This is a genomic window from Enhygromyxa salina (assembly GCF_002994615.1).
In the GTDB taxonomy this organism is placed as follows: Bacteria; Myxococcota_A; Polyangia; order Nannocystales; family Nannocystaceae; genus Plesiocystis; species Plesiocystis salina_A.
Window position 1 is genome coordinate 1 of record NZ_PVNK01000232.1, and the last position, 57,230, is coordinate 57,230.

At 69.9% G+C, this 57,230-nt stretch carries 47 protein-coding genes, 3 tRNA genes and 1 pseudogene (1 of these 51 running past the window's edge); 32 read left to right on the top strand and 19 right to left on the bottom strand.

Annotated elements, in window-relative coordinates; all coding sequences use genetic code 11:
• The coding region (locus ENSA5_RS39840) for an MYXO-CTERM sorting domain-containing protein (protein ID WP_146156154.1) at positions 1-164 on the top strand (164 nt) is incomplete at its 5' end.
• A 9-nt stretch (positions 165-173) separates the two neighbouring features.
• Complete coding sequence (locus ENSA5_RS38310) at positions 174-1,322, top strand: hypothetical protein (protein WP_181198174.1); 1,149 nt, start codon at positions 174-176, stop codon at positions 1,320-1,322.
• Positions 1,323-1,400: 78 nt separating this feature from the next.
• Here ENSA5_RS38310 and ENSA5_RS26625 read toward each other — a convergent pair.
• A tRNA-Ser gene (locus ENSA5_RS26625) sits at positions 1,401-1,487 on the bottom strand.
• 100 nt (positions 1,488-1,587) lie between these two features.
• Between ENSA5_RS26625 and ENSA5_RS26630 the strand changes: the two genes are divergently transcribed.
• The 12 genes from ENSA5_RS26630 (at position 1,588) to ENSA5_RS26685 (ending at position 12,480) form a co-directional block, all read left to right on the top strand.
• Positions 1,588-2,328 carry a CPBP family intramembrane glutamic endopeptidase gene (locus ENSA5_RS26630; RefSeq protein ID WP_106394504.1) on the top strand — a complete coding sequence of 247 codons (741 nt, stop codon included), beginning with the start codon at positions 1,588-1,590 and terminating at the stop codon, positions 2,326-2,328.
• 70 nt (positions 2,329-2,398) lie between these two features.
• Positions 2,399-2,472 (top strand) — tRNA-Arg (locus ENSA5_RS26635).
• Between the two features lie 114 nt (positions 2,473-2,586).
• Entirely contained in the window at positions 2,587-3,120 is a 534-nt protein-coding gene (gene tadA, locus ENSA5_RS26640; protein WP_308726576.1) for a tRNA adenosine(34) deaminase TadA, read from the top strand.
• A complete protein-coding gene (locus tag ENSA5_RS26645) occupies positions 3,117-4,073 on the top strand; it encodes a hypothetical protein (RefSeq protein WP_106394505.1) in 957 nt (318 codons plus the stop codon). The genes tadA and ENSA5_RS26645 overlap by 4 nt, the downstream gene beginning before the upstream one ends.
• Positions 4,074-4,298: 225 nt before the next feature.
• Positions 4,299-4,892 carry a hypothetical protein gene (locus ENSA5_RS26650; protein ID WP_146156155.1) on the top strand — a complete coding sequence of 198 codons (594 nt, stop codon included), beginning with the start codon at positions 4,299-4,301 and terminating at the stop codon, positions 4,890-4,892.
• 55 nt (positions 4,893-4,947) lie between these two features.
• Positions 4,948-5,139 carry a hypothetical protein gene (locus ENSA5_RS26655; protein WP_106394507.1) on the top strand — a complete coding sequence of 64 codons (192 nt, stop codon included), beginning with the start codon at positions 4,948-4,950 and terminating at the stop codon, positions 5,137-5,139.
• 34 nt (positions 5,140-5,173) lie between these two features.
• The gene (locus ENSA5_RS26660) at positions 5,174-5,995 is read left to right on the top strand and encodes an RDD family protein (RefSeq protein WP_106394508.1); all 822 of its coding nucleotides are present in this window, start codon (positions 5,174-5,176) and stop codon (positions 5,993-5,995) included.
• Positions 5,992-7,005 (top strand): stage II sporulation protein M, encoded by a 1,014-nt coding sequence (locus tag ENSA5_RS26665; protein ID WP_106394509.1) that lies wholly within the window; start codon positions 5,992-5,994, stop codon positions 7,003-7,005. The genes ENSA5_RS26660 and ENSA5_RS26665 overlap by 4 nt, the downstream gene beginning before the upstream one ends.
• Complete coding sequence (locus tag ENSA5_RS26670; protein ID WP_106394510.1) at positions 7,002-7,856, top strand: hypothetical protein; 855 nt, start codon at positions 7,002-7,004, stop codon at positions 7,854-7,856. The genes ENSA5_RS26665 and ENSA5_RS26670 overlap by 4 nt, the downstream gene beginning before the upstream one ends.
• Positions 7,856-9,883: a DUF4350 domain-containing protein gene (locus ENSA5_RS26675; protein WP_106394511.1), complete on the top strand. Its 2,028-nt coding sequence runs from the start codon at positions 7,856-7,858 to the stop codon at positions 9,881-9,883. The genes ENSA5_RS26670 and ENSA5_RS26675 overlap by 1 nt, the downstream gene beginning before the upstream one ends.
• A 92-nt stretch (positions 9,884-9,975) precedes the next feature.
• On the top strand, positions 9,976-10,941 hold the full coding sequence (locus ENSA5_RS26680; RefSeq protein ID WP_106394512.1) for an AAA family ATPase: 966 nt from the start codon (positions 9,976-9,978) through the stop codon (positions 10,939-10,941).
• A 198-nt stretch (positions 10,942-11,139) separates the two neighbouring features.
• Complete coding sequence (locus ENSA5_RS26685; protein ID WP_106394513.1) at positions 11,140-12,480, top strand: DUF58 domain-containing protein; 1,341 nt, start codon at positions 11,140-11,142, stop codon at positions 12,478-12,480.
• 82 nt (positions 12,481-12,562) lie between these two features.
• Here ENSA5_RS26685 and ENSA5_RS26690 read toward each other — a convergent pair whose 3' ends face one another.
• Positions 12,563-13,582 carry a hypothetical protein gene (locus ENSA5_RS26690; protein ID WP_106394514.1) on the bottom strand — a complete coding sequence of 340 codons (1,020 nt, stop codon included), beginning with the start codon at positions 13,580-13,582 and terminating at the stop codon, positions 12,563-12,565.
• A 434-nt stretch (positions 13,583-14,016) separates the two neighbouring features.
• On the opposite strand from ENSA5_RS26690, the gene ENSA5_RS26695 reads away from it, so the two are divergent.
• Positions 14,017-15,255, top strand: a complete 1,239-nt coding sequence (locus ENSA5_RS26695) for a 2-hydroxychromene-2-carboxylate isomerase (protein ID WP_181198175.1) — start codon at positions 14,017-14,019, stop codon at positions 15,253-15,255.
• Positions 15,256-15,286: 31 nt separating this feature from the next.
• Here ENSA5_RS26695 and ENSA5_RS26700 read toward each other — a convergent pair whose 3' ends face one another.
• The 3 genes from ENSA5_RS26700 to ENSA5_RS26705 form a co-directional block, all read right to left on the bottom strand.
• On the bottom strand, positions 15,287-16,270 hold the full coding sequence (locus ENSA5_RS26700) for a potassium channel family protein (RefSeq protein WP_146156156.1): 984 nt from the start codon (positions 16,268-16,270) through the stop codon (positions 15,287-15,289).
• A 102-nt stretch (positions 16,271-16,372) separates the two neighbouring features.
• The gene (locus ENSA5_RS36420; RefSeq protein ID WP_146156157.1) at positions 16,373-16,546 is read right to left on the bottom strand and encodes a dienelactone hydrolase family protein; all 174 of its coding nucleotides are present in this window, start codon (positions 16,544-16,546) and stop codon (positions 16,373-16,375) included.
• Positions 16,547-16,582: 36 nt separating this feature from the next.
• A complete protein-coding gene (locus tag ENSA5_RS26705; protein ID WP_106394517.1) occupies positions 16,583-16,807 on the bottom strand; it encodes a hypothetical protein in 225 nt (74 codons plus the stop codon).
• 267 nt (positions 16,808-17,074) lie between these two features.
• Between ENSA5_RS26705 and ENSA5_RS26710 the strand changes: the two genes are divergently transcribed.
• The 10 genes from ENSA5_RS26710 (at position 17,075) to rimO (ending at position 30,324) form a co-directional block, all read left to right on the top strand.
• Positions 17,075-17,764, top strand: a complete 690-nt coding sequence (locus ENSA5_RS26710) for a sigma-70 family RNA polymerase sigma factor (RefSeq protein WP_106394518.1) — start codon at positions 17,075-17,077, stop codon at positions 17,762-17,764.
• The gene (locus tag ENSA5_RS26715; RefSeq protein ID WP_106394519.1) at positions 17,754-18,527 is read left to right on the top strand and encodes a hypothetical protein; all 774 of its coding nucleotides are present in this window, start codon (positions 17,754-17,756) and stop codon (positions 18,525-18,527) included. Before ENSA5_RS26710 ends, ENSA5_RS26715 begins: the two co-directional genes overlap by 11 nt.
• A 109-nt stretch (positions 18,528-18,636) precedes the next feature.
• On the top strand, positions 18,637-19,392 hold the full coding sequence (locus ENSA5_RS26720; protein ID WP_146156158.1) for a hypothetical protein: 756 nt from the start codon (positions 18,637-18,639) through the stop codon (positions 19,390-19,392).
• Between the two features lie 64 nt (positions 19,393-19,456).
• Positions 19,457-20,491 carry a hypothetical protein gene (locus ENSA5_RS26725; protein WP_146156159.1) on the top strand — a complete coding sequence of 345 codons (1,035 nt, stop codon included), beginning with the start codon at positions 19,457-19,459 and terminating at the stop codon, positions 20,489-20,491.
• A 56-nt stretch (positions 20,492-20,547) separates the two neighbouring features.
• The gene (locus tag ENSA5_RS26730; protein WP_106394522.1) at positions 20,548-23,277 is read left to right on the top strand and encodes a CHAT domain-containing protein; all 2,730 of its coding nucleotides are present in this window, start codon (positions 20,548-20,550) and stop codon (positions 23,275-23,277) included.
• Between the two features lie 147 nt (positions 23,278-23,424).
• Positions 23,425-25,299: a S8/S53 family peptidase gene (locus ENSA5_RS26735; protein ID WP_181198176.1), complete on the top strand. Its 1,875-nt coding sequence runs from the start codon at positions 23,425-23,427 to the stop codon at positions 25,297-25,299.
• 83 nt (positions 25,300-25,382) lie between these two features.
• On the top strand, positions 25,383-26,825 hold the full coding sequence (locus ENSA5_RS36425) for an ABC transporter permease subunit (RefSeq protein WP_146156160.1): 1,443 nt from the start codon (positions 25,383-25,385) through the stop codon (positions 26,823-26,825).
• Positions 26,822-27,808: an ABC transporter ATP-binding protein gene (locus ENSA5_RS38315; protein ID WP_181198177.1), complete on the top strand. Its 987-nt coding sequence runs from the start codon at positions 26,822-26,824 to the stop codon at positions 27,806-27,808. Before ENSA5_RS36425 ends, ENSA5_RS38315 begins: the two co-directional genes overlap by 4 nt.
• 29 nt (positions 27,809-27,837) lie before the next feature.
• Positions 27,838-28,869, top strand: a complete 1,032-nt coding sequence (locus ENSA5_RS26745; RefSeq protein WP_181198178.1) for a polyamine ABC transporter substrate-binding protein — start codon at positions 27,838-27,840, stop codon at positions 28,867-28,869.
• A gap of 15 nt (positions 28,870-28,884) precedes the next feature.
• Entirely contained in the window at positions 28,885-30,324 is a 1,440-nt protein-coding gene (rimO, locus tag ENSA5_RS26750) for a 30S ribosomal protein S12 methylthiotransferase RimO (protein ID WP_106394525.1), read from the top strand.
• A gap of 103 nt (positions 30,325-30,427) precedes the next feature.
• Here rimO and nadA read toward each other — a convergent pair whose 3' ends face one another.
• The 6 genes from nadA to ENSA5_RS26780 all read right to left on the bottom strand — a co-directional run bounded on the left by nadA (position 30,428) and on the right by ENSA5_RS26780 (position 36,544).
• Positions 30,428-31,885, bottom strand: a complete 1,458-nt coding sequence (gene nadA, locus ENSA5_RS26755; RefSeq protein WP_181198179.1) for a quinolinate synthase NadA — start codon at positions 31,883-31,885, stop codon at positions 30,428-30,430.
• A 74-nt stretch (positions 31,886-31,959) separates the two neighbouring features.
• Positions 31,960-32,934 carry a class I SAM-dependent methyltransferase gene (locus ENSA5_RS38320; protein WP_181198180.1) on the bottom strand — a complete coding sequence of 325 codons (975 nt, stop codon included), beginning with the start codon at positions 32,932-32,934 and terminating at the stop codon, positions 31,960-31,962.
• Between the two features lie 20 nt (positions 32,935-32,954).
• Positions 32,955-33,794, bottom strand: coding sequence for a class I SAM-dependent methyltransferase (locus ENSA5_RS26765; RefSeq protein ID WP_106394527.1), 840 nt, complete (start codon positions 33,792-33,794; stop codon positions 32,955-32,957).
• A 38-nt stretch (positions 33,795-33,832) separates the two neighbouring features.
• Positions 33,833-34,306: a J domain-containing protein gene (locus ENSA5_RS26770; RefSeq protein WP_106394528.1), complete on the bottom strand. Its 474-nt coding sequence runs from the start codon at positions 34,304-34,306 to the stop codon at positions 33,833-33,835.
• A gap of 58 nt (positions 34,307-34,364) precedes the next feature.
• Positions 34,365-34,997: a PilZ domain-containing protein gene (locus ENSA5_RS26775; RefSeq protein ID WP_106394529.1), complete on the bottom strand. Its 633-nt coding sequence runs from the start codon at positions 34,995-34,997 to the stop codon at positions 34,365-34,367.
• A 23-nt stretch (positions 34,998-35,020) separates the two neighbouring features.
• Positions 35,021-36,544, bottom strand: a complete 1,524-nt coding sequence (locus ENSA5_RS26780) for an Rne/Rng family ribonuclease (protein ID WP_106394530.1) — start codon at positions 36,542-36,544, stop codon at positions 35,021-35,023.
• Positions 36,545-36,784: 240 nt separating this feature from the next.
• Between ENSA5_RS26780 and ENSA5_RS26785 the strand changes: the two genes are divergently transcribed.
• On the top strand, positions 36,785-37,975 hold the full coding sequence (locus ENSA5_RS26785; RefSeq protein ID WP_106394531.1) for a UTP--glucose-1-phosphate uridylyltransferase: 1,191 nt from the start codon (positions 36,785-36,787) through the stop codon (positions 37,973-37,975).
• A gap of 13 nt (positions 37,976-37,988) precedes the next feature.
• Here the strand turns inward: ENSA5_RS26785 and ENSA5_RS26790 are convergent, their stop codons facing one another.
• Both ENSA5_RS26790 and pntA read right to left on the bottom strand, forming a co-directional pair.
• Entirely contained in the window at positions 37,989-39,443 is a 1,455-nt protein-coding gene (locus tag ENSA5_RS26790; protein ID WP_106394532.1) for an NAD(P)(+) transhydrogenase (Re/Si-specific) subunit beta, read from the bottom strand.
• Positions 39,444-39,453: 10 nt separating this feature from the next.
• The gene (gene pntA, locus ENSA5_RS26795; RefSeq protein WP_106394533.1) at positions 39,454-41,067 is read right to left on the bottom strand and encodes a Re/Si-specific NAD(P)(+) transhydrogenase subunit alpha; all 1,614 of its coding nucleotides are present in this window, start codon (positions 41,065-41,067) and stop codon (positions 39,454-39,456) included.
• A 391-nt stretch (positions 41,068-41,458) separates the two neighbouring features.
• On the opposite strand from pntA, the gene moaC reads away from it, so the two are divergent.
• A complete protein-coding gene (gene moaC, locus ENSA5_RS26800; protein WP_106394534.1) occupies positions 41,459-41,959 on the top strand; it encodes a cyclic pyranopterin monophosphate synthase MoaC in 501 nt (166 codons plus the stop codon).
• Between the two features lie 384 nt (positions 41,960-42,343).
• Complete coding sequence (locus ENSA5_RS26805; RefSeq protein ID WP_219906868.1) at positions 42,344-43,492, top strand: ATP-binding protein; 1,149 nt, start codon at positions 42,344-42,346, stop codon at positions 43,490-43,492.
• A gap of 5 nt (positions 43,493-43,497) precedes the next feature.
• On the opposite strand, the gene glmS is transcribed toward ENSA5_RS26805, so the two are convergent.
• The 5 genes and pseudogenes from glmS to ENSA5_RS39845 all read right to left on the bottom strand — a co-directional run.
• Positions 43,498-45,375, bottom strand: a complete 1,878-nt coding sequence (gene glmS / locus ENSA5_RS26810; RefSeq protein WP_106394535.1) for a glutamine--fructose-6-phosphate transaminase (isomerizing) — start codon at positions 45,373-45,375, stop codon at positions 43,498-43,500.
• A gap of 167 nt (positions 45,376-45,542) precedes the next feature.
• On the bottom strand, positions 45,543-47,075 hold the full coding sequence (locus tag ENSA5_RS26815) for a M16 family metallopeptidase (protein ID WP_106394536.1): 1,533 nt from the start codon (positions 47,073-47,075) through the stop codon (positions 45,543-45,545).
• A 20-nt stretch (positions 47,076-47,095) separates the two neighbouring features.
• Positions 47,096-48,535, bottom strand: coding sequence for a M16 family metallopeptidase (locus ENSA5_RS26820; protein WP_106394537.1), 1,440 nt, complete (start codon positions 48,533-48,535; stop codon positions 47,096-47,098).
• A 249-nt stretch (positions 48,536-48,784) separates the two neighbouring features.
• The gene (locus tag ENSA5_RS26825) at positions 48,785-51,925 is read right to left on the bottom strand and encodes a serine/threonine-protein kinase (protein WP_106394538.1); all 3,141 of its coding nucleotides are present in this window, start codon (positions 51,923-51,925) and stop codon (positions 48,785-48,787) included.
• A gap of 15 nt (positions 51,926-51,940) precedes the next feature.
• Positions 51,941-52,024, bottom strand: a pseudogene (locus tag ENSA5_RS39845) (zinc-ribbon domain-containing protein); the annotation flags it as partial.
• Positions 52,025-52,408: 384 nt separating this feature from the next.
• Here ENSA5_RS39845 and ENSA5_RS26830 point away from each other — a divergent pair.
• Both ENSA5_RS26830 and ENSA5_RS26835 read left to right on the top strand, forming a co-directional pair.
• Positions 52,409-52,480, top strand: a tRNA-Gln gene (locus ENSA5_RS26830).
• A 13-nt stretch (positions 52,481-52,493) separates the two neighbouring features.
• Positions 52,494-53,441 (top strand): ribose-phosphate pyrophosphokinase, encoded by a 948-nt coding sequence (locus tag ENSA5_RS26835; RefSeq protein WP_106394539.1) that lies wholly within the window; start codon positions 52,494-52,496, stop codon positions 53,439-53,441.
• Between the two features lie 162 nt (positions 53,442-53,603).
• Here ENSA5_RS26835 and ENSA5_RS26840 read toward each other — a convergent pair whose 3' ends face one another.
• Positions 53,604-55,790, bottom strand: coding sequence for a C1 family peptidase (locus ENSA5_RS26840; RefSeq protein ID WP_106394540.1), 2,187 nt, complete (start codon positions 55,788-55,790; stop codon positions 53,604-53,606).
• Between the two features lie 143 nt (positions 55,791-55,933).
• Between ENSA5_RS26840 and ENSA5_RS26845 the strand changes: the two genes are divergently transcribed.
• Together ENSA5_RS26845 and ENSA5_RS38325 are read left to right on the top strand one after the other, a co-directional pair.
• Positions 55,934-56,455: an MYXO-CTERM sorting domain-containing protein gene (locus ENSA5_RS26845; RefSeq protein WP_106394541.1), complete on the top strand. Its 522-nt coding sequence runs from the start codon at positions 55,934-55,936 to the stop codon at positions 56,453-56,455.
• A 97-nt stretch (positions 56,456-56,552) separates the two neighbouring features.
• Positions 56,553-57,230: the beginning of an HTTM domain-containing protein gene (locus ENSA5_RS38325; protein WP_181198181.1), read on the top strand. The gene runs 2,364 nt beyond the window's last position; 678 of the gene's 3,042 nt are visible here — the first part of the coding sequence; its start codon is at positions 56,553-56,555; its stop codon lies beyond the right edge, outside the window.

Genomic DNA, 57,230 nt, shown 5'->3' on the forward strand with positions numbered 1-57,230 from the left:
CCGATGAGGGGGGCGGCGAGGGGTGTGCGTGCACGGTCGGGGCCGATGGACCGCCCGGTCCGGGGACGCTCTTTGGCCTCGGCGTGATGTTGCTTGGGGTCGGCCGGCGCCGCACGCGGCGGCGTGGATCCGGGCCGCGCGCGCGCGGTCGCCGAGTCCGATAGACTCCGGCCATGCGACTCAACTGGCTGGTTCCGATCTCCCTTTGCGCCCCTCTCTTGCTCGTCGGCTGCGGCGACGACGTCGAGGAGGGAGAGACTCGAGCTGAGGAGACCGCGGGCACGGCCGAGACCGGCGGCACCAGCACGGCCGACGACGAGTCAGGCACGGCCGATCAAGGTGACGGCGACGGCGATCCCGGCGACGGCGACGGCGATCCCGGCGACGGGGACGGCGACACCGGAGACGGCGATGGCGACACCGGGGACGGCGATGGCGACACCGGGGACGGCGACGGCGACACGGGCGACGGGGACGGCGACACGGGCGACGGAGACGGAGACGGGGACGGAGACGGCGACGGCGACGGCGACGGCGACGGCGACGGGGACGGCGACGGCGACAACGAGATCTGCCTGTGCGCCGAGAACACCGATCTGATCTACGTGCTCTCGGATGACGCCGAGCTGTGGAGCTTCAACCCCGAGGATCTCTCCTTCAACCAGATCACCGACGCGCTCGGCTGCCCCCAGAACAGCACCTTCTCGATGTCCGTCGACCGCAACGGCGTCGCGTTCGTGATGTTCCAGAACGACGACATCTACACGATCGACGTCAACAACCCGAACATGTGCGCGGACCCCGGCTACGCCCCCGGGCAGCTGGACTTCGACAAGTTCGGCATGGGCTTCGTGTCCAACAGCCAGTTCGACCCCTGCGACAAGCTCTACACCCACAGCTGGAGCGGTCAGGGCGGGTTCGGCGAGGGCAACAACGTCGGTCGGCTCGGGCGCATGGACGCGCAGGAGCTGATGATGGAGGAGATCGGGCCGATCAACTACGACGGCGGCGAGCTGACCGGCACCGGCGACGGCCGCCTCTTCGCCTTCGCTGGCAGCCCGGCCAAGCTCATCGAGTACGACAAGTCCGACGCCAGCGTCGTCGACACCGAGCAGCTCAACATGAGCCTGACCAACGCGTTCGCGTTCGGGTTCTACGGCGGTGACTTCTATATGTTCACCGAGTCCGACCAGAACCAGCTGGTCTCGAAGGTCACGCACTACGACTACGACGACACCAAGATGCTGACCAACGTCGTCCAGCAGGCGCCGATCCGCATCGTCGGCGCCGGCGTCTCCACCTGCGTCCCCCTCGCGATGTAGGGGGGCCGGGGGAGACGGTCCCGGGCTCGAGACCAAGAGGAAGGCCTTGAATGGTAACCATTCAAGGCCTTCCTGCTTCGGAGCCAGAGGGATTCGAACCCTCGGTAAGGTTTCCCCTACACAGGATTAGCAATCCTGCACCTTCAGCCACTCGGTCATGGCTCCTTGGGGTCGCCGAAGCTAGCGGTATTGGCTCGCGCTTGCAAGGTGCGGGGCGTGTTGCCGGACCCGGCGAGGGCCGGCACACTCTGGGGGCGAAGCAATCGTGAGCAAGCCCGCGCAACGTCCGCCCGATGACGCCAAGCCCCTCGAGCTCGTCATGCACGCGAGCACCGAGGTGCTGCTCCTGGCCCTGTCCTTCATGGTCGGGATGGCGGCGCTGATCGCTCTGATGGCCGTTGGCGTGATCCCCGATCCCGAGGGCGCCGCGTGGTCCGGGATCGTCGCGGGTCCGGTCTTGATCGGCACCGCTGGGGCCGCGTACCTGGGCTTCGAGAGGCTGCTGGGGCGCAGCGAGGGCCCGGCGCGACCGCTGGTGAGCCCGGCCGAGCGCAAGCGCGCGGGCGTGTGTGTGCTGATTGCGCTGGCCGGGGTGGTGGTCGCGCTCGCCGGCAGCGCGGTGCTCGGCTTCATCCAAGAGCAGCTGCTCGAGACCGCGGTCGAGGAGCAAGAGGCGATCGTCGAGCTCGTCGCGCGGGGCCAGACCTGGGAGCTGGCGCTGCTCGCCGTGTCGGCGGTGGTCTTGGCGCCTCTGACGGAGGAATGGCTGTTTCGTCACATGTTCTTTCGCCGGCTGCTGCACCGCTCGGGCCTGACGCTCGCGTGGATCCTCCCGGCGCTGGCGTTCTCACTTGCCCACTGGAACCCCGTAGGCGTGGCGATCTACGTGTGGCTGGGGCTCGTATTCGCCGCCTGCTACCTGCTCAGCGGGCGCCTGTGGGTTGCGATGGCGGTTCACGCCGGCCACAACGCCGTCGCCTTCTCCCTGCTCTTGTGGCCCCCATGATCGAGGGGTCCTTGCGTCGCCGCGAGTCGGCTGCTATGGACCCGGGCCGCGCGAGACAAACCAACCCCATGCACCCATAGCTCAGCTGGATAGAGCGTCGGTCTACGGAACCGAAAGTCGGAGGTTCGAATCCTTCTGGGTGCGCGAGAGCCCCTCCTGGTCAAGGCAGACCAGGAGGGGCTCGGCTTTTTTGGGCCCGGGCCAGCTCCCGGGAGCCGGTTGTTTGCGCCGCGGGCCTCGGCGGGCGATCCTGCACAGGTGGCGATCGAGCCCACGGCGGCGGATCTCGCGTACATGCGCCTGGCGATCGAGCTGGCCGCGGAGGCCGGGCAGCGCGGTGACGTGCCGGTCGGGGCTCTGGTGGTTCGCGACGGGCGGATCCTCGGGACCGGGTTCAACAAGCGCGAGCAGGATCACGACCCCTCCGGTCACGCCGAGGTCGTCGCGATGCGCGAGGCCTGTCGCCAGGCCAGGCGTTGGCGGCTCGACGGCGCGAGCCTCTACGTGACCCTCGAGCCCTGCCCGATGTGCGCGGGCACGCTCGTCAACACCCGGATCGCGCGGCTGGTTTACGGCGCCCACGATCCCAAGGCCGGGGCGGTCCGCAGCCTCTACCAGCTGTGTGAAGATCCGCGCCTCAACCACCAGCTCGAGGTCGTCGGCGGGGTCCTGGCCGAAGACTGCGCGACCCTGCTCAAGAATTTTTTTCGCGCGGCCCGAGCCCGGGCGCGGCGGGAGCGAGCGGCGGGCATCGAGGTGCCGCGCTGGGCCCGGAGCGGAGACGAGCCATGACCGACGCGCTCGCCGATGAAGTTCAGCAGATCCAGGCGATGCTCACCCGCGAGCGCCTCGCGGTGGATCTGTGTGATGGCAAGCGCACGGCGTTCTTGACCCACGTCGGCGCCGCGTCGCGGCTGGTCCCGGGCCCGTGGATCGCTCATCGGCAGCAGATCATGGCCCTCGCCTTGGCCAACCTCTCGCCGAGCCAGCGAGCGTCCCTCGCCCGCGCGGTGGTCGTCGAGTGGGGCCGGGAGTTTGGTGTCGGGCGCCTCGTGCTCGAGGCCGTCGCTTCGGGCCTGCCGCTCGGGGGCTCGTCGCTGAGCATGCGCCCCCGGACTCCGGGCGGCGAGGGCCGGCCGCACGTGCTCTACACCTGGGCCCTCGGACCGCGGGCCAGCCCCCACCGCTGTGACTGGCTGCTGCTGCGCGCCCAGCCGGGCTGGGCCTGCGACAACCCGGGTCGGCAGATCGGAGTCCGCGGGCTCGAGACCCTCGCGCAGCTCGGCGGCAGCGTGTTGTTGCTGGTCCCTAGCGCCGTCGCGGCCCGGCAGGTCGCCGACGTCGTCGGTCGGACCCTGGCCCTCGATGCTCACCCCCGCTTCGCGCCCTACCTCGACGACCTCGACGCCGAGGCCGCGCTCTTGCTGTGGCCCCAAGACGCGATCGGGGCCGCGTCGCTCGACCGTCGCGAGTTCTCCACGGCCGTGTTGATCGCGGCGCCCGAGGCCGTGCGCGGAGAGGCCATGCGCTGGGCGGGGCAGCGACCCGGCGTCGAGCTCGTCGACGCGGCGTGTCCGGGCCGGATGAATCGCAAGGCGCTGGCTCGCTACTGGATCGACTGCGGCGGGCCCAAGGTGTTGTTGCGTGGAGATCCGGAGTGGGCGGCCGAGGGCCGGGCGTGGCTCGAGTCGATCGGCGCGACCGTGAGCGCCCACTCCGAGGCCACCCAGCTGGGCTTGTTTTGATCGGTTGATCGGCTGCGTCAGCGGTCTTTCGATCAATCGACCAATCGATCAATCGATCAATCGATGGTCGCGCGCGTCTGCGCGAAACACTCGCGTCGGGGGCAACGTTGGCGCTGGCAGCGGGCGCACTTCCCGGCACTTGCCGCGCTCGCAACCCGATTGATCAGGAAAAACGACATGCGCATCAACTCTACGGCTCCTCTGACTCTACTCTCGGCTGCGGCTTTGCTCCTCCTGGCTCCGGCGTGCTCCGACGACGGCATGGCCGACGGCGACGGTACGGGCGATACGACTGGCGACGGCGACGGCGACGGCGATGGCACTGGCGACACGACCGGCGACGGCGACGGCGACGGCGACGGCGACGGCGACGGTGACCCTGGCGGCGTCGACGAGGCGGCGATCATCGCCGAGGCGATGGGCTACCAGAGCTGGGTGCTGATCAACGCGGCGCCCTTCCAGAGCGCCGGCCACGACGGTGGCATGGCCACGGTCAACGTCTGGGTGCCCGCGGACATCGCCGACCAGTACAAGGCGATCGATCCCTCGGACCCGATGTCCCCGGAGTTCCCCGCGGGGGCGATCATCGTCAAGGAGCACCTCGACGACATGAACCAGCCCGGCGGCGGGACGATCATGTACAAGGGTCCCGAGGGCTACAGCGAGAGCTCCAACGACTGGTGGTTCGGCATGGGTGACGTCCTCGGTGGCGAGCTGACCGGGACCGGGCCGGACCTGATGGGCTGCATCGGCTGTCACTCTCCGCTCACCGACAGCGACTGGCTCTTCGGCATCGCCGCCGACAACCAAAACCCCTGAGCGAGAGCTCTCGGCGACTGCTCTTGCGTGCCCGCTGGTCAAACAGCGGGTCTTTTTGCGCCTCGAGCCCCGAAAAATTCTCAAATACTACGAGATCGCGTCCGACGAGCCCGCCGACGAGCCCGCCGAGCTCGGGATCGAGAGCTTCCACGCCGAGGAGTACCTCGCGACCAACGACGTGATGGCCTCTCACCAGATCATCCCGGCCTGGGACTCCGGCTCGGTCAGCGATCGACTCTGCTATTGACGCGGGTCCTGGGCCCGGCCACCCTGGACGTCTTGTGAGCTCGGCGGTTCAAGTAGCTCGTGGTCCTGCGCTCGACACCACCGCGCAGGTCGAGACGCCCGAGCACATTCGCTTCGACTATCCGCTCGCGGGGCCAACCCGCAGAGCGCTGGCCTACCTGATCGACCTGCTGATCCGGGGCGGGGTCCTGCTCGTCGTCGGCGTCGTGGTCATGCTGGTCGACACCGCGACCGGGCTCGACGGCATGTCGATAGGCGCGCTGTTCGTGTTCTACTTCGTGCTCGACTGGTTCTACTACGTGCTGTTCGAGACGATCTGGAGCGGGCGCTCGCCGGGCAAGCGCGCGCTCAAGCTGCGCGTCGTCGGCCAAGACGGCCACTCGCTCACGGTCCTCGACTCGGTCCTGCGCAACCTCCTGCGGGCCGCGGACTTCTTGCCCTTCGGCTACTCGGTCGGGCTCGTGGTCATGGCCCGGGATCCAATGTTTCGCCGCCTCGGCGACATGGTCGCGGGGACCGTGGTCGTCGTCGAAGATCCCGGCCGGATCAGCGAGCGTCTCCACCTCCATCCCCCGCCGACCCCGGCCGAGCTCGAGGCCATGCCCGCGCGGCCGCCGGTCTCGCGCCAGGAGCTCGACGCGATCGAGCTGCTCTTGCGCCGCCGCGGGACCCTCGCGCCGCTGCGGGAGCTCGAGCTGGCCGAGCTGCTCGCGCCGCTGCTCGCCGAGCGCATGGCCGTCAGCTACCAGGACCCCGTCCGCTTTCTCGGCCTGATCTACGCCCGGGCCCTCGGTCACGAGACGATCGCCCCGGTCGAGCAGCCCCACCCGACTCGACCTGGGGGAGGTCGGCGATGAGCGCCGGCCAGAGCCAAGACGAGTTCATCGCGCGTCGGCGCGCGAGCTGGAAAGAGCTCGAGCAGCTGCTGGTCCTGGGCAAGGAGCTGCACCGCAGCGCGCCGGCCGAGATCTCGCGCGCGGCCAGCCTCTACCGCAGCGTGTGCGCGGATCTGATGCGGGCGCGGGCCCAGTTCGGGCCCGACGTCGTGCGCTACCTCGACGGCCTCGCGGGCCGAGCCCACAACCTCTTGTACGGCACGCGGGCCTATCGCCTCGCCGGGCTGTGGGAGCTGCTGGTCCGCGACTTCCCCCGGACCCTGCGCCGCCGCTGGCAGTTCTTCGCCCTGGCCAACGCACTGTTCTACCTGCCCTTCATCTTGGGCATGCTCGGGGCCCTGGCCTCGGTCGAGTTCGCCGAGACGGTCCTCCCGTCCCAGACCCTCGCGCGCATGGAGTCGATGTACGAGCAGGGCTTCTACGCGGGCCGCGACGTCCACGAGGACTCGCAGATGGCCGGGTTCTACGTGCTCAACAACGTCGGGATCGCGTTTCGCTGCTTCGCAACCGGGATCCTGTTCGGCCTCGGCAGCCTGTTTTACTCGATCTACAACGGCATGGTCATCGGCGTGGTCATCGGCTGGGTCATCCGCGCCGGCCACGGCGGCAACATCTTGACCTTCGTCTGTGGCCACGGGCCCTTCGAGCAGACGGCGGTCGTGATCTCGGCCGCGGCCGGGCTCCAGATGGGCTGGGCGCTGGTCAAGACCGACGGGCTCACGCGCATGGGCTCGCTCAGGGCCCAGGGCAAGGAGCTCGGCCACCTGATCGTCGGCGCGGCCGCGATGCTGGTGATCGCGGCGGTCATCGAGGGCTACTGGTCACCCTCGGCGGCGCCGCCCGAGCTCAAGTGGGCGGCCTCGGGCGTGTTCATCTTGTTCGTGACCGCGTGGCTGAGTCTCGGGGGCCGGCGCAGGCGCGGAGCTCGGCCCGTGGGCGCTCGGCCCGAGGGGGCGGGGGCCTCGCGATGAAGCTCGATGAAGCCCGCGTGGTCCTGCGCCCGCGCAACCTCAGCGAGATCTTCGATCTCGCCCTGCGCTTCGCGACCGACCCGGCGGCCAAGCTCTACGCCAAGCTCGGGGCCCTGACCTTGCTCCCGGCCTGGGGCCTGACCCTCGCGGCCCGCTGGGGGCTCGGCTGGGACTGGGGGCTGGTCTGGCTCCTGGCGCTGGCCCTCGTGACCCCGATCCAGGGCGTGTTCACGGTCGCGGTCGGCCGCATGATGTTCGCCGAGGAGGTCAGCGTGGCCGAGGTCCTCGGCCAGTACCTTCGCCGGCTCCCGGCCTACATCGGCGCGCTCTTCGTCACGCGCGTGATGATCGGGGTGATGAGCCTGGGCTTCTTCCTGGTCATCCCGCCGCTGTGGATGTGGGGCCGCTGCACCTACATCCACGAGGCCTGCCTGCTCGAGCAGGCCGGGCCGGTCGAGGCGGTCAGTCGCGCGTCGCGGATGATCAACCGCAACGTCATGAGCGCGGTCGCGCTGTTGCTGATGCTGACCCTCGCGGCGGCCGCCTTCGTGTTCGTGGCCGAGTCGCTGCTCAACGACGGCCTGCTCGAATTCGTGCTCCAGGTCGGGCGGCCCTTTGGCTCGCTCTTCGACGAGGGCGGCTCGGCGGCCGCCCTGCTCGGGCTGTTCTTGGCCGTGCCCTACTGGGCCACGGTGCGCTTCTTGGCCTACGTCGACCTGCGGACCCGGCGTGACGGCTGGGACGTGCAGCTGCGCTTCATGGCGATCCAGGCCGCGATCCAGGCGAGCGGGGCGGCGGCCGCCGAGTCGCGGGCCGGGCTGCGCGTCGAGCCCGAGGGGGCGCGGGCCTGATGCTGGGCGTCTCGCTCTACCTCGCGGCCTCGCTGCTCGCGGCCGAGCCGGCCAGCTCGGCCGAGGCCTCGCGCGAGGTCGAGGAGGTCTTCGAGCAGCGGCGCTACTACTTTTGCGCCGACGACAACAGCTTCGTGGCGAGGCCGTGGGATCAGCGCTGGTGTGAGCTGGCCGCGCGGACTGACTACCGCCACTGTCGGGGCTTCGAGCGTGTCTGCGCCCAGGACACCGAGGGCTCGGGCGCCGACGCGTCGGGGTACGCGGCCGGCGAGGGCACGGAGGTCGGGAAGACGAAGCCGGACAGGGCCAACCCCAACGCCCGCCGCGAGCGCGAGCGCGAGCAGAGCCTGTGGGAGCTGCCCGACCTCGGCGGCTTCGCCAAGCTCCTGATGTGGATCCTGCTCATCGGCATCGGGCTCGGGGCCGTGATCGCGGTGGCCAAGAATTTCGTCCGCGACGCCGAGCGCGACGAGCCCGAGCCCGAGCCCGAGCCCGACGCCAGCGAGTCGCTGATCGCCGCCCGGGCCGAGGCCCGGCGCGTGGTCGAGACCGACGTCCAGCGCCTGCTCGCTCGGGCCGAGCTCGCGGACAAGGCCGGGCGCCACGAAGACGCGATCAACGACGTCTACGCGGCCTTGCTGCGCCGGCTCGAGGGTGGGGGGCTGATCTCCGTCGATCGCTGGAAGACCAACGGCGACTACGTCCGGGCCCTGACTTCGCCGCTGCGCGGCGAGGTCCGCGAGATCGTGCGCCTGGTCGAGCAGGTCCAGTTCGGCGCGGCCTCGGCTGAGGCCGGTCGCTACCAGACGATCCGCGCCCAGGTCGTCGCAATCGTGACCCGGGCGGCCCTCGCCGTCGCGCTGGCCCTCGGCCTCGGCGCCCAGACGGCCTGCGATCCCGACGAGCGGCCCGACAGCTCGGCGCTGGCCGGGCTCGGCACGGGTCCGAGCGGTCAGCGGGCGGTCGGCGAGCTGCTGCTCGGCTTCGACATCGAGGCCCGCTATCGCGCGGGGGCGATCGAGCAGCTGTCGAGCACCCACGGGGCGATCGTCCTGCTCGCCGGCGCCATGCTCGACAAGGAGGACTGGGAGCTGCTCCTGCGCTGGGTCGAGGACGACGGGGGCATGCTGGTCGTCACCAACTCGCTCGCGTTGCCGCGCAGCCTCGGCATCGAATCCACCCGGGACTCCGAACAGACCCCCCTCGCGCTCGAGCACGACGGCTACGACGCCTACTTCGACGAGCTCGAGTACGCCGCGCCGCTCGGGTACACGCTCGAGGTCCGCATGAGCGCCCGCGGCGAGACCGACGAGCTGCTCGTGCGGCCCGGCCCCGACCTGTGGGCCGACACCGCGCTGACCCAGCTGCCTTCGACAGAGCGGGCGCCCTACGTCGTCCGCCGTCAGCTCGGCGACGAGGGCGGTCAGGTCGTCGTGTTCGCCGACCCCTACATGTTGACCAACGCGGCGCTGCTCGTGGCCGACAACGGCGCGTTCCTGGTCAACCTGTTTCGCAGCGCCGAGGTCGACGAGGTCGAGTTCGTCAACGGCTACACGGGCGCGGGCGCCGACGATCCCTTCGAGAGCGTGCGCAACGCCAAGCTCGGCGCGCTCTTCCTCCAGCTCTTGCTGTTCCTGGCCGTGCTCTACGCCGCGGTCGGCGTCCCCTTCGCTCGGCTGCGCGACCCTCAGCGCCAACGCCGACGGTCCTTCGCCGAGCATGTCCGGACCCTCGGTCAGCGCTACGCCCAGGCCCGCGCGGCTCGCTACGTCGCCGGGCTGTACAGCGCGTGGGCCCTGGATCGCCTCCGCGAGCGGCTCTTGCCCGGCAGCGCCCGCGGGCTCCTCCCCCTCGCCCAGGCGATCGCCGCGCGGACCGGTCGCGACGAAGGCCGGGTCATGCAGACCCTCGTCCAGGCCCACGAGCTGCGCGAGACCGCGGGCCACTCGACCCGCGGCGGGCCCGGGGATCTGGCCCTCATGCGCGAGCTCGCCCAGCTCCTCGACGAGACCGGCGGCGCCCGCTGAGCTGGCCTCGCGCTGGCCTCGCTGTCCTCACCCTGTCCTCGCCCCTCGCCCTGTCCTCGCCCCTCGCCCTCTCCTCGCCCCCTCGCCCGATCATGACCGTCCAACAGTTCGCCCACACCTTTGCTGCCATCCGGACCGAGGTCAATCGGGTGCTCCTCGGCCAAGACGAGCTCGTCGAGCAGGTCCTGCTTGCGATCTGTGCCCGCGGCCACGTGCTGATCGAGGGCGTCCCCGGCCTCGGCAAGACCCTGCTCGTGCGGACCCTCGGCCGGGTCCTCGGCTGCGAGTTCAAGCGCATCCAGTTCACGCCCGACCTGATGCCGAGCGACGTGACCGGTGGCAACGTGTTCAACCAGCAGGACAACGCGTTCATGTTCCTGCCCGGCCCGGTGTTCACCCAGCTGCTGCTCGCCGACGAGATCAACCGGGCCCCGGCCAAGACCCAGTCGGCGCTGCTCGAGGCCATGCAGGATCGCTCGGTCACCGTCGACGGCGCCACGCGGCCGCTGCCCCGGCCCTTCTTCACGATCGCGACCCAAAACCCGATCGAGTCCCAGGGCACCTACCCCCTGCCCGAGGCCCAGCTCGACCGCTTCTTGATGAAGATCAACGTCGACCACCCGACCCGCGAGGTCGAGAAGGCGCTCCTGCGCAACTACGTCCAGGGCTTCGACGCGGGCAACCTCGACACGATCGGGATCCGCGAGATCTGCACCGCCGAGGAGCTCGTCGCGCTCCAGGCCGCGACCCAGACCGTGAGCGTCGACGAGGGCATCCTCGACTACATCACCGAGGTCGTCGGCCGGACCCGCGCCCAGCGCTCGGTCTACCTCGGGGCCTCTCCGCGGGCCTCGATCGCGCTGTTGACCACGGCCCGGGCCCGGGCCGCGTCCGAGAGCCGCTCCTACGTGATCCCCGACGACGTCAAGCACCTCGCCCCCGCGATCCTCCGCCACCGCCTCGTCCTCCACCCCGACGCCGAGATCGAAGGCACGACCCCCGACGACTGCGTCCAAGCCATCCTCCGCGAGGCCCCCGTGCCCCGCACCGCCGCCTGAGCGTCGCGATGTCGGATTCCCCCACACCCCGCGCGAGCCATGCTCTCCGCGCATCGAGCCCCCCTCAGGGGGGGCCACGCACCCTCATTGCGAAGCTCATGAACGCCCACCGAGCGAGGGAGCACAGCGAGCGGGCGAGGGGCCGCGCAGCGGGCGTGCGTGGCAAGGTGCGCGGCGGCCGGGGGGGGATCTAGCTCGATGCTCATCCCTGCGCGATCGCTGGTGTGGCTGGCCCTGGTTCCGGTGATCCTGGCCTGCATCGTGCCCTTCGACGAGTCGATGCTGTGGCCGATGCTGATGGTCGACCTCGCGCTGGTCGTGCTCGCGGCCGGCGACGCGCTGGCCTCGGTCCGCAAGCTGCTGACGGTCTCGCGTCGGACCCCCGAGGTGTTCTCGATCGGCCGGCCGAACTCGGTCACCGTCGAGCTGCGCTCTCGCGCGCGCCGCCGCCTCGCCGTCGAGCTGACCTGTGAGCTGTTCGAGCGGGCCGAGGCCGACGACCTGCCCCTGAAGTTCGAGCTGCGCGGGGGCGCCCGGACCGTCGAGCGCTTCCGCGTGGTCCCGCGTCGGCGCGGCGCCTTCAACCTCGGCGACATCGTGGTCCGCTATCCGAGCCCGCTCGGGCTGTGGAAGCGACAGGTCCGGTTCCCCGCCCACCACCCGGTCCGGGTCTACCCCGACGTGCAGTCGGTCCGGACCTGGGAGCTGCTCGCGCGCCAGGATCGTCAGCACTCGTTGATGCGGACGACCCGGCGCCTCGGCGGTGAGTCGGAGTTCGAGCAGCTGCGCGACTACACCCGCGACGACGAGTTTCGCTCGATCGACTGGAAGGCCACGGCCCGCCGCGGCAAGCTCACCGCCCGCCAGTACCAGCTCGAGAGCAACCAGAACCTGATGTTCGTGCTCGATGGCGGCCGCCTGATGACCGGCGAGACCGCGGGGCTCTCGCTCTTCGACCACGCCCTCAACGCGACCTTGATGCTCGCCCACGTCGCCTCGCGCGGGGGCGACCGGGTCGGCCTGCTCAGCTACGCTCAGAGTGTCCAGGCCTTCGTGTCGCCGGGCGCCGGGCGCCGGGCCGTGCAGAAGCTGATCCAGGCCAGCTACGCGCTGCACCCCGAGCTCGTCGAGCCCGACCCCGAGGGCGCGTTCGAGGTCTTGAACCTGCGCGTGCGCCAGCGGAACCTGGTCGTGCTCTTCACCCAGGTCATCGACGAGCGCGCCGCGGACGAGCTGGTTCGGGTCACGCGGGGGCTGGCCTCGCGCCACCTGCCGCTGATCGTGCTGTTCCGCGACGTCGACGTCGACGCGCTGCTCGAGGGCAAGAGCTCCGCGGGCGAGCTGCCGGCGAGCCCGGCTCGCGTGGCCGAGCTCGACCTCTACATTCGCGGCGCCGCGGCCGAGCTGATCTCGTGGCGCGACCAGCTGATCCGCAAGCTCGGCAACCACGGCGCGCTGGTCCTCGACGTCGATCCGAGCGAGCTGACGCCCGCGCTGATCAACCGCTACCTCGAGATCAAGGCCCGTCACCTGCTGTGAATTGACGAAGCCGCCAGCTCTCATCGAGCGGCGGCTTCGGTGGCGGCGCCTGGGCCCGCTGCGGGGCCCGCTGCGGCGGCGCTCAGACCTCGGGCGAGGCGCCCTTGCCAGCTTGGGCGGTCTGACCCGCCTGGGCAGCCTGAGCGGCCTTGGTGCTGATCTTGTTCTGAATGTGGATGCGCTCGAGCTCCTCGCGGGCGGCGGGGCGCAGGGTCATCCACACGAAGTCGTGGAGGTCGAGCAGGTCGACCGGCGGGTGGCCGAGCTCGGTCAGCTCGTCTTCGACGTGGCGGGCGACGTCGAGGTAGCGCTGGTAGGCGGCCTCGCTCGCGCGCTTGGGCGGGTTGAAGCGCGGCATGACGATCTTGCCCTGGACCGCGAACACGCTCGGGCGCACGCACAGGTGCTTGTGGGGCGCGAGCAGGGCGAGGGCCCCGGTCAGGATCTGCCACGAGGTCGCGGGCCCGCGGGCGCCGACGAGGCCGGCCTGGATGCTGCGCAGGGTCGTGCCCGCCGGATCCTTGGCCATGTTGGCGATCGTCTGCGAGAACTCCTTGGTCGGGTTCGTCGTCTGGAGCTTGTTGACGTGGGCGCTGGGCACGAGGTCCGTGCCGGCGAGGACCTTGACCAGCGAGGCGAGCACGCCGACGTAGTCGCCGTGCTCGTGGAGCTCGGCGATGCGATCGGCGGCGAGCAGCTCACGGGCCTCCTTGACCGCCGGGTCGCGGTGGCGCTTGAGCCTGCGGCCGTCGCCGCGATGCTTCTCGCGCCAGGCGTCGCCTGCGAAGCCCTTGGGGTAGTCCTTGAGCAGCAAGACCAGCTGGTCGCCGACGGTCGGGATGATCTCGACCTTCTTGCCCGAGAGGCTCGCGCGGGCCTTGGCCCGGAGCTCGTCGGCGGAGCCGTCGGCCGGCGTCGGGGCCGGGACCATCAGCTCGTAAAAGCCCTTTTTGAACACCCGAACTTCGCCGTCGGCGAAGCGAAACGCTCGCTTGCCGTCGCGCTCCCAGAGGAACACGGCGACGCCCCACTTATCGCGTTTGCTGTGGCGATAGAGCGCGTCCTGATCGGGGGTGTCATCGCTGTCGATGGCTGCGTCCATGAGGTTCCTGTGGGGTTCGTTCGGTCGTGGCGCCGAGACACGGTGACCGCGGTTTGGTCTCAGGGGCGGTGTGAGTTTGGTGATGCGCGTCGCGTCGAAAGCTTCACTAGGATGAACATCTTCGACAGCGAGCGCGAACCCAGCAACCGTCAGCGCGGGCCCAAACATAGCCTAGTTGGCGAAAAACACAAGCTCTCGGGGATCTGCGGCCCAAACTGGCTATCTGAGGGTTCACTGGCGGGGGCGCCTCCCGGGCGCGCGTGTGTGCAACACGCGGTCGAACACGGGGATTGCGCCCTGCACACATCTGGGTGTCGGGATGACCGCAACATCCCGGCGTGTGATGCGATGGGAGTCAGCGCACTTTGGCTCGACCCACAAAACGAAAACGATTCACGTCCGGTGGTGCGCCCGCCGGGCCTATGCTCGCGCTCATGGCCAGCCCCGCGCTGCGGTTTTACTTCGATTTCTCGTGCCCCTACGCCTACGTCGCGTCGACGCAGATCGAAGCCGTCGCCGAGCGGGCCGGCGCGCGCCTGGATCCGCGCCCGATCCTGCTCGGCGGGGTGTTCCGGGCCCGCGCGACGCCCCAAAACCTGTCCGAGACGCTGTCGCCCGCCAAGGCCCGCCACAACCTGGCCGACATGCACCGTCAGGCCGCGCGCGCGGGTGTCCCGCTGCACATGCCCAAGGGCCACCCGATCCGCACGGTCGAGGCTCTGCGCGCGCTGCTGGTCGTCGGCCCGCCCTTCACGCCGCTCGCGCACGCGATGTTTCGGGCCTACTGGGTCGAGGGCATCGACCTGTCGACCGAGGCCGGGCTGCGCCGCGTGCTCAGCGAGTCTGGACACGACGCCGACGCCGTGCTCGCCAAGATCGATGACCCCGCGGTCAAACAGGAGCTGCGCGCGCGGACCGACGAGGCGATCGAGGCCGGCGTGTTTGGAGTCCCGACCTGCGTGGTCGAGGGCGAGTCCGGGCCCGAGCTGTTTTGGGGCGTGGATCGCCTCGGGATGGTCGAGCGCCTGCTGTGTCGGCGCAGCGGTCGGCGCCCGCCCGAGGCGAGGCCCGCTCGCGCGGACTCCAACGAGGGCCCGGTCGACGTCTACTTCGACTACTCGAGCCCCTTCTCCTACATCGGCTGTCACCGCGCCGAGCAGCTCCTCGGCGAGCGCGCCCGCTGGCGCCCGATGTTGCTCGGCGCGCTGTTCAAGCGGGTCGGGACCCCCGACGTGCCGCTGTTCACCCAAAACGAGGCCAAGCGACAGCACACGGCCAAAGATCTCGAGCGTCAGGCCGCCGAGGCCGGCGCGCCCTACCGCTTCCCGACCCGCTTCCCGATGCGCACGGTCCTGGCCCTGCGAGTCACGCTCGCCGCGCGGGCCCACGAGAGCCGCGAGGGCCGGCGCCTGGTTCACGCCCTGTTTCAGGCCTACTGGGCCGAAGACCGCGACATCTCCGACCCCGACGTGGTCGCGCAGATCTGCGACGCCGAGGGCTTCGATGGCCCGGCCCTGATCGCCGAGGCTGGCACGCAGCCGATCAAGGACGCGCTGTTCGCCGCGACCAACGCCGCCGTCGAAGCCGGCGTGTTCGGGGCCCCGACCTTCGTCGTCCACACCCCCGATGGCCCCGAACTCTACTGGGGCGCCGACCGCCTCGACCTGGTTTGATGGCGACGCTCGGGACCGGGCTCAGCCGGGCTCAGCAGCCCGACATGGCGCGGAGGCCGTGCCAGTCGGCGCGCTGGGTCGCCGAGTAGACGAGGCGATCGCCGATCTTCGAGTCGAGGCCGTCGAGGATCGTCTTGGTCTCGAGCCCGCGGTTGACGGCCATGACGTTGACCGAGCGCCCGAGCAGCGCCCGGGCCATCTCGTTGTAGGCGACGCCGTCGTCGTAGACCTCGATCGAGAACAGGGTCGTCCCTCGTCGGTTGCTGCTGAGGACCTCGATCAGCTGGGCGATCCCGGGGTCGTGGACCTCCTGGATCAGGAGGTTGCCGGCGATCGTCATGCCGAGCACGATCGCGTCGCAGTTGCACGAGTCGAACAGCGGGCGGTGCTTCTCGTCGAGGCACTCGGCGACGATGTAGATCTCGGCCTTGACCCGGTCGATCACGCTGACGGCGGCCGCGACGATCGCGTCGCTGTTGCGGTTGCCGTAGTCCGGGGACAGCACGACCGCCATCCGGCACTCGCTCGCGCGGGCCCGGGCGTAGGTCTCGATGTCGTGGGACGAGCCGCGGACGAAGATCACGTCGGGCAGCGTGAACGGGAGCTCATCGATCGCGTCGCTGACGATCACGATCTCGCACGCGCCCTGCTCGGGGTCGCTGCGGATCTCCTGGATCAGCTGGGTGACCCGCTGCTCGCTGGGGAAGTGGACGATGAGGATGTGGTCCTTGGCCATGGCCCGGCCGAGTCCTTTTTGTGCGTTGTTGACCGCGATCGCTACCGCGTCGAGCACCATACCGAAGAACAGGCTGAAGCTCATGAGCCCGAGCAGGACGATGAAGACCACGGTCCCGAGCCGGGCGCCCGTGGTCGAGGCGGCGAGGTCGCCGTAGCCGATCGTCGTGATCGAGACCGCGCTGTACCAAAACGAGTCGCCCCACGAGATCGTCGGGTCCAGCGCGCGCTCGAAGCTGTGGTAGCAGACCGCGTTGCCGACGATCGCGACCGCGAGCATCACGGCGACGAGAGCGAAGCCGAACGAGCGACGATCTCGGGCGCGGCGAGCCAGTCGGACGAGGCGCAGGAGCAGCAACCGGGTACCTCGTGGGCCGTGGGATCAGGCGGCCGGGCCGAGCTGCGTGGTCAGGAACTCGAGGCTGCGCTGGCGGGCGTGGGCGGACGCGGCCGAATTGAAGGAGCCGCGGTGGTCGCAGTCGAAGCCGTGGCCCGCGTCGTCCTCGTGGGCCTCGAGCTCGTGTCGATCGCTCGCGCGCAGGTGAATTTCGAGCATGACGAGGGGCGACGATCGCCCAGCCGCCCGGGCAGATCAACCGCTCGGGGCGTCCGCGATTGGCGCGTCCGCGCTCTTGCATCGCAGCCACGGTGTCAGCGTCGCGAGCGGGACCGCGACCGAGCTCAGCGCGACGAGGTTGAAGGCGACGTTGACCCCCACGCCGTGGGCGGCCGACAGCGAAGTGTCGACGACGCACCAATTGAGCGTCGTGATCGCTACTGCCCACGCCGCCCACCGCTGTCGGCGGCGCAGCGGCATCGCAGCGGCATCACAACCAAGAAGACCATCGTTCAGGCGTAGGCGGCCAGGGGGCAGTCTCCCGGGCTTTGGTCCGGGTGTCTGCAATTTTAGGGCTCCGCCGTCATCGCTCGCGGCCCCGTCGCCAAGGGGGAAATCGAGCGATCGACTTCAAGCGAGACGAGCACCAAATTGATTGGCACCTTGGAGGTCGTGAACGCGGCCCCTGGCCCTGGCTGGGTCGCGCGTGCGCGGACGCGATACACTGGCCGGGGTCCAGCCCGAACCATGTCAAGCAGCTCGACGGTCGCAGCCGAGGATGACACCAAGCTGGTCGCCGCCGCGCTCGGCAACGAGTCCGGAGCCCGGCGGCGGCTCGCCGATCGCCTGCTCGACGCGGTCCAGCGCGAGGTCGCCTTCGTGCTCCGCCGCCACGCCGCCGCCGCCGGCCGCGACCCGGGACAGGAGCTTCGTGACATGGTTCAAGAGGTTCTGGTCGCCCTGTTCGAGCGCGACGCCAAGGAGCTGCGGCGCTGGGATCCGCAGCGCGGGCGCTCGCTCGACAGCTTCGTGCGCCTCGTCGCCCGTCGCCGCGTCGCCCGGATCCTCGGCCAGCGCCGCGGCAACCCGTGGGCCGACGTGCCCATGGATCCGCGGTCGATCGAGGATGACCCGGCGGCCGACGACCGCGCCCAGGGCCTCGCGCGGCAGCTCGAGCAGCGCAACGAGCTCGGCGCGCTGCTCGACGCGCTCTACGCCAAGATGAGCGCGCGAGACGTCGAGCTCTTCGATCTGCTGTTCGTGCAAGAGCGGGATCCGAAGCAGGTCGCCGAGGCCCTGGGCATGACGCGCCAGGCCGTCAACGCGTGGAGCTACCGGACCCGCAAGCTCGCGCGGAGCTTAATCACCCACACAGTGAACCCTCCGTCATCGCCCGCTCGACGGTTGGCAAAGGAGAAGGTGGACCATGGACGATGAGCTCCTGCGCCTGCTCGGGCGCCACCAACGTGAGGACCTCGACGCGGACGCGTCCGAGCGAGAGGTCCCGGCGCCGTACGAGGGCGCGGAGCGAGCCGCGCTCCTCGATGACCTGTTCGCGCGCGTCGATGCTGAGGGCGAGAACGAGGGCTCCGCGCACGAGCACGAGCCGCCGAGCGCCGCGTCGGACCGGGTCATCGAGCTCGATGTGCACCGAACCCGCGCAGGTCCGGGCGAGGAGACCCAGGCCCGCTCGAGCTCGCGTCGCTCGCTGATCTTACTGACCTCGCTGGCCACGGCCGCAGCGGCGGCCTTGTTGTTGTGGTGGGGGCTGGGCGAGACCGGCGAGGATCCGCTGCTGGCGCAGCTCCCGAGCTACGAGATCTCTCGCCTCCAAGGTGGGGTGGCCCGCTCGCGCGCCGAGCCGAGCGGCGAGCGGCCGACGGTCCGAGCGGACAGCACGATCGACTGGGTGTTCACGCCCGCCGAGCCGATCCGCGAGCCACTCGCGGTCGCGCTCGTGGCGGTGTCCGAGACCGGCGCGCGGGTGTTCGCGGCCAGGGTCGAGGCCGAGATCTCGGCCGAGGGGGCGATCCGCCTCCGCGGGCTCCTCGCGACTCACATCGAGCTCGAGCCGGGCGAGTGGACCCTCCGCGTGTTGGTCGCGCCGCCCGACCGCCTCCCGCGAGATCTCGATCAGCTCGACGACTGGCCGACCTGGCAGACGATCGCGTTCGAGCTGACGATCGTCGCGGGCGACTGAGGAAGAGCCGTTTATTTTTTGTCAGCGCCGACGAGCTCGGGGGCAAGGGGCGAGGTGCGGGTCCGAGACGGACCCCAACCTCAACAACCTCAACACGACCAGAACCTCCATGAATCGAATCCAAGCCACTCTCATCTGCCTGGGCGTCACTTCGACGCTGACCGCCTGCATGCCCGAGGAGGGCGAGCTCGGCACGGACTTCCGCGCGAGCGCGGCCTGTGTCGAGGCGCAGCAGTCCCGCATCGCCGCCGAGTGGGTCGCAGAGCTCCATCAGGAGATCGGCCCGCAGGCGGTCCAGGCCCTCTCCACCAAGGGGACGCGGCTGCAATTCGCCCAGTACGTCCACTTCATCGCCGACAACTGTGAGACCTGCGTCCGGACCCAGGCCTTGAAGAAGGCCATCGGGCCCGTGTCCGAGGTCGAGGACTACCCTGTGATCGAGAAGCACTACGGCAAGCGGATCCTCGATGGCGCGCAGTGGTGGCAAGGTGGCGGCTACACGGCCTGTGGCGAGAGTGAGGAGGGCGGCGGAGATGGACCGGCCGATGGCGGCGATGGACCGGCCGATGGCGGCGATGGACCGGCCGAGGGCGGCGAAGGATCGGCCGATGGCGGCGAAGAGGGACCGGCCGAGGGCGGCGAAGAGGGACCCGCCGAGGGTGGTGAAGCGGGCACCGAGGGTGAGCTTCCGTGCGAGTCGCCCTTCGAGTGCCTGAGCTGGTGGGGCGAGCACATCGGCGGCTGCGGCGATGACAACGGCGGTCTGCCGGGTGGCGGTGGCGGCGAGGCCGGTGGCGAGGCCGGTGGCGACGGCGGTTCCGGTCAGACCTGCTTCCCGCCCTTGGACGCCTGCCCGACCCTCTGACCTCACTTTGGAGGAGGTCCGAGCGGGCCTCCTCCTCACGTCTCCAGCTTCGAGCCTCGAGATCATGTCCAAGCTCTCCCCTGTGTGTACCGCCCTCGTCTTCGCGGGTCTCTCGATCACGTGTCGCCCGGCGGCGGCGGGGACCGAGGACAGCTCTGAACCCGCGCTCGCCGAGCGGGGGCAGCTCGACGCCACCGTCGCCGAGATCCAGCGCGGCGGTCGAGCGGCGGTCGAGGCGGTCGAGGCCCGCGAGATCTGGCTCGACGAGGCGGCCTCCTCGACCTCGCACAAGCTCTTGGCTTGCGGCCGCGACTGCGCCCGAAGCCAGGGCACAGGCTCGCTGTGGCAGCACTGGAAGCTGAGCATGTCGTGGGACGCGCTGCGCGAGCTCCATCGCGGAGAGTTTCTGGCCCTCGCGGCCGATCTCGACGTGCCGCGCACGGACTCGCTGCTGCTGAGCGACGGCGAGCTGTTGTCGATCGACGAGCTCTTGACCCAGACCCTCGACGACGCGGCTGACCCGAGCGTCGGACACTGGAACGCGATGGAGGCCGAGCACGATCACGAGCTCGGCTGGGTTCGCAGCGCGGCGTGTCGCTACCTCTCGACGACCGAGCTCGAGGGCTCCGCCTGGCGCGAGGTCCTGCGAGCCGACGCGCTGCCCTCGAGCCTCGCGACCGAGGCCGGGACCCACGAGCTCGAGGGCATTGCGATCTGCGAAGCCCTCCACGGCCACGAGGATTCGGCCCTGCGCTGGGCGCTGAACCAGCGCCTCGCCAACGACCTCGCCGCGATGGCGCCCGACGGCCAGCTCTACCGCCACGACGAGAGCTTCACGAGCTGCCCCGCGGGCGACACGGCCTGCGAGCTGTTCAGCGAGCTCAACCGCCAGGCCCACTTCTTCGAGTGGGTCTCGGAGCTGCCCGAGCTGCGCGTCGACGCCGAGCTCGAGCGGGCGCTGGCTCGGTGGGCCGCGCTCGTGGACGAGGCCGAGGGCCTGCTCGCGAGTGGGGCCCCGCTCACGCTCCACGGGCGGATGTTGGCCGCGAGCGCGAGCTCTCACACTGTCCACGCCGCCGACCGGCTGGCGCGACGCTGAGGGTCCGCGCCGGACTTGGCACGAGGGAGAATTCGAGCTGAACTCAGCGCCGACGAGTGAGGCGGCGCTTCGAACTGATCCTGATCCTGAGCCTGAGCCTGGCTGGGTGCGACTCGCCGTCGACGCCCGCGCCGCGCCGAGCTCCGCCCGTCGCCGTCCCCGAGATCGAGCGGCCGAGGATCGAGTTCGCGGGCTGTCGCATGGTCGAGCCCGACGGCGGCCCCTGTCTGCTGGCGGCGGATCGGGACGCAAAGCTGCACGTGTGGATCGACGTCCACGCCGAGGCGCCGCTGCGGATCCTCGTCGACGGGCAGCCGCGCGCGCTCGAGTCCGTGGCTGTCGACGGCGGTCAGCGCCTCGCGCTCGCGCTCGGGCCCCAGGCTGAGCACCTGCGCATCGAGGGGCTCGAGCCGCGCTGGCGCGAGCCCTTCGAGCTGACCCTGGCCCGGGAGCAGGTCCCCGAGCTCGTCGACGCGGCGACGCGCGCGGCGAGGTCGGGCGACCCGGACCAGATCCGCGAAGCGATCGCCCGGATCGAGGAGGCGCTCGACGATCTCGACGGCGCCGCGCGCCTCGCCGCGCTCCAGATCTTGCGTCGGCTCTTGTTTGGGAGCCCCGCGGCGCTGGCCCGGACCGAGGAGGCGGCGGCGCTCGCCGACTCGCTGGGCCGGACCCGCGACCTCGCCGACTGCGCCGCGGCGGCGGCCTACATCAACCTCGACATGCGCAACGACCTGGTCGCCGCGCGGCGCTGGGTCGCGCGACTCGAGCAGCTCGACGGGCCGGAGGCCCGGGCCTGGGCGGCCTACTACGGCGGGCTCCTGGCCAGTCGGACCGGGGATCTCGGCGGGGCGGTTCAGGCCTTCGCGCGGGCCCGGACCCAGGCCGCGCGGATCGGCTTGTTCCGTGATTTCTTGGGCGCCAGCGAGATGCACGCGGCGGTCCTGGCCGAGCTCGGCCGCGGCGAGCAGGCCCTGGCCAGCGCGCGCGAGACCCTGGCGCTCGGGCGCGCGCCCGGGATCGGCTGCCCAGACCGAGCGCGACTCCTGGGCAACCTGGCCTGGACCCACCTGCTCCTGGCCGAGGACGGCTACGCCCACGACCTTCCGCGGCCGCTGCTGCTCGAGCAGCTCGAGCTCGTAAACGCCAAGGGCGAGTGCCCCGAGCCGACCGACGCCATGGTCGCGCGGGTCAATCTGGCCTACGTCGCCCTCGCCGACGCCGAGCCCGAGGAGGCCCACGAGTGGCTGACGAGCCTGCCCGAGGAGATCCCGAGCTGGCTGCGCGCGTGGGTTGACGAGGCTCGGGCTCGGGTCGGGCTCGAGACCGGGCGCGACGAGCTGTTGCCGGACTTCGCTCATCGGCCGCGGCCGCCGACCGAGCTCGGCCTGCGCTGGACCGCGGCCGTGCGCGAGGCTCAGACCCTCGAGCGCTTCGGCGTGTCCGACGCGGCCGTGAACGGCTACCTCGACGCCGAGCGGATCCTGGATGAGGCCAGCTCGACGCTGGGGATCGACGTGGGCCGCGAGCTGTTTCTGGCCGGGCGCTCGGCGAGCCTCCAGGGCCTCGTCGAGCTGCTGATCGCGCGGGGCCGCGTCGATCAGGCCCTGTGTCAGATCCGCCTCGCGCGAGGTCGCGAGCTGCGCCTGATCGATCAGGCCGCGCGCATCGTCGGGCTCTCGCCGCGCGACCGCGAGCGCCGCCGCGCCCTGCTCGAGGAATACCTCACGCTGCGTGACCAGCTCGCCGCCGAGCGCCGCGAAGACTGGCGCTTCTCGGCGCCGCAGCGGGTTCGACGGGAGCGGCGACGGCACGAACGCAGCGAGGCCGCGGACGCCCTGCTCGACGAGGCGGTGCGCCTCGCGGGGGCAGGCGTCGAGGTGAGCAGCTGCGACGCGCTGGCCCCGGCGCGGCGTGGTCTGGCGATGATCGTGCCCTTCGAAGCGCGCGAGGGCGCGTGGCTGTTCGTCGCCGATCACGAGGGCGTCGCCGTCACCCCCGCGAACACCGAGAACCTGGCCGCGGCGCTCGCGAGCCCGCAGCTGCAGCACAAGGTCGCTGGCGCCCAGCGGATCAGCGTGCTCGCGGGCGGCGACTCCTGGTCGCAGTCGATCCACGCCCTCGCGTTTGGGGATGGCGTGGTCCTCGACGTCGCCCCGGTCGTCTACTCCCTCGACCTCCCCGTGCGCGAAGAAACGGACCCCGGCCAGCCGCTCGCGGTCGTCGTCGCCAACCCGTCCGAAGATCTGCCCGAAGCGCAGGCCGAGGCCGAGGCGGTCGCGGCGAAGCTCGCGGGCTCGGGCTGGTCCGTCCGCCATCACGTCGGCGGCGAGGCGACCCGCGCCCGACTGAGCGCGGATCTGGCCGAGGCCAGCGTGCTTCACTACGCCGGCCACGGAGCCTACCGGGGACCGAGCGGATGGGACGCGGCGCTGTTGCTCAGCGACGAGGACGTGCTCGGCGTGACCGACGTGCTCGCGCTCCCGCGGGTCCCGGCGACGATCGTGCTCACGGGCTGCGAGACGGCGACGGTCAGCGATCGGACCTTCGCCGGGGGCATGAACCTCGGGCGCGCGTTCGTGCTCGCGGGCGCGAGCTCGGTGATCGCCGCGGACGGTGAGGTCGACGACGCGCTCGCGCGGGGGGTCGGAGAGTTGCTCCACGCCGAGCTGTGGGCGGGGACCGAGGCGACCGACCCAGGCGCCGCGCTGCGTCGCGTGCTGTTGCGCTTGCGTGAGCGCGACCCCAGCGCGCAGTGGCAGCGCTTCCGCGTGCTCGTGCCATGAGCGCGTGAATCGATCAGCTCGGGTCTGTGACGATTGAGCCGGCTCGGGCGCGTCGATCGGCGACGCTCGATTCGTCATTTCGAGGTGAGTTGCGGACAATGGGCGGGTGAAGGACCGAAACGAATGATCCACGACCCGCGACGCCCCTTGACCCTCGTACTCGTCTCTCTCGGTCTGCTCGGCTGCGCGCCCGAGTTGGAGCTCGACGATGAGCTCGCCGTGCGCGCGAGTCCCGAGGAGATCACCGCGCTGCAGGACGCGAGCTGCGTCGAGGGACGGCGGGTCGCGCGGATCCAGGGGGCCGAACCCACGTGCCCGACGGCGCCCGGCTGGAAGTCCACCAAGCTGTTCGCCGATGGCACGGGCGAGCTGGCCAACTACTGCGTCTACGAGTACGTCAACGCCGGTCCGGTCAACCTCCAGCCGCTCGACGCCCTGACCGACGCCCACGACGCGGACTGCGAGGTCGTGTTTCCGCAAAGCGGTGATCCGCTGTCCCTCGCGATCTCGACCGAGCTCCAGGCGGCGTTTCATGGCGCGATCAACCGGGCCTCGGCCGACGACCTCGACCTCGGCGTGAACGAGGAGCTGCGCTCGGATGTCACGGTAGCGATCGTCGACACGATCCCCAATCCGGCGCCCGCCGACCCGAGCTCCCCCCACGGCGAGAGCATGGCGGCGTTCGTGCGTGATATCGCCTGCCCCGCGCTCGGGGGCAGCTGCGCCGTCGACGTCCGCAACGCCCTCGGCATGCCCCGCGTCGAGGGTCGCACGACGGATCTGGTCAACGGCGGGCGCTACGGCTCGCAGGCGGACCTCGCCCGCGCGATCCACAAGGTTGTGACAAATGCGCCCGGCGGGTCGCCCCTGGTCGTCAACCTGAGCCTGGGCTGGGAGGCGGAACTCTTCGGCGATCAGGTCGCGAGCTCGGTGCCCGTCGAGGCTGTCCACGCGGCGCTCGAGCACGCTCGCTGTCGCGGCGCGCTCGTCGTCGCCGCGGCCGGCAACCAGGGCCACCTGTGCACCTCGGGGCCGCTGATGCCCGGCGGCTGGGAGGTCGAGGCCGCCCCGACGCCGCCGCGCTGCGCCGAAATCGGGGTCGCGAACCCGGCCCCGCTCGGGGCTGGCTACAGCCCGCTGGTCTACGCGGTCGGCGGCCTCGACTACGACGCAGAGGCGATGCCCGCGACGCGCGTCGGCGGCATGCCCCGGCTCGCCGCGACGGCCATGCACGCGATCTCTGACGTCAGTGACCCGCGCACGGCGCTGTCGGGCTCCTCGGTCTCGGCTGCGGTCGTCTCGGGCGCGGCCAGCCTGATCTGGTCCTTCTATCCGCAGCTGAGCGCCGATCAGGTCATGAACACGATCTACGCCGGGGCCGCGGTGCTCGGGCCCCAGGCCAACTTCATCGGGCCCAACGCCGCGAGCGCCAGGGTCCGCCGCGTCGACGTCTGCGCCGCGGTCCACATGGCTCGACAGCGGCCCGACACCGCCTACTTGCCCGCGCCGCTCGACTGCCTGACCGAACCCCCCGCGCTGATCGACGACGTATTTCCGATCGTCGCGGGGGTCGACTCCGCCCCCGTCGAGCCGGTGCTCGAAGAGAGTCCGAGCGAGTGCAGCGCGGGTTGCGTCGCGGGCGAGGCCTTCGTCTCCGCCGCCGTCAAAGGCGAGGCCTGCCCCACGCCGATCGAGCCCGCGCTACCTTTCACCACGCCCCAGCCGACCCATCCGGCCTGTCCGAGCTGCACCGTCGACACAGGCACCGCCGAGATCTACGCCGCGCTCGACGTCGACTACGCCCGGATCCCGATCCAGGACGTGATGGTCACGGTCAACGGCCCCACCGCGCCGACCCACTTTCGCCTCGGGCCGGTCGAGCTGTCGGACACCACGACCACCTTGATCCGGCTCGATCCAGCCCGGATGCCCACGGTCATCGACTCGGCCACGATCACGATCACCTTCGACGACGCGAGCCTGCCGCGGCCCAACGAGAGCGACCTGATCGTCGGTCCGTAGCAAGTAACGATGACCCCCGCAGGCGTCAGCAACTCTGCCACGCCCGGGCGCATGCGGCCGGGCGACTGTGCTATTTCGCGAGCGTGCGCCGCGGGGGACAGGACAAGCTGGCGGGCGGGTTGGCGCTCGCGTGGCTGGTCGTGGTCGTGGTCGTGCCGCTGGCCGTGCTCGTCGACGCCGCCGCGCCCGTGGACCTGCGCCCGATCGAGCGCGTGGCCGTGGGCCGGGCCATGGCGCGCGGCCTCGGGCTCTCGGTGATCGTCGCGACCGCGGGCTGCGGGCTCGCGCTGGCGCTCGCGCGGACGATCCCGCCGGTCGTGATCCTCGGGCTGATGCTCGTCAGTCGCTCGATCCTGGCGCAGGGGATCCTGGCTCTGGGTCTGAGCCCCGGCCCGCTCGCGGCCGTCGTCGCGCTGATCTTGGACGTGGCCCCGATCGCGGCGCTGTTGCTGTGGCTGCGCCTCCAGACCCGGCCGCTGGCGTTGATCGAGGCCGCCGCCGACTTGGGCGCGGGCGCGTGGGCCCGCGCGCGGGCCATCGAGTGGCCCCACCTGCGCCCCGCGGTGCTGGCCGCGTGGGTCTGGGGCCTGCTCCAGAGCCTCGGCGACGTCATCGCCTTCGAGCTCGCCGGAGGTGGCCACAGCTACACGCCGGGCCTGCTGATCCGCGACGCGCTGCTCCGCGAGCAGGCGCCGGGCCGGGCGTTGGTCTCGATCCTGATCTTGCTCGGGCTCGCGCTGCCTTGCGCATGGTTGATCTCCCGCGAGCTCAGCAGCGCCCAGCGCAGCGACTGGCGAGCGCTGCCGCGGCCGCCCCGGCTGGCCTCGCTCGGGGGCTGGACGGTGTTGGTGGCCATGCTCGCGGTCCCGGCCGCGCTGCTGCTCGGTCGCCAGCCCGAGGGCTTCGGGCCCGCGGACCGAGGGCTCGCCGAGCTCGCGGCCTCGTCGCTCGTCCTCTCCGCGTTCGTCGCGGCGCTCGCGAGCGCGGCCGGCTTTGGGCTCGCGCTCGCGAGTCGGCGCGCGGCCTGGCCCGGGTGGCTCGGCGCCGCCGTGCTCGCGCCGCTGGCGATCCCACCGAGCGTGCTCGGCCTCCTGACCCTCGGCGCCGCGACCCCGCTCGGGATCCGGCCGGGGCCGGGCCTGACGGTGCTCGCGCTGCTCGGTCCGGGCCTGGGCCTGGGCTTCGTGAGCGCGCGGCTGCTGACGATCGTCATCCCGCGCGGGTTGATCGACGCCGCGATGGATCTCGGCGCCACGGCCCGCGAGCGCCTGCGCCTCGTGTGGCTGCCGCTCGGTCGCGCGGCCCTGGCCGTGAGCGCGGTCGTGGTGTTCGCCTGGGTGCTCGGGCAGGCGGCGATCCCCGCGTTCACCTCGGGCCCCGGCGGCGACACCCTGGCCGTCGCGCTCACGATCCACGCCCGCGCGGGCTCGCTCGCCCTGGTCCGGCGTTGGTCGCTGATCTTGATCGCGGCTCCGGTGCTCGCGTCGGTGCTCGCGCTGCGCCTCGCGCGTTGGAGGCCGCGGTGAGCGAGGACAGCCTCCGGGCGGTCGGCGTCGAGAAGCGCTTCGCAGGTCCGGGCGGCGCCGAGGTCGTGGCGCTCGCGGGCGTCGAGCTCGAGCTCGACGGCGGCCGCCACGTGTGCGTGATGGGCCCCTCGGGCTCGGGCAAGACCACCCTCTTGCGGATCCTCGCCGGGCTCGAGGCCCACGACGCGGGCCAGCTCTTCATCGGCGCCCGGCGGATCGACGACCTGCCCGCCGAGCGTCGGCCGACGCGGACCGTGTTTCAGACCCCAGCTTTGTTCCCGCACCTGAGCGTGCTCGACAACGTGACCTTCGTGGACCGCCTGCGCTCGACGACCGGTCCCAAGCCCGGGCCAGGCGTCGCGCGCGAGCTCCTCGCCGGCCTCGGCCTCGATCCCGCGAGCTTCGCCGAGCGCTCCGTCGACGCGCTGTCCGGCGGCGAGCGGCAGCGCGTGGCCCTGGCCCGGGCGCTCTACCGGGCGCCGCCGTGGCTGCTGCTCGACGAGCCGCTCTCGGCCCTCGATCGCTCCCGGCGCGCGGAGCTGCGTCGGGCGCTGGCCCAGCTCCGCGCCGACGCGGGCGTCGGCATGGTCCACGTGACCCACGACGCCGCCGACGCGCTCGCGCTCGCCGACACGCTGGTGTGCATGGTCGGCGGTCGGATCCTGGCCTCGGGCCCGCCCGACCTGCTCTATCGCCGGCCGCCGGATCTCGAGACCGCGCGCTTGCTCGGGGAGCTCAGCGCCGTCCCAGATCCGCGGAGCCGCGGCTTCTTGCGGCCGGAGCAGCTGCGCATCGTCGCCGCCGCCGAGGGGCGCGTGGCCGCCCGCCTGAAGGCTCGCGTGTGCGCCGGTCCGCTGTGGGAGCACACCCTCGAGGTCGCGGGGCTCCCGGCGCCGATCACCGTCGCGCGCGCGGCTCCGTGGGAGGGCCCGGACGCCTGCGGTCTACAATGGGACGAAGACGCGGTATTGGACATCTCGTGAGCGCTTCGCAGCTGTCGCGCCGGAACCTCTTGAGCGCCGCAGCCGGGCTCGGGCTCCTCGGGCTGAGCCCGCTGGCTTGCGCGCGCGGGCGCAGGCTCGCGATCTACAACTGGGGCGACTACCTCGCGGCCGAGCTCATCGAGCGCTTCGTCGCCAAGCACAGCCGCCCGCGCGTGGAGCTGACCCAGGACTTCTACCTGTCCGAAGCCGAGATGGACGCGAAGCTCCGCGCGGGTGCCCGCTACGACCTCGCGATCCCGATCGACTACATGCTCTCGGCGCTCCAGCGCGACGGCGTCCTGCGTGAGCTCGATCCTGTCCCGCGCGGCGTCGAGCACCTCGACCCCGCGCTCGGCGTCTGGCGGGCCCGAGTCGAGCGCGGCGGCGGTGCCTACGCGATCCCCTACCTCTGGGGCACGACCGGGATCGGCTACGACAGCGAGCGCGTCGACGCCCCGACCAGCTGGACCGCGCTGTTCGACCCGCGCTACGCCGGGCGGATCTCGGTCATCGACAGCAAGGGCGACGTCATGGATCAGGCCCTGCTCGCTAGCGGCCTCGGGATCAACAGCACCGACAAGCCGCGGATCCGCGAGGAGGTCTGGCCGCGCCTGCGTGAGCAAAAGTCCTTGCTCCGGGCCTACGACAGCAACCCCGCGGCCGCGCTGATCGCTGGCGACACCTGGATCGCGCAGATCGACAGCGGGGATCTGCTCCGCGCCCAGAGCCAGCGCCCGAGCTTGCGCTACGTGATCCCCGACGAGGGCGCGGCGCTGTGGGTCGACTACCTCGCGATCCCGGCCAAGGCCGCGGAGCCCGAGCTGGCCGTGGAATTCATCGAATTCTTGCTCGAGCCCGAGATCGCCGCGCTCAACGCCAACACCTTGCGCTTCGCCACGCCCAACGCGACGGCGGTCGAGCGCGGCCTCATCGCCGACGCCGCCGATCCTCAGCTCTACCCCGGGCCCGACGTGCGCCAGCGCTTGTTCACCAGCGAAAATTGGGATGGCGGGACCAAGGAGCTGATCGACGGGCTGTGGTTGGAGCTGCGGTCCAAGTAGGCTACACGTCCAGCCATGAGCGTCAGCTTGCCCGTCATCGGTGAGGGAGGTTCGCCCACGGCGACCGAGACAGTCCCCCAGCGGGTGTACTTCGTCAGCCTCGGCTGCCCGAAGAACCAGGTCGACACCGAGGTCATGCTCGGGGTCGTCCGCGCGGGCGGCCACGAGCTCGTCGACGCGCCCGAGCTCGCCGACACCCTCGTCGTCAACACCTGCGGCTTCATCGACGCGGCCAAGGAAGAGTCGATCGACACGATCCTCGAGCTCGCCCGGGTCAAGGCTGGGGCGGCCGAGGGCGGCGAGGCCAAGCGCCTGGTCGTGGCCGGGTGCCTGAGCCAGCGCTACCCGACCGAGCTCGCGGCCGAGATGCCCGAGGTCGATCACTTCCTCGGCAGCGCCGACATGCTCGGGCTTCAGGCGGTGCTCGGCGGCGGCGCGGCCCGGCTCGGCGTCAGCGAGCTCGACCGCCGCTCGTGGCTCTACGATCACAGCACCCCGCGCCAGACCTACGGCGTCGGCCACACCAACTACGTCAAGATCGGCGAGGGCTGTGACCGTCCGTGTGGCTTTTGCATCATCCCCAAGCTGCGCGGGCCCCAGCGCTCGCGGCCGGTGTTCGACATCGTGCAGGAGGTCCACGGCCTCGTCGCCGCGGGCACCCGCGAGATCTGCCTGGTCGCCCAGGATCTGACCACCTACGGGACCGACCTCGGCCAGCGCGGCCTCGCGCCCTCGAACCTCGAGGGCCTGCTCGACGCGCTCGGCGAGATCCCCGAGCTGCGCTGGATCCGGCTGCACTACGCCTACCCCACGGCCGTGACCGACGGCCTGATCGAGCGGATCGCTTCGCACCCCAAGGTCGCGACCTACCTCGATGTCCCGATCCAGCACGTCGACACGGGCGTGCTCAAGAAGATGCGCCGCGGCTACACCGAGAAGGTCGTGCGCGGGCTCGTCGAGCGGCTCCGCGCCGCCGAGCGGGGCAACAAGATCTGGCTGCGCACGACGATGCTCGTCGGCCACCCGGGCGAGGACGAGGCCGCCTACCAGCGCCTGCGTGAGTTCATCGCCGAGGGGCAGATCGACCACCTCGGGGTGTTCCCGTGGTCGCGCGAGGACGGCACGGTCTCGGCCATGCAGCCCGCGCGGGTCGACGACGCCCTCGCCAACGCGCGGGCCGCCGAGCTCATGGAGCTCCAGGCGGGGATCCGGGCCGACAAATTCTCGGGTCTGCGCGGCGAGGTGATCGAGGTCCTCGTCGACGGGATCTCCGATGAGAGCGAGCTGCTGCTCGAAGGCCGCCACGAGGGCCAGGCGCCCGAGATCGACGGCAAGGTGATCTTGCTCGACGGGACCGCGGAGGCCGGGAGCTTCGTCAAGGCGCGGGTCATGCAGACCACGGCCCACGATCTGATCGCCTCGCTGGATCTCGACCGCGAGCCGGAGCTCGAGTAGCCATGACCCCCACCGACGGCTGTGCACGTTGCCACGCACGGCCGCTCGCTTCGTTCCTCGCTCGGTGGCTCGGTGGGCCCTGCGAGGGCTCCCAAAATTGGCGTCAGCGCGCGCGGAGGTCGGCGAGCAGCGCGTCGGGCAGGGCCCCGGTGCGCTGAAAGCCGCGCATGTGCAGGATCGGCTCGGTCCCGAGGCTCGCCACGGTCTTGCCCGCGACGACCTCGGTGTACTTCTCGGGCTCGAAGCTGGCGAGCTCGCTGGGGCTCGCGGCCGGCAGGCGCTCGAGCAGATCACACAGCGCGTCGAGGCTGTTCATCTTCATGTATGGGCAGGTCGCGCAGCCGCCCGCCGTCGAGCAGCCTTCGCCGCCTGCGACCCCGGGGATGAGCGGGAGCGCGTCGTCCTCGGTCGCGGTCACGGCCTCGGCCGCGACCGGAAAGATGATCTCGATCTCGACGCCACAATCCTCACCCGACGCGCTCGACAGCCGCTCGCGCAGGGCGCGAACGATCGCCGTGACCATGCCCGCCTCGGTCCCGAGCACGAAGCTCAGCCGCTTGGGCCTGTCGGCGCGGGGCTCGGCGAGGGCGGCGTCGAGGCGGCCCGTGATGTGATCCAAGATGTTCTTGGTCGAGCCGACCACGCCGCGCCCCTCCCGCTGAGCCCGGAGCGCGAGCGCGAACATCTCGCCGGGGACCTCGAGGTGGGCGGTCACGTCGAGGTCGGCGCGGGCCTCGTACTCGCGCTCGACCTGCCCGGCGACCGCGGCCCCGAACATGTGGTGGACGACGCAGTTGCCCTGCTCGAAGTAGTGGAAGCGCGGGATCAGGGCCCGGATCGTCGCGGGGGTGTGGGCCGGATGCAGCGCGGCGATCGTGGCCTCGTCGAGCTGTGCGAGGGTCTCGAACATCCGCGCGAGGTTCTGGCCCATGTAGGTGTCGGGCCCGAACCACAGGTGGGCCTCGGGCTCTTGAGCGAAGGTCTGAAGCACCGTAGCGACCACGTTGCTGGACGTGCAGGTGATCGTTGGGATCTTCGCGTGGGCCCGGGCCTTGGTCCGCAAGCTGGTGTTGATGTAGACGACGTGGAGGGACTTGGGCGTGGCCGCGGCCTTGTCGAGCCACGCAGCGTAGACCCGAGACTCGGCCGCCTCGGCCAGCGAGCAGCCGATCGGGCCCTCGGCCACGCGCCAGCAGCCGACCTGCTCGTGGCCCGACGCGTCGAGGATCGCCCGTACGTTCTCGGCCATGAAGTCGACCCCGAGCACGACGATCTCGCGGGCCCCGGCCCCGGCCATCGCCACGCCGCTGTCGGCCATGACCAGCGAGTCCGAGATGTTGATGTGGGGCCAGTCGCAGGCCCACAGCGCGCCCTGGAGCTCGGCGTCCATGTAAAAGTGCGCGACCACGCCGGCTCGCCGCGTGCGCAGGAGCTGCTCGAGGCGCGCGACGACGTCGGGGTCGGGCTCGAGATACTCCGCTTGGGCCTGCGCAAACGCACCCTGCGCGGCGAAGCCGTCGGCGCGGACGATGAGCGAGGGGAAGGGTTCGGCGCTCGGCAAGGGGACCTCCTTGGGGGGACAGCCTATCTCAAAACGGACGCGCGGGCGCTCGGGCAGGCGAGGGGAAGGCCCCCTCAGCGCTCCGCGACGACGTAGACCAGCCAGCTCTCTTGCTGCTCGACCTCTTGGACTTCCTCGTACTCACCCGTGCCCTCGAGCATGTCGTCGTCGTCGTCGTCGTCGTCGTCGTCGTCGTCGTCGTCGTCGTCGTCGTCGTCGTCGAGGTCGTCGTCGAGGTCGTCGAGGTCGTCGTCGTCGTCGTCGAGGTCGTCGTCGTCGTCGTCGTCGTCGTCGTCGTCTTCTTCGACCTTCTCCCAGTAGACGCGGACCTTCGAGAAGCCGACCTCTTCGAGCATGTCGCGCAGCTCGGGGAGCGACCACAGCCGCCAGCGATAGGTGAAGGCGCGCTCGATCCTCGACTCGTCTTCAAACTCGAAGTGGATGTGACAGACGATGTCGTTGGTGATCGGGTTGAAGGACTCCTGCTCCCAGACGTAGGTGTGCCCGTCGAGCTCGCGGATCTCCTCGTCGGTGTCGATCGCGTTGGTGCCCCCGAACAGCTCGAGGAAGAGCAGCCCGCCCTCGCTGAGGCCGGCGTGGGCCCGCTCGAAGTAGCGCATGAGCTCGCGGCGCTGCTTGAAGATGCAAAAGCTGAAATTGAGCGCCGCGATGATGTCGGCGGGCTCGGGCGCCTCGACCTCGAGCACGTCGGCCTGAATCAGGGTCACGCGGCCGTCGAGGGCCTCGGCGTTGGGCTCGAGGTTGTGGGCGCGGCCCCAGGCCAGGGTCGGTGCGTCGAGATCGACGCCGATCGCCCGGTGCTTTGGATCTTCGAGACACCAGGTCGTCGACAACAGCGCGGTCCCGCAAAAATCCTCGCGCAGGACCGTCGGCGGGACCCCGCGCAGCTCCTCGTAGATCGACGCGAACAGCTCGCAGTCGGCCTCGGGCGACTGCACGGAGTCCTGGTAGAGCTCGTGCAGATCAGCCTGCGAGGCGAGAGTCTTGGCCTTGTTCTTGCGCTTGCGCTTGTGTTGTTTGCCGCCCACGGGATCCTCGCGTCTGGACCTTACTTCTCGGCGCTGATGTACACCCACCAGACGCCCTCGTTGTCGAGCTCGTCGGCCTCGCTGTAGGTGCCGACGCCGTCGCCGTCCTCGTCTTCGTCTTCGACCCAGACCCGCACGGTCTCGAACCCAGCCTCGTGGAGGAGCTCGGACAGCTCGGGCAGCGACCAGATCCGCCACGAGTAGGTGAAGGCGTCGCGCAGCTCGGACCCGTCTTCAAACTCGAAGTGGATCGCGCAGTCCATGTGGGCGGTCAGGGGGTCGTAGTCGTGGTGCTCCCACACATAGGTGAAGGGCTCGCCGCCGTTGACCCCGGTGTCGTCCTCGATCTCGCGCGGGTTGCGATCGCGCATCGGGACCTCGGTGCCGCCGTAAGCGTCGAGGAAGAGCACGCCGTCGTCGACGAGCCCGGCCCGCGCGGCCTCGAAGTAGCCGCGCAGGGCCTCACGGGTGTCGAAGCACCAGCACGAGAAGTTGAAGGCGACCGCGACGTCGGCGAGCTCGGCGCTGGGCTCGAGCACGTTGCCGTTGCGCAAGGTGACGCGCGACTCGAGGTCGCCGCCAGCGGGGCGGATGCGCTTGTCGAGGCTCCAGTGCAGCGTGTCACGATCGAGGTCGACGCCGACGGCGCTTCGCTCGGGGTGGCTCTTCGCCCACGCGAGGCTGAAGACCGCGGTCCCGCAAAAATCCTCGCGCACGTGCATGGCCTCGCGCCCGCGCAGCTTGCGGAAGGTCGAAGTCGTGAACGCGACCTCGCCCGGCGGATCTTGGACCGAGAGCTCGTAGAGTTCGTGGCGATCCGCCTTGGCGGCTCGTCCCCAGGGACGCTTGTGCTTGGCCATCGCTTGCTGCCGCGGTCTAGAGGAGCCCGGCGGCCCGGTCAAGGCTCGGACATGGCCTTGAGCCCGTTGTAGGCCGTCGTGATCTTGCGGGCGACCTCGGTCGCGGCGGCGTACTTCTCGGGGTCGGCGGCGTACTTGTCGGGGTGGTACTTGGCCACGAGGCGCCGGTAGGACTTGCGGACCGTGGCGAAGTCGGCGTCGGCCGGGACCTCGAGGGTTCGATACCAGCCCTCGATCTCGCTCGCGCTCGCGCTCGCGCCGGCTCCTCGACGGCCGCGCGCGCGGGCCTCTTCGAACGCGCGCTCCCACGCGTCCTCCGCCTTGCTCGCGACCCGCCGCGCCCGCCGACCGGCCTTGGCCCCGATCGTGTCGGCGACCTCCTTGGCGACCTCTCGCTCGAGCTCATCGTCGAGCCGGCGACGCTCGCGGACCTCCGGGTCGAGGGAGAACGCGCTCGAGAAATCCGAGACGTTCGCCCGCGCGACGTTCCAGAGCCGCTTGCCGATGCCCACGAGCCCAGTGTGGCGCCCCGCGCTCACGGGGGCAAGCGCGGAGCCAGCGGTCTGGCGCTCAGTCCCGCTCGAGCGCCGGGTATTGCCGGGTGCGATCGTCCTCGTCGACCTCCGGGCGCTCGGCACCCGGCAGCGGCGGCGGGCGGAACACGCTGGTCTTGGGCGCGGTCTCGGCCGCGCCTTCCTCTGCGCTGGCCACCCCGGCAAAGCTCGCGGTGACGGGGTCGTCGTCGGCCCGGGTCGTGGGTGCCGGGCCGAAGCTGAGATCCCCGATCGGGGCCGGGCGCGCGAGCGCGACCCGGTCGCTCGTGCCTGCGGGCTCGCTGGCCTCGCGCCGAGGCTCGGGCAGGCGCAGGGGCTTGCCGCTGTCGAGGGGGCGCTGGCGCGCGAGGGCGTCCTCGATCCGCCGGGTCATCTCCGGAGCGACCGAGGTGAACTCGACGCCCATGCCCTGGGGCCGCCGAGAGTGACGCACGATCTTGCCGAGCGCCTCGATCACGACCGGGTCGTCGAGCAGGACCGTGAAGCGAAGCTCGACCTGCGAGCCGACCGGGAGCAGCTGCGCGGAGTGGACGAACACGCCCCCGGGGGACAGGTCCGAGACCCACGCCGACTCCTCGTCGTCGCACGAGAACTCCTCGTTGATCGGGATCCGATCGCCCCGACGCCGCTCGTCCTGTGATTGGCCCACCGGAGCCCGAGTTTACCCCAGCCTCAGGCCTGGGCGTCGGGCCGCCGGGCCTTCTTGCCGCGGATCTCGAACTTCTCGGGGTGGAAGCCCTTGCGGCCCTGGACCTCGATCGCCTTTTGGACCCGCTTGACGGTGTGATCCACGGCCGGGCGCTCGGGCCCGTTCATGAGCTCGGCGACGTCGGGGTTGGCGGTGACCGAGATGACGTCGCCCGCGAGGTGCTCGCCCTCGCGGCGGATCTGGCGGAGGATCTCGTAGCAGATCGTCGACGGGCTCTTGTGGTAGCCCTTGCCGCCGCAGACCTCACAGGTCGTGGCCAGGGTGCGCTCGAGGCTCTCGCGCGTGCGCTTGCGGCTCATCTCGACCAGGCCCATCTCCGAGATCTTGGTGATGTGGGCCTTGGCGCGATCGCGGCGCAGGGCCTCCTGGAGGCGGCGGTAGACCTTGCGCCGGTTGGACTCGCGGTCCATGTCGATGAAGTCGATGATGATCAGCCCGCCGACGTTGCGCAGGCGCAGCTGCTCGGCGATCTCGTCGGCGGCCTCGAGGTTGGTCTGGGTGATCGTCTGCTCGAGGGTCTTGCCCTTGGAGCCGACAAATTTGCCGGTGTTGACGTCGATCGCCGTGAGCGCCTCGCCCTGATCGAAGACCAGCGAGCCGCCGCTCTTGAGGTCGACCTTGCGCTCGAGCGCGCGGTCGATCTCGAGCTCGATGCCGTAGCTGTCGAACACGCCCTCGCGGCCGGTGAACAGCTGGATCCGGTCGCCGTACTCGGGCAGGAAGGCCTTGCAAAAGCGCGCGAGGCGATCGTGGGCGACGCGGTCGTCGACGATCACCCGGCTGAACTCGGGCGAGAGGTTGTCGCGGACGCTGCGAAGCATCAGGTCGAGGTCGCGGTAGAGCAGCACGGGCGCCCGGTGGAGGCGCTCGTTGGCCTTGATGTTGGCCCACAGCCGGATCAGGTAGTCCATGCCCGCGCGGACCTGCGCGCTCGAGGCGTGGCGTGCGACCGTGCGCACGATGAAGCCGGCGCCCTTGGGCCGCATCTCGTCGACGATCCGCCGCAGCCGCCGGCGCTGGCGGTCGCTGCTGATCCGGCGCGAGATGCCGATGTGGCTGATCGTCGGCATGAACACGACGTTGCGGCCCGGGAGCGAGATGTAGGTGGTGATCCGCGCGCCCTTGGTCGAGATCGGATCCTTGACGACCTGGACCAGGATCTCCTGGCCGGGGTGGACGAGCTCGGCGATGTTGCCGACCTTGCCCGAGCCGCGCCGGGGCACGCCGTCGCTGCCGACCTTGTCGACGCTGGCGCCGGGGTTGGCGATGTCGCCGGCGTAGAGGAACGCCGCCTTGTCCTCGCCGATGTCGACGAACGCCGCTTGCATGCCCGGAAGCACGCGCAGGACCTTGCCCTTGTAGACGTTGCCGACGATCCCGCGCTCGCGTTCGCGCTCGATGAACAGCTGGGTGAGGATGCCGTTTTCGATCAGCGCGACCCGGGTCTCGGGGCCGTCGGCGTTGATGACAATTACCGATTCAGACATTGGGGGCGTCGCCCGAGAGCCTTCTCATCTGCCGCGCCGGGCCCGGAGCTCGGGGCAGGGTGCTCTCATCAAGCTGAGCGATTCGTAGCATGGACGGTCGAGATGCGAAATGCGCGGCCGCCCGCACGGGCGGACAGGGCAGTCACGGCCCGGCGTGAGGGATGGCACCGCGCGAAAGCGGGCTGGCTGTCGGTCCACGCGCCGCTAGTCAGGCCTCGGGGCCGGTGATATGTGAAATGGGTGGTTCTTCGCCCCTCGGTCGCTGGCTACGCCTTCGACGCAGCCGCCTTCTCAGCGCTCCGCTCGCGACTCGAGAGCGGGCACTTGTCGGCGGCGATCACCCACCTGCCGCGGCCGCCCGAGACCCTCGACACCCTCGCCGACTCGCCCCTGCGCGACTTTCGAACGTTTGGGCCGCGGGCGAGCGGGGGCGGTGACCCAGCTGACACCGAGCGCAACCTCGGTCGCGCCGCCGAGCGCGGTCGCTTCGCGCTGCAAAACGGTCGCGCCGCGGTCCTGATCCTCAACGGCGGCATGGCCACGCGCTTCGGCGGACAGGCCAAGGGCGTCGTCCCCGTCGTCGAGGGGGAGCGCGAGTCCTTCTTGTGGGTCAAGCTCGCCCAGGTCGCCAAGCTGATCCGCGAGCACGACGCGAGGATCCCGGTCGTGGTCATGCACAGCTTCGCGACCGCGGCTGTCAGCCGGGCGCACCTCCGGGACATCGACTGGGCCGGCGTCCCGGAGTCGATGCGCTTCGAGTTCACCCAGTCGATCATGCCTCGGGTCACGCCCGAGGCGGTCCCGGTCCAGGATCTTCCCGGCAGCGCCGGGCTCGCCGACAACCTGCTCTACTGCGCGCCCGGCCACGGCGACACCCTGCTGCGCCTGCGCGCGAGCGGGGTGCTCCACGAGCTTCGCCAAGGCGGCATCGAGCACATCCTCGTCGCCAACGTCGACAACCTCGGCGCCGAGCTCGAGCCGATCTTGCTCGGCGGTCACATCCAGGCGGTCGACGCGGGCGCGCACATGAGCGTCGAGGTCGTGCGCCGCGAGGGGGATCGCGGCGGGTGCGTGGCGGTGGTCGGCGGGCGCCCGGTGATCGTCGAGGGCTTCCGCCTGCCCGAGGGCATCAACCTCGACGCCTATCCGCAGTTCAACACCAACACCTTGTGGTTTTGGCTGTCGGCGATCGACCGCGACTTCGACCTCGACTGGTTCCCGGTCCAGCGGGTCATCGCCGGTCCGTCTGGCGAGCCCCTCGAGGTCGTGCAGTTCGAGCAGCTGATCGGCCAGGTCACCGAGCACCTCGAGGCCCACTACTTCGAGGTCGACCGCGAGCGCCGCTTCATGCCGATCAAGACCCGCGACGACCTGATCGTCGCCGCCCCGCGCATGCGCGCCCTGATCAAGCGCCTGCGCGAGGCCCGGTGAGCCCGAGCTGTGATCAGGACCTGATCTGGCTCAGGATCGCGTCGATGTTGGCCTTGGCGTCGCCGAACAGCATCCGGGTGTTCTCGTTGAAGAACAGCGGGTTTTGGACCCCGGCGTAGCCGCTGGCCATGCCGCGCTTCATCACGACCACGGTCGCGCCCTTCCAGACCTCGAGCACGGGCATGCCCGCGATCGGGCTGGCCGGGTCGGTCTGGGCGCTCGGGTTCACGATGTCGTTGGCGCCGATGACCATGACCGCGTCGGTCTCCGGGAAGTCCTCGTTGAGCTCGTCCATCTCGAGCACGATGTCGTAGGGCACGTTGGCCTCGGCCAGGAGCACGTTCATGTGCCCGGGCAGGCGCCCGGCGACCGGGTGGATGCCGAAGCGGACCTCGGTCCCGGCCTTGCGCAGGGTCTTGACGACCTCCGAGAGCGAGTGTTGCGCCTGGGCCACGGCCATGCCGTAGCCGGGCACGATGATCACGCTCTTGGCCTCGCGGAGCATCGCGACCGTGTCCTCGACGTCGAACTCGCTGACGTCGTCGCGGCCCTTGGCCTCGCCCGGGGTCGCCGGGCCCGCTGGCGCCGGGGCGCCGCCGCCGAAGCCGCCGAGGATCACCGAGATGAACGAGCGGTTCATCGCCGCGCACATGATGTACGAGAGGATCGCGCCCGAGCTGCCGACGAGCGCGCCGGTCACGAGCAGGAGGTCGTTCTCGAGCATGAACCCGGCCGCGGCCGCCGCCCAGCCCGAGTAGCTGTTGAGCATCGAGACCACGACCGGCATGTCGGCGCCGCCGATCGCCATGACCAGGTGGATGCCGATCAGGCCCGAGATCCCGGTCATGATCAGCAGCGGCATGAGCCCGTCGTGACCCGGGTGGCCGACGAATTCGTAGCCGAGGTAGACGCAGCCGAGCAGCATGCCGAGGTTGAGCAGGTGGCGGCCCGGGAGCGTCAGCGGCTTGCCCGAGAGCGAGCCGCGCAGCTTCAAGAACGCGATCACGGACCCGGTGAAGGTGATCGAGCCGATGAAGACGTCGATGAAGATCTCGATCTCGTGGATCAGCTTGTCGGAGCCGACGAGCTCGTGGCCGCCGAGCGGCGCCATGTAGCTCGACAGCCCGACCAGCACGGCCGCGAGGCCGACGAAGCTGTGGAGGACCGCGACGAGCTCGGGCATCGAGGTCATCGCGACCCGCGCGGCCATGAACGCGCCGACGAGCCCGCCGACCAGCACGGCCCCGGCGAGCACGCCGAGGCCCTGGGCGTCGAGGGTGAAGGGCGCGGCGCCCTCGAACCCGCCGAGGATGAACACGGCGGTCGCGACGATAGCGATCAGCATCCCGATGATGCCGTTGACGTTTCCGCGTCGCGCGGTCTCCTGGTTCGAGAGCCCCCCGAGCGAGAGGATGAACAGGATGCTCGCGGCGACGTAGGCGACGGTGAGTAGTCCAGCTGGTAGCATCGTCGGGCTCCTACTTCTGGAACATCTTGAGCATGCGCTGAGTGACCAAGAAGCCACCCGCGACGTTGATGGTTGCGACCAGGATGGCCAGGGCCCCGAGGATGACCGCGGGATCGCTGAGCTCACCTCCGATCTGGAGCATGCCGCCGATGATGATGATGCCGCTGATCGCGTTGGTGACCGACATCAGCGGGGTGTGTAGCGCGGGTGACACGTTCCAGATCACCTGCCAGCCGATGAAGCAGGCGAGGATGAAGACCGTGAAGTGATCGAGGAAGTCTTCGCCGCCGCCCCAGCCGACCCCGATCAGCGCGAGGCCGCCGAGGACCAGCCACAGCGGGTTGCCCTTGGCCTGACCGCCGCCGCCGTGACCGTGGCCCTTCTTGCTGCTCTTGGGGCTCGAGGCCTTGGGCGTGGGCGCCAGCGCGGCGGGCTTGGGTGCCTCGGGCTTGGCCTCGGCGGGCTTGGGCTTGGCCTGCGGCGACGGCTCGATCTTCGGCGGCGGCCAGCGCAGCTCGCCCTTGTTGAGGATCAGCGCCCCGCGGACGACGTCGTCGTCCTCGTCGACCTTGAAGCCCTCGGCCCCGCCCATGTCGTCGAGCAGGTGATAGAGGTTGTTGCCGTAGAGGTTGGACGCGACGTTGGCCATCCGGCTGGGCAGATCCGTGTAGCCGATCAGCGTGACGCCGTGCTTGACCGTGACCTCGTCGGCCACGACCTGCCTGCAGTTGCCGCCGCGCTCGGCCGCGAGGTCGACGACGACCGAGCCCTCGCGCATGTTGATCAGCGCTTGCTCGGTGATCAGGTAGGGCGAGGGCTTGCCGGGGATCAGCGCGGTCGTGACGATGATGTCGACCTCTTTGGCCTGCTCCTCGAACAGCGCGCGCTCGGCGTCCATGAACGCCTCGGTCATGACCTTGGCGTAGCCGCCGGCCCCGGTCCCGTCCTCCTCGAACTCGAGGGTCAGGTAGTCGGCGCCCATCGACTCGACCTGCTCCTTGACGGCCGGTCGGGTGTCGAAGGCGCGGACGATCGCGCCGAGGCCCCGAGCCGCGCCGATCGCCGCGAGCCCGGCGACGCCCGCGCCGATGACCAGGACCTTGGCGGGCGGGACCTTGCCCGCGGCCGTGAACTGGCCGGTGAAGAAGCTGCCGAAGTGCTGAGCGGCCTCGACGACCGCCCGGTAGCCGGCGATGTTGGCCATCGACGACAGCGCGTCGCACTTTTGGGCCCGCGAGATCCGCGGGACCGCGTCCATGGCCAAGACGGTGCCCTTGCGGGCCGCGAGCTTCTCGACCAGCTCCTTGTTCTGGGCCGGCCAGATGAACGAGATCAGGACCTGGCCCTCGCGCAGGAGCTCGGCCTCGTGCTTGCCGAGCTCGGGGTGGTCCATCGGCTCGCGGACCTTGAGGACGATGTCGGCCTCGGCCCACAGGGCCTCGGGCCCGGCGACGATCTTGCAGTCCGCCGCCGTGTAGAGATCGTCGGAGAAGCTCGCCGCCGTCCCGGCTCCGCTCTCGACGAGGACCTCGAAGCCAAGCTTTTGGAGGCGCTTGGCGGTCTGGGGCGTGGTCGCAACTCGACGCTCGCCCGCGAAGACCTCCTTGGGGATGCCTACCTTCATCGCACTACCGCCTTCTCAAAATCGTTTCCCGACTCGGAGCTACGCTCGGGCTCACTGGTCGAGGTGTTGGCCCAGTCTCGTGTCGTTCGGCGACGCATCGGCCCCATGTGAGGGGCCACCGAGCACGGCGGCTCGAGGCGCGAAATGGGAACGACGACCGCAGACATGGGGAGTTGGCGGCCCGCGAGGGGGCCGCCGAGCCTTGCATCAGTAACACGAACACTCGGCCGTTTTAAGCTGCGCACAGGAGCGTCCGCGCTCACCGAAGGCCCCGCTCGCCCGGTCCGCGGCGCCGTGACGCATCTGACGACGCGACCTCGAAGCGATCGCCGCGCGGGCGCAGCGTATTTCACGCGCTCCCCCGCGCTGCTCAGCCGTATAGACTCCCGCGATGGCCGACGACGCGAGCCCGGGCGAGCTGACCCACTTTGACGGTGCCGGAGCGGCGCACATGGTCGATGTCGCCGCCAAACCCGAGACGCCGCGGATGGCCCGAGCGCGAGCCCGGGTGCGGATGGCCCCGGCGACCCTGACCAAGATCGAGGCCGGGGCCCTCGGCAAGGGCGACGTGCTCGGAGTCGCGCGGCTCGGCGGGATCTCCGGGGCCAAGCAGACCGCGACCCAGATCCCCCTTTGTCACCCGGTCCGGATCACCGCCGTGACGATCGAGTTCGAGATCGACGCCGAGCTGCCCGGGGTCGTGGTCGAGGCCACCGTCGAGGCCGTCGACCGCACGGGGCCCGAGATGGAGGCGATGATCGCAGCCTCGACCGCGGCCCTGACGATCTACGACATGTGCAAGGCGATCGACCGGGGGATCGAGGTCGTGGATCTGCACCTGGTCGAGAAGCGCGGCGGCAAGTCCGGTCACTGGCTTCGTGACAGCAAATAGATGAGTAATTTCAACGGTTTATAAGCTCTTTCTCGATAAGGAAAAATTTATTAACTTAGCTCGGTGGCTGCGATGTGGGAGTTCTACGGCCGCTCGCGCGAGCTGGAGAGCCTCGAAGAGATCCTGGCCCGAGGGCGGTGGTTCTTCGCGCGGATCACAGGCCGTCGACGCATCGGCAAGACGACCCTCGTTCAACAGGCGCTCGCGGCGAGCCCCGCGCGGCCTCTGATCTACGTCCAAATCCCCGACTCGGCTCCAGCGGGTGTGCTCTCTGCGTTTGCAGACGCGATGCTCACCTTCGAGATTGACGGCCATCGTTTCGGGCAGCCGACCTCGCTTCGAGGTCTCGCCACGACGATCGGCGAGCTGGCCCGGGCCGGATTCGTGGTCGTGCTCGACGAGTTTCAGTACTTCGCTCGCAGCCAGCTCAGCGAGTTCACCTCGCATCTGCAGTCGGTGGTCGACGGCCTCAGCGCGGACGCAGACCGTGTCAGCGGGGGCTTGTTCGTGCTCGGCTCTCTGCACACGGAGCTTGTCGCGTTGCTGGAGGATCGCTCCGCGCCGCTCTACAACCGCACGACAGACAACATCGAGCTCGGCCACCTCGACACTCGGTCGGTGCTCGAGATCCTCTCGGCCCACGCTGACGATGACCCGATGCGTCTTCTGTTCGCGTGGAATTTGTTCGAAGGTGTGCCGAAGTTCTATCGAGATTGCTTCGAGCACGATGTGCTTGGAGAGGGGCGCACCGAGCTCTTGCGAGCGATGTTCTTCCGCAGCTCCTCGCCGCTCAAGACCGAGGCCGACAACTGGTTTCTCAGCGAGCTCCGTGGACGGTACGACGTGGTCTTGAAGTACGTCGCTCGCAATCCTGGTTGTACGAACGGAGACATCAAGAGCCACGTCGCGTCGCTCGCCTCGGATCGAGCCCAACAGGTAGGAGGCTATCTCAAGGTGCTCATCGAGAAGTATCGGATGATTGAGCGTCGCCTGCCGATGTCGGCCAAGCCAACGGCGCGCAACGGTCGGTACTACATTCGCGACAACTTCCTGCGCGCGTGGCTTGGGGCGCTGTCCAACCCCGTCTCGGCCGTGAACTTCAGGCCCGAGTCGTTGCTCGTCAGGCAGGCGAGTGACCGCCTCGAGGATGTGGAGGGCTACGGATTCGAGAAGCTGGTCGGTCAGCTCTACGAGGAGCGCAGCCGTGAGGGCGTCGGCGATTTCCCGCTCAACGAGCGGATCGTCGGTTTCTGGGACCGTACGGGCACCGAATTGGACCTCGTGGCCGTCGACAGCGACCACCGTCGCTTGCGCCTGGGCTCATGCAAGCGCAATCCCGACAAGCTCGTACGCAGCCTGGCGAGCTTCGATGCTCACATCGAGCGCTTCGTCAGCCACCAGCGGCGCTATGATGGCTGGGTCGTCGAACGGGTCGCAATCGCGCCGGTGCTCGATGCCGCCGCTCGAGGGGTGATTGAAGGCAGGGGGTACATCGCCCAGGATCTGCACGATCTCACTCGCGCGCTGTGCTGACGCCCCTACTCGACGGTCACGGACTTGGCGAGGTTGCGGGGCTGGTCGACGTCGGTGCCCTTGAGATCCGCGACGTGATACGCGAGGAGCTGGAGCGGGACCGAGGCCAGGATCGGCTGGAGGAAGGGGTCGACCTTGGGGACCAGGATGACGTCGTCGGCGACGTCGCCGATCTGGTCGTCGCCCGCGGTCGCGACGGCGATGATCTTGGCGCCGCGGCTGCGGACCTCCTCGAGGTTCGACAGGGTCTTGTGGTAGCCGGGGCCCTCGAGCGCGAGCACGACGACCGGGACGCTCTCGTCGATCAGCGCGATCGGGCCGTGCTTCATCTCGCCGCTGGCGTAGCCCTCGGCGTGGACGTAGCTGATCTCCTTGAGCTTGAGCGCGCCCTCGAGCGCGACCGGGAAGCTCAGCCCGCGACCGACGTAGAGCCAGTCGCGAGCTTTGACCCAGCGCCGGGCGATGATCTTGATCGCGGCCTGGACCCCGAGGACCGCGTCGATCGCAACGGGCATCTCGCGGAGGCCGTCGAGCAGCGCGCCCGCGCGGGCGTCGGCCAGCGCGCCAGTTTGGCGGCCGAAGTGGACCGCGAGCATGGTCAGCATGGTCAGCTGGGTGGTGAAGGCCTTGGTCGAAGCGACGGAGATCTCCGGGCCCGCGTGGGTGTAGAGCACGTGGTCGGCGGCCCGGGCGATCGAGGAGTCGACGACGTTGCAGATCGCCAGACCCACGGCCCCGAGCCGCTGGGCCTCCTGGAGGGCGGCCTTGGTGTCGGCGGTCTCACCCGACTGCGAGATCGCCAGGACCAGGTCGCCCTCGCGGACGATCGGCTCGCGGTAGCGAAATTCGCTGGCGAGGTCGACCTCGACCGGGAGCCGCGCGAGTTGCTCGATCAGGTACTTGCCGGCCAGGGCCGCGTGCCACGAGGTCCCGCACGCGACGATCGTGATCTTGTTGCGCTCGGCGAGGGTGGCGAGATCGAGGCCCGCGAGGTTGCCGAAGTCGAGGGCGTCGGCGTCGGCCCGGGTCTGGGGCAGGCGGCCGATCAGGGTGTCGCGGACCGCCCGGGGCTGCTCGAAGATCTCCTTGAGCATGAAGTGCTTGAAGCCCTGCTTCTCCGCGGCCAGCGGGCTCCACTCGATCCGTCGACGCCCGCGCTCGACCGGCTGTCCGTCGTCGTCGAGCAGCGCGAGGATCCCGGACGGGTCGATCAGCGCGATGTCGCCGTCGTCGAGATCCACGACCGTGCGGGTGTGCTCGAGGATCGCGGCGACGTCCGAGGCCACGAAGGTCTCGCTCAGGCCGTGCTCCCCGTGCTCGCCGCCGAGGCCGATCAACAGCGGCGAGGCGTGGCGCGCGGCGACGATCTGCTCGGGGTGGGCGTCGTGGACCACGCAGATCGCGTAGGCGCCCTCGAGCCGGCTGATCGCCTCGCGCACGGCCGCGATCAGGTCGTCGGGCCCGGCGTCGTAGATCTCGTCGATCAGGTGGGCGACGACCTCGGTGTCGGTCTCGCTCCGAAACACCCGCCCGCGGCTCTCGAGCTCGGCGCGCTGGCGGCTGTGGTTCTCGATGATGCCGTTGTGGACGACGCAGACCCGGCCCGCGCGCTGGGGATGGGCGTTTTGCTCACACGGGCGCCCGTGGGTCGCCCAGCGCGTGTGCCCGACCCCGGTCGTGCCCGAGACCGGCTCGGCCTCGAGCCGGGCAGCGAGGGCCGCGATCTTGCCCTCGCAGCGGGTCACGACCATCGGCGGCGTGCGCCCGGGGTCGATCAGCGCGACCCCGGCCGAGTCGTAGCCGCGGTACTCGAGGCGGCGCAGGCCCTCGACGAGGATCGGAGCTGCGCTTCGGGGCCCGGTGTAGCCGATGATGCCGCACATGCGTGCGTCTGTTGTAGCGGGGCGCTCGGCTCGAAGCCAGCGCGGCCCAGAGACGACAAACAAAGAGCGCCCCGGCTCGCAGGCGGGGGCGCTCGGTCGCTCGCGGAGGCGACGCTCGTGGGTGGCTCGCGGAGCTGACGCTCGTGGGCGGCTCGCGGAGCTGACGCCTACTGCGGCTTCAGGTCGGTGTCGTACTCGTAGATCTTGGCGCCCTCGAGCGCCTTGACGTCCTTGAGCTGCTTTTTGACCTTGGCCGCCTTGCCGACGATCACGATGACCGGCGTGGTGTGGATGTGCTTGGCGGCCATGTCCTTGATGTCACCGAGCTCGATCTTGCGGACCTCCTCGATGTAGCTGTTGTAGTAGTCGTTGGGCAGGTTGTAGGTCAGCGTGGTCGCGACCTTGCCGGCGATCTGGCCCGCGGTCTCGATCGCGAGCGGGAAGCTCAGGGCCATGTTGTCGACCGCGGCGTTGAACTCTTGCTCGGTCGGATCGGTCGTCCGCAGGCGCTCGACGTGGTCGAACAGGGCCTGGAGCATCTCGTCGGTCTTCTTGGTCTGGGTGACCAACGCGAAGGTCCCGATCGCCTTTTGCGGGCTCTGGTACGAGCCGATGTTGTAGGTCAGCTTCTTCTCCTCGCGGATGTCGCGGAACAGACGCGACGACATCCCGCCGCCGAAGAGCTTGGTGACCGCGCTCATCTTGATCCAGTCGGGGTGGTTGCGGGCGACGCCGTTGATGTTGGCGATCACGATGTCCGAGCTGATCTGGTTGCGGTCGACGATGTGAACCGCGAGCTCGGTCGGCACGGCCTTTTGGTAGTCCTCGGGCGTGAATTGCTCGAGCGGGTGGGCCGGGAAGCTTTCGGCCGGCTTCCACTTGCCGAGGGTCTTCTCGACCAGCTTCTCGACCTCGGCCTGGGTCACGTCACCCGAGAGGATCAAAAACGAGTTGTTGGGCCGGTACCAGGTCGAGTGGAAGGTCCGCAGGGCCTCGGGCGTGACCGCGTCGATCTCGGCGTCGGTCGGGAAGTCCGGGGCGTAGGGGTGACCCTCGGGGTAGAGCAGCTTCGAGGTCAGACGCTTGGCGAGCGCGCCGCCGTCGGACTTCTCGCCCTTGATCGCGACCTTTTGCTGGTCCTTTTGCTTGTTCAGCGCCTCGTCGTCGAACTTGGGGTTCTGGGCGATGTCGTTGACGAGGTCGAGGGCGAGCTTGAGGTTGGGGGTCAGCACGCGGGTCCGGATGACCGCGTTGTGCTCGCCGGCGCTCGACGACAGGCTCGAGCCGATCTGCTCGATGCTCTCGTCGATCTTGGCCTTGCTGCGCTTTTTGGTCCCCTCGGTCAGCATCGAGGCCGTCATCGCGCCGACGAGGTCGTCGTGGATCGTGCCGGCCTTGACGATCAGCTGCACGTCCACGAGCGGGACCTCGTGGTTCTCGACGACGTAGACCGTGAGCTTGTTGGGCAGCTCGAAGCTCTGGAGCTCGGGGAAGTTGACCGGGCGCTGCTCGCTCGGCGGCGGCGGGTCGGGGTAGACCCGCGCGGGCTCGGTCGGCTCGGTCTCGGGCGTGGTGTTGGCGGTCGTGTCGGGCGGCGTGCTGTCGCTCGTGTTCTTGTCGCAGGCGCCAAGACCGAAGGTCGAGAGCAGCCCGAGGCCGGCGGTGACGCTGATGAACTTGTGACGGATGTCGATGGTCATGGCGGAGCTCCTGTCGGGCCTCACTTGGCGGCCTTGGCCTTGTCGTCGGTGGCCGGCTTGGCCTCGGGCTTGGCGGCGCCGGCCTTGTCGGCGGGGACCAGCTCGTAGAAGACCCAATTCTCGTTGATGTACTCGCTCGCGACCCGCTTGATGTCCTTGGTCGTGACCGCGCCGTAGCGGTCGAGGTCGGTGAGCACGCGCTTGGGGTCGTCGTAGAACAGCGCGCCGTTGGCGATCGCCGAGGCCCGGCCGGAGTTGGTTGCGAGGGTCGAGACCGTCGACATCAGCTGCTGGTTGATGGCCTTCTCGAGCTCCTTCTTCGACACGCCCTTCTTGGCGATCTTGGCCAGCTCGCTCGCGAGCAGGGCCTTGACCTCGTCGAGGTTCTTCTCGCCCTCGGGCGTGGGCACGCCGAAGAAGAGCATCCCGCCGGCGTCGCGGAACGCGAAGATGTGGCCGCCGCCAGCGCCTGCGGTCCACTTCTTGTCGTCGGTCAGGAGCTTGGGCAGGCGCGCCGACTCTCCGCCGAACAAGATGTTGCCGAGCAGATCGATGCTCGGGCGATCGGGGTGCTCGTCGCCGACCGTCGGCCAGGCCCAGACCCACTGGGCCTGCTGGGCCTTGTCGTCGGGGACCTGCTTTTCGATCTTGCGCCCGCGGACCATCTTGGACTCGGCCGGGGGCGGGGGCTCTTCGCCCCTGGCGATGTTGCCGAAGTAGTGGGTCACGCGATCCTGGACGTTGGCGAAGTCGACGTCGCCGACGATGACCATGACCGCGTTGTTGGGCACGTAGTAGGTCTTGAAGAAGTCCTCGGCGTCCTTGGCCTCGGCCGCGTTCAGATCTTCGAGCGATCCGATCGGCATGTGGGCGTAGGGCGTGCCCTCGAACAGCTCCCCGACCAGGGTCTCGAAGGCCTTGAAGAAGGGCTGGTTCTCCGAGCGGTCCTTCTCGGACTTGACGGCCGAGCGCTGGACCTCGAAGGCGTCTTGGGTGATCTCGAGGAACTCGAGGCGGTCGGCCTCGCCCCACAGGACCATGTCGAGGTACTGGCTGGGGATGTTGTGGTAGTAGACCGTCTGGTCGAAGGACGTGCCCGCGTTGATGTTGCCGCCTGCGCGCTCGGTGTACTCACCGATCATGTTGTCGGCCAGGTTCTTCGAGCCCTGGAACATCATGTGCTCGAAGAAGTGGGCGAAGCCGGTCCGGCCCGGGACCTCGTCGCGCGAGCCGACGTCGTAGGTGATGTTGATGTTGAACGCTGGCGTCGAGTGATCCTCGACGACGTAGACGCGCAGCCCGTTGTCGAGCGTGAAGGTCTGGATGTCGAGCTCGATCTTCAGCTCGTCCTCGGCGGCCTCGGCCGGGGGTGGTGCAAGCGTCAGGGCGCCGAGCAAGGGCAGCGCGAGCGCGCCGGCCAGGGCCAGGCGCAGGGTTGTTGAACGTCGGCGAACTGTCATATCTGCTCGTCTCTTCGAGGGTTGGCGGCGCGGACACTAGCAGCCCCACGCGCAATTCTCCACGTCCTCGGCCCGCTGCGTGGAGGTGCGCCGCGCCCCACCAAGGACGTTCCTGCGAGCTTGGCCGCGTTCCCAGGGCCGCGCTCAGAGCCGCCCCACCCGCCGTGTCCTGGCTCATGCGCACGGCTGAAACCCGCCCTGAACCCCGAAGACGACGACCGCTCGTCGCAAGCGTTTGCGGAGTGACGACTAGCCCGACAGCTCGTCCAAGCCCTCGTGGGCCCGCTTGATGCCGCGCTCCCACTCGAGCAGCTCGGCGAGGCGCAGGGCTTCGTCGAGGCAGCGCCGAGCTTCGTCGGGCCGGCCGGCGGCGTCGCGCAAGCTGGCGCGGAGCAGGAGGAACTCGGTGCTGGTTCGGCGGTCGCCGAGCTTGCGCGCGAGCTCCAGCCCGCGGCCCGTGTGTTGCTCCGCGAGCACCGACTGGTTGAGCTGGCGCAGGAGCCGGCCGAGGACCTCGTGGGTCCGCATGAGGCCGAGCTCCTCGTTGCGCCGCTCGGCCTGAAACAGCGCGTGCTCGGCCCAGACCCTGGCCTCGCGCAGGTTGCCGGTCCGCTCGTGAAGGTCGGCGGCGGTCAGCAGGTAGCGCCACATCGAGACCTCGACCAGCGCGCGCGGGCCATCGCCGAGGGTGCACATGTCGAGGCCTTCGTTGAGCTCCTCGAGCCCGCGCTCGACCGCGCCTGCGTTGGCGTGCGCGCGGGCGAGGTCGGAGTAGAGCTCGAGCAGGGCCGGTCGACGACCCTGGGCGATCAGGGGCCCGAGCGCGCGCTGGTAGGCGTTGATCGCCCCGATCCAGTCACGCTTGCGAACCAGGCACTGGCCGAGGGCGCGGTGCATCTCGGACTCGAGCTCGGCGGCCTGACCGGTGCCGATGACCTTGCGCAGGGTGTCGATCGCCTCGTCGACGCGATCCGTGAAGCAGAAGGGATCGACGAGCTCGGCGATCAGGTGGGCTTCGTGCTGGAGGCGATCGTCGTCGCCGAGGCGTCGACAAGCCTTGAGCGCGGTCCGGAGCAGGCGCACGGCCTTGGGGTCGTCGAAGGCCGCGATCGCGGCCACGGCGGCCTCGCGCAGGGCCTCGATCAGCTCGACGACCTGGACCCGGCCGCTCGTGTCTCGCACGCGGTTGGGCTGCGCCCGGAGCAGGTGCAGGGCCCGGACCGTGGGCGACTGCTGCGCGCTCTCGCTGCGGATCGCGGCCTCACGATGGAGGTGGCGCCCGCGCTCGCGCTCGATCGACTTGCCGACGAACTCGCGGATCCGTCGGCTGCGAAACGCCCAGGTGTGCTCGCCGATCGGGCGCAACAACCCAGCTTGCTCGAGCGCGATCAGGTGGTGGTCGAGCTCGCCGGGCTGGCCCGCCGGATCGCTGGCTCGGAGGGCGTCGATGTCGTCGAAGTCGGCGCGCTCGCCGAGGACCGACAGGAGCTCGAGGACCTGGCGCTCGGACCCCGCGAGCCCGGCCAGCCAGGTCTTGATCGCGGTGTCGAAGTCGATCGCCTCGGCCTCCGCGGGGAGGCTGCGCAGGGCGAGCTCGAGCTCGAAGGGGGTCATCGGGGCGTGGCTGGCGAGCCGCGCGGGCACGGGCGAGTCGTCGTGGGCGAGCTCCTCGGCCCAGGCGTGGATCTCGGCGGCGTCGAGGCGCGGGAGCCCGACGACGGGGCTGCGCAGCCAGTCCCGCTGCTCCTCGGAGGTCGCGACGAGGACCAAGATCGCCTGGCTCGAGCTCGCGCGAAGCAGCTGCTGGAGCACCCGGCGCGAGGGCCCGTCCCAGCGGTCGACGTCGTCGAGCACCAACAGCAGCGGCTGCCCGCTGGTCTCGGTCAGGGCCTGGACCGCGGAGGTGAAGCACTCTCGACGTCGAACCGCGTACTCGATCGCGTTGGAGCCGATGCCGGTGTTGACGCCGACGCCGAACAGCTCCTGGAGCCCGGGCAGGGCCTCGTAGGACAGGCCAATGAGGTTGGCCGCGCGGTTGATCTCGCCCGGCGAGGCGACGCCGTAGTCGATGCCGAGCAGCTCGGCCACGGCCACGCGGATCGGCCACAGCGCCGTCATCGCCCCGGTGGGCTCGCAGCCAGTCGAGACCACGCGCCAGCCATGCTGCTCGGCGCGGTCGGCGAGCTCGTCGAGCAAGCGCGACTTTCCGCAGCCGCTCCCGCCCGCGATGATCTGGGCGTGAAGTCCGACCGTGGGCTGCTCGAGCTGGCGCTCGCCCGCGGCGATCAGGGCGCTCGCGGCCTCGCCGGCGAGGCGCGAGGGCAGCGCTCGCAGGAGGACCTCGGCGGTCGCCTCGCCCGTGGCCTGACGCAGCGCGCGAGTCGAGCGGCGCTCGACCCGACGGACCGGCGGGAGGACCTGCTGATCCGGCGCCGCGCTGCCGCAGGCGGGGCAGAAGTGGTCGGTTGCTCGCATCTGCGCGCCGCAGCTGGCGCAGTGGATCTGAGTTTGGGTGCCGCTCCGCGCGGCCTCGACCAGGGCCTCACGAAACTCGGCGGCGTCGGCGAAGCGGGCGTCACGCTCTTTGGACAGCGCGCGCAGGCAGACCGCCTCGAGCGGATCGGGGCTCTGGCCCACGACCTCGCTCGGCGGCTTGGGCTGCTCGTGGATGTGGCGGTGGAGGATCTCGACGGCGACCTCGGACTCGAAGGGCGGGCGGCCAGTCAACATCTGGTAGAGGATCACGCCGACGGCGTAGAGATCGGAGCGCTGGTCGAGCTTGAGCCCGCAGGCTTGCTCGGGCGACATGTACTCCGGCGTCCCGCAGACGACCCCCTGGCTGGTCAGGCCGGGGCGCGCGCGGGCGTTGGGCGCGTCGTCCATGAGCTTGGCGATGCCGAAGTCGAGGACCTTGAGCAGCTCGCCGTGGGTCCGCAGCGACTGGACCAGGATGTTCTCGGGCTTGAGGTCGCGGTGGAGGATCCCGAGCCCGTGGGCCTCGGCCAGCGCGGCGAGGATCTGGAGGGTCAAGTCGGCGATCCGCGCGCGCGAGAGCGGGTACTCGTCGAAGATGATCTGCTCGAGTGAGCGACCCTCGATGAACTCCATCACCAGGTAGGTGATGCCCTCGGGGGTCCGGCCGTAGTCGACGACCGAGACCACGTTGGGGTGGTTGAGGCTCGCGCAGTTGTGGGCTTCGTTGGCGAAGCGCGCCTGGGAGTCGGGGTCGTTGGTCAGCTGCGGGCTGAGGATCTTGACCGCGAAGGGTTTGTGCAGCGTGGTCTGCTCGGCGCGGTAAACGCGGCCCATCGCGCCGGACCCGAGCAGCTGGTCGATCCGGTACCTGTCCTCGATCACCACCCCGATATAAGGATCGCCCTCGAGAGCCATCACCGCCGAGATATCCGCTCCACACGACGGGCAGAAGCGGTGTTCGTCGAGAACTCGCGCTTCGCACTGGGGACAGACCTTATGTGCTAGTTCGTGCACAGAGGACCCACATCGACGATCATCAAGGTACCGCAGGGGTGTAGCAGGGGAAACTAGTGCACGGCCGAATTCCGCGAGTTGCGGCCTCGAGCGCAGCCGCGGGGGCGGTTTGAGCGCCGTGCGTTGTAGCTCGGAATGGGTCTGGGGGATAGGCCTGAACCAAGCCGAGGGCTGGGCAGGGTCGAGCAGCTGGCCGGACGTTGAGCATGGATCACGTGAGCCTGATCTACAGATGAACGAGGGTTAATTGGCGAGTGAGCTCCAGGCGCGCCGGGACCGGGCTAAGTGCCCAGATTTGCAAGGGATTTCGCGGCTCGCGCAGGATTGACAGCAGACACGGGCCCTCCTATAACCGCGCGCGATTGGCGGTCGTCAGGCCGCCGTTGGGGCGTCGGCAAGTGGCAAGCCATCGGTTTTTGGTACCGACATTCGTAGGTTCGAATCCTACCGCCCCAGTCCGAGAACCGCCATGAACCGACTCATTTCCATTTTTGGCGGCAACGCGAGCCCGGCTCTCACTGAAGAGATTTGCAAGTACGTTGGGGTGCCGCAGGGCACCGCTCGCGTGTCTCGCTTCTCGGATGGCGAGATCTTCGTCGAGATCGGCGAGAACGTTCGGGGCGTGAACTGCTTCATCGTTCAGTCCACGTGCTCGCCACCCAACGACAACCTGATGGAGATGTTGATCATGATCGACGCGCTCAAACGCGCGAGCGCGGGCGCGATCGTGGCCATCATCCCCTACTTCGGCTACGCCCGGCAGGATCGCAAGGTCAAGCCGCGCACGCCGATCACGGCCAAGCTCGTCGCGGATCTGCTCACGGCGGCGGGCGCGACCCGGGTGCTCTCTGTCGATCTTCATGCGGGCCAGATCCAAGGCTTCTTCGATATCCCCTTTGACCACCTCTATGCCACGCCAATTTTGCGTGAGGCGTTCCAGCGTGAGGGACTCGTCGGTGACGGCACGGTGGTGGTCTCGCCAGACGCGGGCGGCACCGAGCGCGCGCGCGCCTACTCGAAGTTCCTCCACTGCCCGCTGGCGATCATCGACAAGCGCCGCGACGCCCCCGGCGTGTCCCAGGTCCACCACCTGATCGGCGACGTCGAGGGTCGGCGCGCGATCTTGATCGACGACATGATCGACACCGCCGGGACCTTGTGCAACGCGGCCAAGGCGGTCATGGAGCACGGCGCCTCCGAGGTCTTCGCGGGTGCGACCCACGGCGTGCTCTCTGGCCCCGCGATCGAGCGCATCAACGAGTCGGTCCTCAGCCGCGTGTGGGTCAGCAACACGATCCCGCAGCACGACAAGGTCAGCCGCTGCGCCAAGCTCGAGGTCCTGAGCACCGCCAACCTCGTCGGCGAAGCGATCAAGCGCATCCACCACGGCGACTCGATCTCCAGCCTGTTCGACTGAGCGTGCTTTCAAAGCCCCCGCGGCCGCGGTGCACGTCGCCACGCGCTGGGGCTGCGCGGCAGGTCGGTGGGCGCTCATGAGCTTCGCGGTGGGATGCGCGGCCCCCCAGAGGGGGGCTCGTCTGTTTGGCGCGGGACAGGCCTGGTCGGCCGCGGGGGAGAACTACTCCCACGAGCTGCAGATCTTGCCCTTGTCCTTGGCGAGCCAGGCGATGGTGTCGTTGGCCGCGTTGATCCAGCTCTGCGGCGCGCCGAGCTCCCCGTAGACGACGACCTCGAACAGCTGCGTCGCGTAGCCGCACTCGCCGAGCCCGACGTAGGCCGAGCCCGCCCAGTAGTAGACGTAGGGGATCCAGTCGTGGGTCCAGTGGGCGTCGGCGAACTCGGCGAAGTAGAGCAGGGCGTCCCAGTAGTTGCCGAGCTCGTGCTCGGCGACGCCCATGAAGTACAGCGCGTAGGGGATGTTCTTGTCGTCGGGGTAGAGGCTCTTGAACGCGACGAACTGGGCCTTGGCCGCGGCGTAGTCACCGGCCACGAACAGGTCGTAGGCGGCGTCCCACAGCTCGTCCTGATCCTTGGGCGAGGGCCCGCCGCCGGCCGAGTCGGATCCGTCGGGCAGCAGCCGGAGCTCGAACACGTCGATCTCGCTCGCCTCGTAGGCCTTGGCCGCGATCTCGAGGTCCTGGGTCTTCCAGTGGTTCCAGCTCGTGCTCTTGCCGCTGGTCGACTTGGCCCACACCCGCAGCTTCTTGGCCTGGAGCATGAACGGCGAGTGGGTCGGGTCGTCGAGGTTCAACGACGCGCCGCTGGCGAGGGCGTAGCTGGCGGTCTTGCTCGAGCCGAGCGCGCCCGGCAGCCAGGTCCACTTGCCGTCGCGCTGGGTGTACCACTGGACCTGAACCTCGACGTTCTGGCCGCTGTCGTTGGTGACCCGGAGGTTGCGCTCGCTGAAGCTCTGGATGACCGGGCTGTTGTTGTTGTTGCTGTTGTTCTGGGCGTTGCCGTCTTCTTTGACCATCGCCCAGGCCGCGTAGGCGCCGACGCTGTTCGAGTCGTAGTCGATCCACATGTAGCCGTCTTCGCCCCAGTTGGTCCCCCAGCTGTTGCGAAGCAGCCACGCGTTGCGGCTGTCGTCCCAGCCGACGAGGGTGACCGCGTGGTTGATCGTGGCGTTGGACTTCTCGTCGAAGGTCCCGCTGCTGTAGGCGATGAAGTTCGAGGTCGCGGCCACGGCCGCCGTGACCGCCCCGTACTTGCACATCGCGGCCTTGATGTCGGCGACCTTGGGCTGGATCGCGACCGGGTCGACCCAGCCCCAGGCCTCGACCTCGTAGGCCGTCTTGCCCCCGACGCTGCAGCTTTGGCTGCTGGCCTTGTAGGGCACCTTGCTCTCGGTCTGGAGGCCGTCCTTGCCGGCCCCGAGCCACTCGTAGACCGGGGCGTACCAGCCCCCCGAGCAGGTCCCGCCGCCCGAGCAGCTCAGCGCGTGTTGCTCGGCGAGGTCGGACTTGGCCCCGTTGATGATCGCGTTGCTGGTCTCGAGGGTCGAGGTGGCCGCGAAGGCCCAGCAGCTGCCGCAGGCGCCCTGGTTGCGGATCGGCGTGAGGCTGTCGGCCCACGAGAAGGCGTCGGCGCTCGGCGAGCAGATCTCGGCGAAATTGTCGCCGAGCCCCGCGCCGCCCGAGCCGCCCGCGCTACCCGAGGACCCGACCGGGGCCCCGAGCCCGCCCGGGAGCCCGCCCTTGCCCGCGCGCGCGATCTTGCGAGGCTTGGCCGCCGCGCGTCCGATGTTGCGGACCATGAGGTTGCGACCCGCGAGCTGGGCTCGCGCGATCTTGTTTTGCTTGGCCGCGTTGGCCAGGGGCTTGCTCGGCAGCGAGAGCCCGGCGAGCTCCCCGATCGCGCGGTCCATCGGCGCCGTGTAGCCGACCTCGAACTTGTACTTGCGGCTCGAGTTGGTCTTGCGCAGCTTCTCGAGGCTCTTTTTGACCTTGCGCTTGGCCGTGGACTCGCGCGAGGTGTAGCGGGCCGCCCGGGCCTTGACCTCCTGGCTGCGCGCGCGCGGGATCGTGGGCTTGGGTCGGGCGCGCGTGGTCTTGCGGGTCGGCGCGCGCTTGTACTTGGTCTTGGTCACGACCGGCGCCTTGCCGACCTTGGGCGTGGCGCGCTTGATCGTCTTGGTCGAGTTGGTCTTGCTCGAGGTGGGCGCGCGCGCGGGGGCCCGGGCTTTTTCCGACTTGCTCGCGTTGGTGGTCGAGCCGGCGCGGGCGGGGGCGCGACTGGGAGGGGCAAACAACAGGCCCATGCACAGGGCCGTGAGGGCGGCGGGCGAGGTCCAGGACATGGGCATGGGGGATGCTACCTGGTCGCTCCGACGGCGAGTGCAAGGAATTTGTTCGAAATCTGCCGAATTGGGCGAGGATGGGCGGGGTCGAGCAAAGTGGAGACGGGCGCCCGGCTGCGGTAGCGTGGGGCGATCACGAGCGCGCAGTGATGATGCCCAACAACAAGACCTCCCTCGCCACCTCGCTGTTCGTGCCGCTGCTCGGGGCGTGCCTCACCTTCGGACTGGCCAGCGCCGCCGCTGCGGCGCCGCCCAGCCTCGGGGGTGGCGGCGCGGGCCCAGAAGAAGAGGCGTGCGCGGGCCGGGCTGTCGGTGACGCGTGCACGCTGCCCAACCAGCAGCTCGGAACCTGTGAGCAGGGCACCTGCAACCGCCTCGACTACTCCGGCGGCTCGCCACCCAAGGCCGTCGAAGAGCCCTGCGTGGTCTGCACCTCAGGTGGTCAGGACGGCCCGCCCGGCTCCGGTGACGCAGGTGACGCAGGTGACGCAGGTGACGCAGGCGCGCCCGAGCAGACCGACGGTGACGGTGGCGTGAGCTCGGGCGCCAAGGAGCCGCCGCAGTCGTCGAGCCGCTGCGTCGTCGTCGATGACGCGGGCGACCCGGCCGGGCTCGCGATGCTCGCGCTGTTCGGGCTGGCGATCCGGCGTCGCCGCGCCCGTCGGCCGTGAGTCCACGCTCACGCGTGGCACGCGATACCCAGCACTTCTTGCGCCTAGGGGGCCGAAGCGCGCGTGATAAGTACCGCCTGCGCGACCCGAGAATTCCATGCTCCCACTCCTGGCCAAGGCCGAGTATCCCACCGCTCCGCTCGATCTGCAGATCCAAGTCGGATGGCTGGTTCTGCTGTGTTTGACGCTGATGATGGTGTGGGCGTGGACGCGCTCGGAGGCGCTGCGCCGCGCGCTGTTCGCCCGCGAAGATCCGCGCATGTGGGCGCTGTTCCGGATCGGCCTCGGCCTGATCACGATCCAGAACTTCTGGAACCTCAACATGCACTGGCGGATGCTGTGGACGGACGAGGGTCTGTTCACCGCGAGCGAGACCCGCAGCCGCCTCGCTCGCACGGCGCTGTCGGGCTGGACCGAGGTCGACGGCTTCCTCGACGGCTGGGCGGTGCTCAAGTTCTTCTGGGGCAAGTACTCGCTGCTGTTCATCGACAGCGACCCGGTCTTCGTGCGGGTCTACCTGGCGATCCTTTTAATCGCCCTGGTCCTGTTCACGATCGGCTTTCGCACCCGGATCACCGCGGTGCTCGCGATGCTGCTGATCAACAGCCTCTACAACCGCAACGCGGTGTTCCTCGAGGGCCACGACACCGTGTTTCGGTGCACGTGGTTTTTGGTCCTGTTCGCCCGGACCGACGCGGCGTGGAGCGTCGACAACTGGTTGCGACGCAGGCGCGAGCGGTGGCTGGCCAGCGCGATCGGCGACGGCACCAAGGTC

What these genes read in the sequence shown, in the direction of transcription:
- ENSA5_RS26675 (WP_106394511.1), top strand. Translation starts at nt 7,856, where the DNA reads ATGCTGGGCGTCTCGCTCTACCTCGCGGCCTCGCTGCTCGCGGCCGAG.
- ENSA5_RS26680 (WP_106394512.1), top strand. Translation starts at nt 9,976, where the DNA reads ATGACCGTCCAACAGTTCGCCCACACCTTTGCTGCCATCCGGACCGAG.
- ENSA5_RS26840 (WP_106394540.1), bottom strand. Translation starts at nt 55,790, where the DNA reads ATGCCCATGTCCTGGACCTCGCCCGCCGCCCTCACGGCCCTGTGCATG.
- ENSA5_RS26790 (WP_106394532.1), bottom strand. Translation starts at nt 39,443, where the DNA reads ATGCTACCAGCTGGACTACTCACCGTCGCCTACGTCGCCGCGAGCATC.
- ENSA5_RS26845 (WP_106394541.1), top strand. Translation starts at nt 55,934, where the DNA reads ATGATGCCCAACAACAAGACCTCCCTCGCCACCTCGCTGTTCGTGCCG.
- ENSA5_RS26820 (WP_106394537.1), bottom strand. Translation starts at nt 48,535, where the DNA reads ATGACAGTTCGCCGACGTTCAACAACCCTGCGCCTGGCCCTGGCCGGC.
- ENSA5_RS26690 (WP_106394514.1), bottom strand. Translation starts at nt 13,582, where the DNA reads ATGGACGCAGCCATCGACAGCGATGACACCCCCGATCAGGACGCGCTC.
- ENSA5_RS26725 (WP_146156159.1), top strand. Translation starts at nt 19,457, where the DNA reads ATGTCCAAGCTCTCCCCTGTGTGTACCGCCCTCGTCTTCGCGGGTCTC.
- ENSA5_RS26715 (WP_106394519.1), top strand. Translation starts at nt 17,754, where the DNA reads ATGGACGATGAGCTCCTGCGCCTGCTCGGGCGCCACCAACGTGAGGAC.
- ENSA5_RS26835 (WP_106394539.1), top strand. Translation starts at nt 52,494, where the DNA reads ATGAACCGACTCATTTCCATTTTTGGCGGCAACGCGAGCCCGGCTCTC.
- ENSA5_RS26815 (WP_106394536.1), bottom strand. Translation starts at nt 47,075, where the DNA reads ATGACCATCGACATCCGTCACAAGTTCATCAGCGTCACCGCCGGCCTC.
- moaC (WP_106394534.1), top strand. Translation starts at nt 41,459, where the DNA reads ATGGCCGACGACGCGAGCCCGGGCGAGCTGACCCACTTTGACGGTGCC.
- ENSA5_RS26705 (WP_106394517.1), bottom strand. Translation starts at nt 16,807, where the DNA reads ATGCCGCTGCGCCGCCGACAGCGGTGGGCGGCGTGGGCAGTAGCGATC.
- ENSA5_RS26780 (WP_106394530.1), bottom strand. Translation starts at nt 36,544, where the DNA reads ATGTCTGAATCGGTAATTGTCATCAACGCCGACGGCCCCGAGACCCGG.
- ENSA5_RS26645 (WP_106394505.1), top strand. Translation starts at nt 3,117, where the DNA reads ATGACCGACGCGCTCGCCGATGAAGTTCAGCAGATCCAGGCGATGCTC.
- ENSA5_RS38310 (WP_181198174.1), top strand. Translation starts at nt 174, where the DNA reads ATGCGACTCAACTGGCTGGTTCCGATCTCCCTTTGCGCCCCTCTCTTG.
- pntA (WP_106394533.1), bottom strand. Translation starts at nt 41,067, where the DNA reads ATGAAGGTAGGCATCCCCAAGGAGGTCTTCGCGGGCGAGCGTCGAGTT.
- ENSA5_RS26710 (WP_106394518.1), top strand. Translation starts at nt 17,075, where the DNA reads ATGTCAAGCAGCTCGACGGTCGCAGCCGAGGATGACACCAAGCTGGTC.
- ENSA5_RS26765 (WP_106394527.1), bottom strand. Translation starts at nt 33,794, where the DNA reads ATGGCCAAGCACAAGCGTCCCTGGGGACGAGCCGCCAAGGCGGATCGC.
- ENSA5_RS26825 (WP_106394538.1), bottom strand. Translation starts at nt 51,925, where the DNA reads ATGGCTCTCGAGGGCGATCCTTATATCGGGGTGGTGATCGAGGACAGG.
- rimO (WP_106394525.1), top strand. Translation starts at nt 28,885, where the DNA reads ATGAGCGTCAGCTTGCCCGTCATCGGTGAGGGAGGTTCGCCCACGGCG.
- ENSA5_RS36420 (WP_146156157.1), bottom strand. Translation starts at nt 16,546, where the DNA reads ATGCTCGAAATTCACCTGCGCGCGAGCGATCGACACGAGCTCGAGGCC.
- ENSA5_RS26670 (WP_106394510.1), top strand. Translation starts at nt 7,002, where the DNA reads ATGAAGCTCGATGAAGCCCGCGTGGTCCTGCGCCCGCGCAACCTCAGC.
- ENSA5_RS26685 (WP_106394513.1), top strand. Translation starts at nt 11,140, where the DNA reads ATGCTCATCCCTGCGCGATCGCTGGTGTGGCTGGCCCTGGTTCCGGTG.
- ENSA5_RS26665 (WP_106394509.1), top strand. Translation starts at nt 5,992, where the DNA reads ATGAGCGCCGGCCAGAGCCAAGACGAGTTCATCGCGCGTCGGCGCGCG.
- ENSA5_RS26700 (WP_146156156.1), bottom strand. Translation starts at nt 16,270, where the DNA reads ATGCTCGCGGTCGCGATCGTCGGCAACGCGGTCTGCTACCACAGCTTC.
- glmS (WP_106394535.1), bottom strand. Translation starts at nt 45,375, where the DNA reads ATGTGCGGCATCATCGGCTACACCGGGCCCCGAAGCGCAGCTCCGATC.
- ENSA5_RS26695 (WP_181198175.1), top strand. Translation starts at nt 14,017, where the DNA reads ATGGCCAGCCCCGCGCTGCGGTTTTACTTCGATTTCTCGTGCCCCTAC.
- ENSA5_RS26720 (WP_146156158.1), top strand. Translation starts at nt 18,637, where the DNA reads ATGAATCGAATCCAAGCCACTCTCATCTGCCTGGGCGTCACTTCGACG.